The following is a 57671-nucleotide window of genomic DNA, read 5'->3' as shown; positions in this document are numbered from 1 at the left end:
GGTCATCCGCTGCACAAGCCGATCGATCCGCGCACGCCGCGCCTGTTCGAACTCGCCGCGCAGAACGGTTTGTCGGGCGACTATGTGAAGCTCATGCAATTGATCGGCAAGGAAGCGGAGCGCGTGTCGGGCAAGGCGCTGCCGATCAACGCGACGGGCGCGATCGGCGCGATCTGCTGCGAGTTCGGTTTTCCGTGGCGCATCGTGCGCGGCTTCGGCGTGATGGCGCGCGCAATCGGCCTCGTCGGTCATCTGCTCGAAGAGGGCGAGCGTCCGATGTCGTTCGAGTTGTGGCAGCGCGTGGAAGACGAAGCGTCGGCGCATTTGCGCGGCGAAGTTTGAAGGGCGCGCGTACGATGTTTGAACGAGGAAGTGACGAAAGCCGGCTGCAAGCATTAAGCCACGCAAAAGGGCCGATTCGGCAAAGCCAACTTCGCGAAACGCGGCGCGCGCGGCATAGTAGCCGCATCGTCGGCCGTAGCCGCAGGGAGGAGCACCGTGTCCGATTCATCCACGCCATCGCTTGACGCGTGGCTCGACAAAAGCGAAACGCTCGCTGACGACATCACGTCGTTTCCGCTACGCGCGCTCGCCGCCACGCTCGATCGCGACGCGCCCGGCGAGCATGTGCCGCCGTTGTGGCACTGGCTGTATTTCCTGCCGGTCGCGCCGCTCGCGCAAGTCGGTGCGGACGGCCATCCGCAGCGCGGCGGTTTTCTGCCGCCGGTGGCGTTGCCGCGCCGCATGTGGGCGGGCGGCCGCCTCACGTTTCATGCGCCGCTGCGTGCGGGGCAACGCGCGCAACGCACCTCGACGATTGCGAACATCGAAGACAAGACCGGCCGCAGCGGCCGTCTCGTGTTCGTGACGGTGCAGCATCGCTATGAAGCGGCGGACGAACTCTGCATCGAGGAAGAGCACGACATCGTCTATCGCGACGCGCCGCAAGCTGGCGCGAGCGCGCCGAAACCCGTGAGCGCGCCGGTCGGCGAAACATGGTCGCGCACGCTCACGGCCGACGCCGTGATGCTGTTTCGCTATTCGGCGCTCACGTTCAACGGTCATCGCATCCACTACGATTTTCCGTATGTGACGCAGGAAGAGGGCTATCCGGGACTGATCGTGCACGGTCCGCTGATCGCCACGCTGCTGCTCGATCTCGTGCATCGCGAACGGCCCGACGCAACGGTCGCGACTTTCGCGTTTCGTGCGGTGCGTCCGACCTTCGCGGGCAACGCGTTCACGCTTTGCGGGCTGCCCGCTGCGGACGGCCGCTCCGTCGAACTGTGGGCGAAAGACCACGACGGCTATCTGACGATGCAGGCTACGGCGACGTTCGCCTGAGTGCTCCATTCATTCACGCATTTTCCACGCAGACAGACTCATGACCGATCATCCCAGCCGCACGCTCGCGGCGTTCGCGGCGACGCTCGACTATCGCGCGATTCCGGCGCACGTTGTCGAACGCACCGTCAATCTTTATGTGGACTGGCTCGGCTCCGCGCTCGGCGGCAAGGGCGCGCGTCCGGTCGAAAGGATCGCGCGTTTTGCGCGCGCGGCGCGCGACGCGCAAAGCGCGAGCGATGCGTGCGATGTCGTGATCGATCGCACGCGCACCACGCCGTATTTCGCGGCGATGGTCAACGGCGCGGCTTCGCATTTCGTCGAGCAGGACGACGTGCATAACGGCTCCGTACTGCATCCGGCTACCGTGGTGTTTCCGGTGACGCTCGCTCTGGCGCAATCGCTTGGTGCGTCGGGGGCGGAATTTATCGCGGCGTCGGTGGCCGGTTATGAAGTCGGCATTCGCGTCGGCGAATTCATGGGGCGCTCGCACTACAAGATCTTCCACACGACGGGCACGGTCGGGACGATTGCGGCGGCCGCGGCGGCGGGACGCCTGCTCAAGCTCACGCCCGGGCAGATGCTCGACGCGTTCGGCTCGGCGGGCACGCAGGCAAGCGGGCTGTGGGAATTCCTGCGCGACGCCGCCGATTCGAAGCAACTGCACACGGCGATGGCCGCGGCCAACGGTTTGATGGCGGCGCAACTCGCGGCGGACGGCTTTCGCGGCGCGCAGCGCATTCTCGAAGGCGCGCAAGGGATGGCGGCGGGCATGTCGAGCGACGCCGATCCTGCGAAGCTCGTCGATCGTCTCGGCGAGCGCTGGGCGACCGTCGAGACCTCGTTCAAGTACCACGCGGCGTGCCGCCACACGCATCCGGCCGCCGACGCCTTGCTCGCGGTGATGGCCGAGCATCGCCTCACGCCCGCCGATATCGCCGCCGTGACCGCGCACGTGCATCAGGGCGCCATCGACGTGCTCGGCAACGTGGTGGTGCCGAGCACGGTGCACCAGGCGAAGTTCAACATGGGCACGGTGCTGGGCCTCTGCGCGTATCGCGGCTATGCGGGCGTGAACGAGTTCGAGCACGGCTACGCCGAAGCCGATATCGCCGCGTTCCGCGAACGCGTGACGATGGCGCTCGACGAGGAAGTGGATCGCGCGTATCCGGCGCGCTGGATCGGCAAGGTGACGGTCACGACGCACGACGGCCGCACGCTGCACGGGCGCGTCGACGAACCGAAGGGCGATCCCGGCAATACGCTCTCGCGCGACGAGATTGCTTCGAAGTTCGTGCGTCTCGCGGCGTTCTCGCACGCGGCGAGCGAAGCACAGGCGCGTGCGTTGCTCGACGATGCCTGGGCGATTGCGGAGTGTGCTCGCGTGGGCGCGTTATTTGAGCACGGCGAGACGAAAGTCGCCGCATAAGCACCCTCCGCCGAATCGACGAGAACGCAAAAAACACGCCGGAATTCCCGGCGTTTTTTTATTGTTCAGATTGAAAGGTTACCGCCGTTTCTCGCGCGCAAAACGCAACGCGAAACGCACGAGTTTCGGCATGGTTTCAGGCCGCTGCAAACGCATGTCGTAACCCGAGAAACGCCGCGTGTTTTCCGCGAGACACAGGCGCATCAGATCCGGCACGCCGATATCGACGTCGCTGACCGACTGCGCGCCGTTCATCGTGAAGTTGTTGTCTTGCCGATGCTCGTTGCCGTCGGCGTCCATCGCGCGCGCGAGCCCCACGCGCTCCCAGCACAGAAACACCCACACGGCGGCGATGCGCAGCTCGAAGCGGATTCGTCGCCACCACGACAGCCGCGCGCGATGCCACGCCAACCAGTTCGCGAACAGCAGAATATGGCGGCACTCTTCCTGCATGACCGGTTCGAAGGTGTCGATCAGTTCGGGCGGAAAGAGGCCCGAGCGTTTGGCGACTTCGAAGAGGCCGAAGGCGAAGAAGCTGTCCACGCATTCGCTGTAGCCGGTGACGAGATAGGCCCATTCGGCGTCTTTCGGCAATACGTAGGGCGGCTCGCTCGCGAGCGCGATGCCGTAGGCCGCGACGAGTCGCGAGAGCACGTCTTTGTGTCGGCTTTCTTCCCATGCGTTGAGCGCGAGCGCCGCGCGCATGTCCGGGTCGTCGAGCGTGGCGGCATAGGCGGCCATGCGCAGGCGCGCCTTGCCCTCGGTCTGCACGGCGATGTCCCAGATCGGCAGTTCGACAATGCGCTTGAGCGCGGCCGGTTCGAGCACGGGCCATTCGAGCACGGCGGGCCGGTACGGATTGAAGGTCTCGCGGAACATGCGGCAGGTCTCGCGACGATGCAGATCCGTGCCGGGCGTGAGCGGGCCGCTTGCATCGCTGGTCCAGTGGCGCGTGGTGTAGTCCGCCGCTTCGAGCGTGCGGCGGTCCGCATGATGCAGCGGCAAGTGCGGCGCGCTGAAGCCCGGGATGAGCCGCGCGGTGTCGAAGCTGTCGATGGCCTGATCGCTCATCAGAAAACCTCTCCAGGTTGAGCACAACGCCGAAACGCCTGTAATAAAAAACGAATGAACTCACCGTGGCGGCCTGAATGGATGATTCACGCCGATTAAAGATGGCTTGAGATCGATTGCCGGCTTTTTCGATCGCTGTCTTCAATCGTTTCCGCTAATTGTGGCACCGTTCGGCATATGTCGCGCGCGAGATCGATCGATCCAGATCAGTTGAATCGGCTTGAATTCAGGCAAAAAATCGCCTAGCTGAAGGGCTTGGGAGCTTGACCCTGTTTTTCACGTCAACGCGTGCCGAGCGCATGAGGATCGTTGCATTTGCTTGAACGATAACCGGCGTGGTTTCGATAAAAAGCATAATGAAGACGAATGTCGACATTCATCTCGTGCCAGAAAAATAAACCGAAATATCGCGGGGAATTAAATGGCGCAGATACAGCGCGTCATCGCGCTATTCGATATAGCCTGTGGCGGATGTTTGATTCGCTGCAACACGGCGAATCTTTTTCATCATCAGAAGGCAGTCGAAACAGGGGGCGTCGCAAGCGCGGTCGTCATGAAGGCGGCAGCACGCGGCGCCGGAGCCAGCCTTAACCGGAAGCTTGCCCGTGCGCATCCTGTCGATATTCGGAACGCGGCCCGAAGCCATCAAGATGGCGCCGCTCGTGACGCGTCTTGAAGCGGAGCCCGGCGTGCAGTCGGTCGTCTGCGTGACCGGGCAGCATCAGAGCATGTTGCAGCAGGTGCTCGACCTGTTCGGCATCGTGCCCGCGCACAACCTCGCCGCCATGACCACCAACCAGACGCTGAACGGACTCGCCGCACGACTGTTTACCGGTCTCGACGATGTGCTCGCCGCCGAGCAGCCCGAGCGCGTGCTCGTACACGGCGACACCACCACCAGCATGGCGGGCGCGCTCGCGGCGTTTCATCGGCGCATTCCGGTCGGCCACGTGGAAGCGGGCCTGCGCACCGGCAATCTCTTCGAGCCGTGGCCCGAGGAAATGAACCGGCGCGTGGTGGACGTGGTCAGCGATCTGCTGTTCGCGCCCACCGCAAGCTCGCAGGCGAATCTCGATGCGGAGGCGCTCACGGGCCGCGTGGTCGTCACGGGCAACACGGTGATCGACGCCTTGCGTTTAATGTGCGAGCGCCTCGACAGCGACACCGCGATGCGCGAACGCATCGATGCGCAGTTTCCGTTTCTCGAACCCGAAGGCGAGGGCCGTCCGCTGCTGCTCGTCACGGGGCATCGGCGCGAAAGTTTCGGCGCGGGCTTCGAGCACATTTGCGCGGCGCTCGCGGCGCTGGCGCAGACCGGCAAGATGCAGATCGTCTATCCCGTGCACCTGAATCCGAACGTGCGCGGCCCCGTGCTCGCCACGCTCGGCAACGCGCCCAATGTGACGCTCACCGATCCGCTCGACTATCCCGAGTTCGTGCGGCTCATGCAGCGCGCGGCGATCGTGCTGACCGATTCGGGCGGCGTGCAGGAAGAAGCGCCCGCGCTCGGCAAGCCGGTGCTCGTGATGCGCGACGTGACCGAGCGGCCCGAGGCGCTCGCGGCGGGCACGGTGAAGCTCATCGGCACCGACCGCGTGGCGATCGAGCGCGCCGTGCTCGAACTCGTCGACGACGAAGAGGAGCGTCGTGCGTTCGCGCGCCGCGTGAATCCTTATGGCGACGGTCATGCGTCGGAGCGCATCGTCGCGGCGCTGGTGGGCAAGCCGTTCACGCCTTTCGCGAGCCGCGCGTTGCCGGGTTATCTGCATCCGGTGCTTGCCGCGCGGGCGGATGCCTAGCGCATGCCTCGCGCACATCTGAAGCGCGCCGATCGCATCGTGCGGGGTTCGCGCCGCGCCGACCAACATGAGGTCCATGACGTGATATCGAATTCGACTTCGCATCCGGTGGGGACGACGAGCGCGCGCGGCCCGAAGCGCGTGCCGGTCTGGCTGAACGGCGCACTGCTGCACGCGCTGGGCGCGATGAGCGTCGCGTGGTGCGCGCCGGCGCTGGCCGCGCCCGGCGATCTCGCCGCGGCGTTCGCGCAACTCGGGGCGGGGCGCGTCGAATCGCGCACGGTGTCGCTCGCGGATCTCGGCGTGCGTGAACCCGTCGTGCTGCGCGCGCCCGACGCGGCGCAGGAACTCTATCTGCCGGTGCCCGCGAATCTGCCGATCGAGAACGCCACGCTGCAACTCGACGCGAACTATCTGCGCGGCAACGGTGGCCGCACGACCTTCGTGCTGTCGCTCGACGGCTCGCCGGTGCAGGCACGCACGCCGGGCGACACGCAGGGCGATGGCTCGCTGAGCATCGGCGTCGACGGCGCGCCGCGCGCGTCTGGCTTCGTGCGCGTGGGGCTGCAATGGTCGTCGGTGCTCAACGACACGTTCTGCACGGACCAGACCGCGATCGCCAATCTCTGGCGCGTCGCGCCGACGACGCGTCTCACCTATCAGTTCGACACCTCCGCGATCGACGACGTCCACACCGCCTGGAGCGCGCTGCCGGCGAAGCCCGTGGTGGCGATCGGCGCGGGCAAGCTCGATCCCGCCGCGTACGACGCCGCGTGGCGGCTCGAAGCGCTGCTGGTGCGCGGCGGCGCGACGCCCGTCACGCAGATCGTGCCGGCGGTGGGCGACACCGTGCATCTGGGCAGCGTGCAGGTGCCCGCCGCGTTGCAGGCCGTGCCCGCGTTCGCGGCGCTCGCGGCGGGCGGCGATCACAAGCTCGCGAATCCCGCCGAACTCGGCGCGCTGATCGCGCTGGCGCCCGCCGGCGTGTTCGCGCCGAACGTCGTGATCGCCGATGCAGCCCTGCGTGCGCGCACGGGCGAAGCGTTCGACGCGTTGCGCGCGCAGGTGCAGAGCGTGTCCGCCGATGCGGCGGGCGCGTTCGACGCCTGGCGCAAGCGCGCGGGCGGCGCGCTGCTCTCGGGCGGATCGGCGACGCCGCCCAAAGGCGAACTCGCGCTCGCGCATCTCGGTGGCCTGCCCGCCGTGGTGGTCGGCGACGACCTCGGCGTGAGCGCGCTGTCGCGCGTATGGAGCGGCATCGGCGTGTCGAACCGGCTCGTCGTGCACGAACTCGCGCAGTCGCCGAATCTGAGCGCGGGCGGGGCGAGCGACCGTCTGGCGCTCTCGCTGATCGGCGGCGCGCCCGCGACCTTGAGCGTGCTGACGAGCGCCGCGTGGGAAGCGCATTTCGATCTCGCCGCCGTGAGCGGCAACGGCAAGATTCCGCGCCGCGTGGTGCTCGATCTCGCCGCCGCGCCCGCCGCCGATCGCAACGGGCAGACCGCGTCGATCTTCTTCAACGGCGTGCTGATCGGCTCGCATCTGCTCGATACCGATGGCCGCGCGCAACGCGTGAGCGCCGATATTCCGGTCTACGCGCTCGGCACCACCAACACGCTGCGCGTGCTGTTCCAGCGTCAACCGGCGGGCGGCTGCCGGCCGCGCGAGCAGGGCTATCCGGCGGCGGTGCTGCCGAGCAGTTATCTGGTGCTCGGCAAGGGGCCGCTCGGCGACGATTTCACGGGCATGGTCGCGCGGTTCTCGCAGTCGTCGAACATCGTCGTGCCGCAGGCGTATCTGGCCGATCCGCTCGCGAGCCTGCCGCGCCTCGCGCGTCTCGCGAACGCGACCGGCGTCTCGTCGGCGCGCGCGACCTTGCAGGTGGCGGCCGACGGTCAGGCCGCGCAGCCTGCGGGACCGTTCCTCGCCGCCGACGTCGCGCTCGATCAGGATGCGAACCACGCGAGCTTCGCCGACGGCCGCATCACGCTCAAAGGACGCGGCGGTTCGACACTCGTCGATCTCGCGGGACTGGACCGCGTGGGCGTGATCGAGGTGACGCGCGCGGGCAGCACGCCGGGCGTGCTCTACCGGAGCGTGGGCGCGCCGCCGGTGCTGCCCGCGAGCCTGCAACTGCTGCAGGGCGACGTGGCGATCGTCGACGGCTCGGGCGTGATCAAGCAGTTCGACACGCAATACGCAGGCGGTGTGCCGCCGACCGACGATCAGCGCGTGTGGCTCGCGCGTCACTGGGCGGGCTGGGGCGTGCCGACGATCGCGGTCGTGCTGCTGGTGTTGCTGCTGGTCGGCGCGGCCTGGGCGCGCAGCCGCGCCCGCAAGCGCACGGCGGCGGCAGCGGCGCAGGCCGAGAGTGCGAGCGCCCACACCGGCAGCGGTCCCGACGACGGCGGGCCGGGCGCATCCGGCGGCGGTGCGAATCCGCAGGGCTGAGCGTGAACTGGGCCTCGATCGACTGGTGGCTGAACTACGTCGCCGGCCGCTATTACCAGGGCATGGAGTACCTGGCGGCGGCCGTGGCGGTCATCATCCTGCTTTCGAGCCTGGATGATCTGTTCATCGACGCGTGGTACTGGCTACGCCGCACGATCCGTCATTTCACGGTCGAGCGGCGCTTTCAGCCGCTGCGCGCCGAGCAGCTTTACGACCGCGAACAGCAGTGGCTCGCGATCATGGTGCCCGCGTGGCGCGAAGAGGACGTGATCGCGGCGATGGTCGAGAACGCCGTGAAGGTGCTCGATTACCGCAACTATGTGATCTTCGTCGGCACCTATCAGAACGATGCGGCGACCATCGGCGAAGTCGAGCGCATGCGGCGGCGCTACAAGCAACTGCATCGCGTGGAGGTGCCGCACGACGGACCGACCTGCAAGGCCGATTGCCTGAACTGGATCGTGCAGGCGATCTTTCGCATGGAAGGCGAGGCGGGCATCGAATTCGCGGGCGTGATTCTGCACGACAGCGAGGACGTGCTGCATCCGCTCGAACTGCGCTTCTTCAACTATCTGCTGCCGCGCAAGGACATGATCCAGCTACCCGTCGCCTCGCTCGAACGCGAGTGGTACGAGCTGGTCGCGGGCACCTATATGGACGAGTTCGCCGAGTGGCACGCGAAGGATCTCGTGGTGCGCGAGAGTCTCGCGGGCGCGGTGCCGTCGGCGGGCGTGGGTACCTGTTTCTCGCGGCGCGCGCTCGCGGGACTGGCGGCGCAAACCAACAATCAGCCCTTCAATACCGAAACGCTCACCGAGGATTACGACGTGGGCGAGCGGCTCGGGCGCATGGGCATGCAGTCGATTTTCGCGCGCTTTCCCGTGCAGTTCGCCACGCGCCGCAAGTCGTGGTTCGGTCTCGGGCCGATGCGCGAATTCACGCTCACCATGCCGCTGTGCGTGCGCGAGTATTTCCCCGATACGTTCCGCACCGCGTATCGTCAGCGCGCGCGCTGGACGCTCGGCATCGGCCTGCAAGGGTGGGAGCAGACCGGCTGGGTCGGCTCGTTCGCGAACCGCTATCTGCTCGCGCGCGATCGCAAAGGCATTCTCACGGCGTTCGTCGGCATCGTCGCCTATGCGCTGCTGGTGCAGTTCCTGTTGTTCACTTACGCGGATCTGCTCGGCTTGCGGCCCGATCTGATCGCCTCGCCGTTTTCGAATTCGCGGTTTCTCACCCTCGTGCTGTGGGCCAACGGCATCGCGCTGCTGCTGCGCGTGGTGCAGCGCGTGTACTTCGTCTCGCGGCTGTATGGCTGGGAGCATGGGCTGCTGTCGGTGCCGCGCATGGTGATCGGCAATTTCGTGAACTTCATGGCGGTCTCGCGCGCGTGGAAGATGTATCTGAACTATCTGGCGACCGGCAAGCGCCTCGTGTGGGACAAGACCATGCACGACTTTCCTTCGTCGGACGGGTTCAAGGACCGGCGTCAGCGCCTCGGCGAACTGCTGGTGTCGTGGCAGGCCATCGCGCCCGAGGAACTCGACAAGGCGCTCGCGCAGGAGCACGCGCAGGAAGCGCCGCTGGGCCGCGTGCTGATGGCGCATGGCTGGCTCGACGAGGAAACGCTCGCGGAGGCGATTGCGTTTCAGGCCGACCTGCCGCGCGCGCGGCTCGACCGCGCGAAGCTCATGCGTCACGCGCAGGATGTGCCGATCGAACTGGCGGTGCGCTATCGCGTGCTGCCGCAAGGCGACGATGGCGCGGGCCATTGCGTGCTGCTGTGCGCGAGTCCGCTGACGAGCGAGGCGCTGGCCACGCTGCGCGCGAAGACGGCGATGCCGGTCGTGCAGCGCATCGTGCGCGAAGGCGAGATCGCCGATGGTTTGCGGCTGTTGCGCGGCGTGCCCGTGACGCCCGAGGGCGACGGCGACGCGGCGCAAGGCGCTTCGCCGCCGAAGGCGAAGACGCCGCTCGCGGTGCCGCTGCTCGGCGATCTGCTGATCGAGCGGGGCGCCGTGCGGCGCGCGCAATTCGAGGACGCGCTGCAGCGCTATCGTCCGGCGGAGCATGGGCGGATCGGCGACTACATGGTGGAGCAGGGCGTGATTTCGCGCGACGCGCTGGCGCAGGCCATCGCCGAGCAGGAACGCCTTCGCGCCGAGGCGCAGGCTGCGTCATGAAGCGCATGCCGAACGCTTTTCCGACTCAGCCGACTCAGCCGGCTTTGCGCGCGATTGCGCTGGCCGCGCTGTGCCTGAGTCTCGGCGCGAACGTGCCGGTGCGGGCGCAAGCCGCGCCGGCGGCGGCTCACGCGCTGCCGCTCTCGGGCGCGGCCTATCGCGTCGCGCAGCAAGGCTACGACGCATTCGCGCGCCACGATTACGCCGCCGCGCAGCGCTACGCGCGCGAGGCGATACGGCAGCGGCCCGATGTGGCGTCGCTGCGTCTGCTGCTCGCCAATGCCGAGGCCGCGCAGGGCAATCTGCGCGCGGGCAGCCGCACGCTTTCGGAGGCGATTGCGCAACTGGGTCCCGAGCCGTCGCTGGTCGCGCGGCGCAAAGCGTTCGATACGCAGATCGCGGCGGCCACGGCGCGTCCGTCGGCGTCGCGCGCCACGCAGGCGTCGCGCGCGGGGCGGCCTGCGCAGGCTGCTCAGCCGGGTCACGGTTCGCCCGACAATCTCACGGGCCGCGCCTTCGTGCTGGCGCAGGATGCCTATCGCGCTTACGATGCGAAGGATTACGCGCGCGCGTTGCGCGAGGCGAACGCCGCGATCGCGTTGCGGCCCGACGTGCTGCGTCTGCGTTTGCTCGCCATCGACGCGGCCATGGCGCAAGGTGAGGACGCGGCGGCGTGGCAACTGGCGCAGGACGCCGCACCGCGCTTCGGCGGCAACGCCGAGTTGCGCGCGCGGCGTTCACAGATCGGCGCGCGTCTCGCACCGAAGTTTGCGGCGGCCGCGCAGGACGCGCAGCAACGGGGCGATCTCGCCGATGCCGCGACCCAGGCGCGCGCCGCCATCGCCTATGCGCCGGACCGGATCGGCTACCGGTTGCAATTGTTCGGCATCCTGATCGATGAAGGCGATATGCCCGCACTCGACGCAGCAGCCAGCGACGCCTTGAGCGCCAACATCACGCCGACGATGATGCTCCACGTCATGCACGGTTACGCGCGCGCGGCGCAGGGACAAGCGGCGCAGGCCGATGCCGATTTCACGCAGGCGCTGCAAGCCGACGACGGCAGCGCGCGTGAGCGGCGCGTGGCGCGCGTGATCGTCGCGGATGTGTGGACCGCGCAAGGCGAGCCCCAGCGCGCGCTCGACCTGCTGAAGCCGCTCGGCACGCAAGGCGACGACACCGACGCGTGGATCGCGGCGCGGCGCTACGCAGCGCGCGAGGCGTTGGCGCGATCGACGCCCGAAAGCGCGCAGCAGGTGGCGAGCGAGGCGCGTCCGGTGCTCGATTGTGCGGTCGATGCGAGCGGCGCGGCGTGCGATGTCTATGCCGCCGATGCGGGCTTCGCAGCACGGCGCGCGTCGATTCTGGCGGCGCAGCGCGGCGACAAGGAGGCGGCGGTGCACTACGCGCGCGCGGCGGTCGATGCCGCGCCGCGCAATCCGCAACATCGCGTCGAACTGATCGACGCGCTGGTCGCGGCGGGCGATCCGGACGGCGCACGGCGCGAAGCGCGCGCCGCGCTCGACGCCGGTCTGCTCGACGCGATGCCGCCTTTGTCCGCCGCATATCTCGCGCAGCGCGCGGGCGCGGACCGGCGCGCCTTCGAGTATTTCGTGCAAGCCGACGAAGCGGGCCAATTGCCGCCGCAAGCCGCGGGCGACGCGGGCTACAGCGCCTATCGCGCGTGGTTCGACGCGGCGGCCGCGCGCTATCTGGAACGCGCCATCGACTACGGCACCGCGCCGCCGGACGGCGTCGCGCCCGCCACGCTGCTGCAATTGCAGGACCTGCGCAACGTGCACGCCGACGTCGCGCGCGACTGGGGTTTCATCGCCTCGATCAACTATCGCGGCGCGGGTTTGCAGCCCGGCGTGACGACCGGCTCGGTGCCCGGCGCGTACAACAACTGGCAGATGGGCGTCGAAGGCTACTGGCGTCCGTTCGGCTCGCTCGGCGACCGCAACTTCGAAGTCTATGCGCGCGCTTACCAGGACTTCGGCGCGAAGGGCGGCGCACCGAGCGGCGTCTCGACGGCGCTCGGCGCAATCGGCATGCGCGTGAAGCCGTTCGAATCGATCAACGCGGTGATCGCCTTCGAGCGCCTGATTCCGATTGGCTCGCATGCGCCCTCGGACTGGCTCGTGCGGCTCGCGTATTCGGGCGGCTTCGGCACCGAGCGACGCCTCGACGTGCCGTCCTGGTGGACCGTGCAGGACTACGCCGAAGTGGGCCATTACGTGAGCAACGGCTGGAACTACGCGACCGGTTATCTCGAAGCGGGGCGCACGTGGCGGCTCGATCGCATCAGCCCGAAACTGACCGTGTTCCCGTATGGCGTGATCGGCATGGACTACGATTCGAGCATCAATCACAGCGTGCCGGTGGGCATGGGCGTGGGCGTGTCGACGCGCTACTGGTTCCGCGATACCTTCTACGATTCGCCGCGCTCGTATGTCGACGTGTCCGTGCAATACCGCTGGCGGCTCACGGGCGACGACCGCGCGGGCGGCGTGTTCTTCGGCGCCGTGCTGTCTTACTGAGGGAGAGGCCGATATGGCGAGGTGCATCGCACAGCCCGGCGCGTATTCAGGTGCGGTTGCGCGCACGCACGTGGCGTGTCTTGCGTGTCTCACGTTTCTCACGTGTCTCACGCAGCGCTGCACGCGCGCCGCCGTGGCGGCGCTGTGCGCGCTCGCGGCGGCGGGCTGCACGCTGCAGGTGCCTGCGCACGCCGACGCGCTCGCGCAAGGCGTGGTCTGGCAGCCCGACAACGATCATCTCGATCTGCGCGGCAACTGGGACAAGCTCGGCGTCAACGAACTGCTGGTGCAGTGGATCGCCGTCGACGACGTCGCGTACATGGCGGGCGCGGGGTTGCCCGCGCCGCGTGTGCCCGACTGGGTGCGCATCTCGAACGAGCCGTGGGCGCGCGGCGTGATCGTCGGCCTCGCGGGTTTCGCGGACGAAAAGAAAGCGCGCGCGAACATGGAAGAACTCGTCGAGCGATCGCTGCGGCTCGCGAAGGTGCGCCCGCCCGTGCATATCACCGGCTGGTATTTTCCCGTGGAAGCCGATCCCACCTGGGCCGACGCCGCGCGCATGGGTCCGCTGCTCGAACGCTTGCCGAAGCCGCTCTGGATCAGCGTGTACGACACCAGCAATATCGGCGGCGAGGCGTTCGCGAAGTGGCTCGACGGCTGGTTGCCGCGCGACGTGGGCGTGCTGCTGCAGGACGGCTGCGGCGTCTATGCGCGTGGTCCGGCGGCGGCGCGCGAATATGCCGATGCGCTCGCGGCGCATCTGGGCAAGAAGCGCGTGCGCGTCATCGCGGAGGCGTTCAGGCCGAAGCAGGGTGGGGGATTCCGCGCGGCCACCGCGGCCGAGCTGGCGCCGCAACTGGAGGCGTATCGCGGCTATCGCGTGTATGTGTTCGACGGGCCGCATTATCTGTCGCCGGAACTCGTCGACGGATTGCTCGCGATACGGCATGGCGAGGGTAAGGCGCGCTAGAAGTCGCGCCTTGAACAGCGCTCAACGCAATTGCGCGAACGCGATCAGCAGCACCATCGAGCCGATCGCGCCATCGAGCACGCGCCACGCACTCGCGCGGCGGAATAACGGCGCCATCGCCCGCGCGCCATAACCGAGTCCGACGAACCACACCGCGCTCACGCACATCGCGCCGATCGCGAAAGCGAGCCGCGCGCCTTGCGGCTCGCGCGCGCCCGCTGTGCCGATCAGCAAAAACGTGTCGAGGTAAACATGCGGATTGAGCCACGTGAAGGCGAGCGTCATCAGCATGATGGGCAGCGCGCGCTGCTCGGGCGCGTTGGCCTGCGTCGCGGCGTCGAGTACGGCATGCGTGGGCTTGACCGCGCGCCGTAGCGCGCCGATGCCGAACCAGACGAGCCACGCGAGCCCCGCATAGAGCACGAGATGCACAAAGGTCGGATAGCGTTCGACGAGCGCGGACGCGCCGCCCACGCCTGCGCCGATCAGGATGAAATCGGACAGCGCGCACAGCACCACGATCTTGCCGACGTGCGAGCGCAAGATGCCCTGGCGCAGCACGAACGCGTTTTGCGCGCCAATGGTGACGATGAGCGAAGCGCACAGCGCCGCGCCGTGAGAAAAAGCGAGCCAGTTCATGATGGTCGGAAACGAAGCGGCCGGGACGATCGGCGCGGAGCGATGAATTGCGCGTTCCGGGCGTCGCGGCGTGGACAGAAGCGGAGAATGGCGTTAGTCTGCGGCCGGAATCGTCTTAAGCAAAGCTGTTTTTGTTAATCCCGATTAAGGAACGCTAATGCTCGACTACGCGCTGCTCGATGCGCTCGCCGCCGTGGTGCGGCATGGTTCGTTCGACCGCGCCGCCGGCGCGCTGAACGTCACGCCTTCGGCGGTCTCGCAGCGCGTGAAGCTGCTGGAAGAACGCGTGGGGGCAGTGCTGGTGAAGCGCGGTCAGCCCTGCGTGGCGACGGCCGCGGGCGCGCTGCTGTGCCGCCACACCGAGCGCGTGCAGTTGCTCGAAGCGGAACTGGGCGGCGGCATGCCCACGGTCGTGGGCGCGATCGACGCGGCGCGGCCCACCTTGCGCGTGGCCGTCAACGACGACAGCGTGGGCACGTGGTTCATCGACGCCGTCGCGGCCTTCTGCGTGGAGCGCGGCATTCTGCTCGATCTCGTGATCGACGATCAGGACCACACGGCGCAGCGTATGCGCGACGGCAGCGTGCAGGGCGCCGTCACCACCCAGGCCGAGCCGGTGCAGGGCTGCCGCTCGACGCGTCTCGGGCGCATGCGCTATCTCGCGGTGTGCTCGCCCGAATTCTTCGCGCGCTATTTCGCCGACGGCGTGGGGCGCGAGTCGCTGCGCCGCGCGCCCTGCGTCGAGTTCAATCCCAAGGATCAACTGCAAAAGCGCTTCGTGCGCCGCATCACGCGCGCGCAGGTGGACGCGCCGCTGCACTGGATTCCGCACGTCGCGGGTTTTCTGCGCTGCTGCGTGAGCGGGCTCGGCTGGGGCATGTGCCCCGAACGCATGATCGCGCCGCATCTCGAACGCGGCGAACTCGTTGAGCTCACACCAGGGCGCGGGCTCGACGTCGAACTCTACTGGCAGAGCTGGCGTCTCTCGATTGGCTGGCTCGACGATTTCGGCGCGATGTTGCGCCGCCAGTCGGCGAGCTGGCTCGATCAGGGTCGCGGTTAAGTTCGTTTCCGATTCCCTTTTTCGATTCCCCTTTCCCGACCGCCCGAACCCGCGCCGCCCGCATGTCGCGAGCGCGGCGGCGGAGGTCGTTCGCACTATCCGCCTTTCATCCGCTATTAGCCGCCATTTGAATTGTTGTTATCCGTGCGGGGAATCGCTGTGTCTATTGGATGACGGACGGCGCGCGCAATTGGTGCAATCGCCGTGGAATCGCGGCGCAATCCCGTTGCAATGCCGCTGCAATGGCCGTGCATTTCCGCATGACAAAACGGCTAAAACCAAATTGATATTTGATTAATAATGCCTGAAATAGAGGCGTGTCTCGCAATTCAGATCTGTAAGGTTTGGGGCGTGGCGTGCGACAAATTTCTGCGCCTCACGGGCGACTTCTCCTTGCGTAATCCCACTGCGCATAAGGCTTAAGACATCCATGCGTTTCATTGATCGAACAACGATCTCAAGCATCTGCGCACATGCGGCGTCTGCTAGTGCGGATCCAATGCGCTGCCCGTTCAGGGCCGCCGGATAAGGCGTTGCGGCAGGTGCGCGGAGAAACCGTTGAATGTCTTAATAGTCTTGCTAATTGGCGGGACCGTTCCACTTTGCGCGCATGGTGCGGTTACTTTTTCCTGTTGGCAATGTTAAAAATCAACAAATCCACGAAAAAAGTTCCGAATGTAAAGAAACCACCATTGCCCGCAGATAGTCTGACTTGAAAATTCGACGTCTCGAATTTCATAATTGAGAACTATCGTGTGAAAATTCAGTTTTTCCTGTGGAGAGCGGAAATCGCACGCTATAATCCGGACGTGGCAGAGTGCTTATTCGACCGGCATATTTGAATCGTTTCCACGTGCACGAGGTGCATTATGACGAAATTAGATACCGGCAGCGCATGGCAACAAACCATTGATCTTCTGACGGCCGCTTCGGAACCCGTAAGTCCGGACGTCGAGCCAATGGGCTTCAGAAACTGCAAACCGGTACCCATCACACGCAGCGCATCGGAAGCGGCCAATCGGCGTCGTGCCACGGTGCGGTCGTGGGATGCGCAGGGCATCACCTTGATCCGGCGTCATGATCCGGACAGCATCACCGTATGCTGGAGCGACGCAACGTATGGGCGTTACTCCGACCAGTTGTGGCGGGTTTGCACCGCGCGGCGCAGTGCGGTGTGCGCGTTGACCGGCGAGAAGATTCGTCGCGGCGACGCGGTGTTCCGTCCGAGCCCGAATCGCCGTCATCGTCCGGCTAATGCCGACGCGATGATCCTCGCGAGCAAGCTCGATGCGTTCCCGAACGGCGTCGTGGCCGCGCGTCTCGACGAGGCGCTCGCCGCGTGAGCGGTGGCCGGGCCGCGGCTCGGGGCGGGGCAGGCGGCGTCGCGCGGTCGATTCCCGGCTGATAGGTGGGCGATGAGCGGCCGATAAGTTGTCGATAAGCGGCAATCGGCGCTCATGGCCGCCGTTGAGTCGCACCCGCATCATGCGTGCTACATGGTTTTCCTCAAGAGACAGGCCGGTTCGTCCGGCCTGTCTCGTCTCGTTTGTGCCTTTCGTTCATCCCTTCTGCGCTCGCGTCGGGAATCCGCGAGACGCTAACGCATCGATATCGACGTAAAAGCAGCGCGCATGTGACAAGCCCCCGCCGCATTGCTGCGACGGGGGCTTGTTTGTCACGTGGAGCGCGGCCAGCCGTGCTTCACGCGCCTTACGTCTGACGATTGCGGGCGCGCCTTATGCGGGCGCGTCGCGCGCAGGCTCTTCGTCGAGCGTTTCGCGCGTTTCGGGCATCACGAGCCACACCAGCAGCACGGCCAGCGCGCCCGCGGCCGCGAGGCCGAGGAAGCTCACGGTATTGCCGAAGTGATCGGCGATAAAGCCCGCGAGCGCCGTCGAGAGCGTCGCGCCGATCCCCGCCGAGAGCCCGAACAGCCCGATACAGAGGTTGTAACGGCCCTTGCCGCCCGCGACGTCGGCGGCGATCAGCGGCAGCATCACGCCGAACACGGCGGCCGACAGGCCGTCGAGCATCTGCACCGGCACGAGGAAGTACGGGTTGCCCACGGCTGCGAACAGCAGCGCGCGCACGGGCAGGGCGCTGAAACCGAGAATCAGCACCGGGCGGCGTCCCCAGAGTTGCGAGGTGCGCCCGACCCACGGCGACATCATCGCGACGATCGCCTGCGGCACGATGATGCACGCCGCAATCACGAGCTGCACGTTGTCGCCCATGCCGGCCGTCACTTCGCCCGCCGCGAGGTTCAGCATCGCCGCGTTCGAGAGGTGGAACAGCACCACGCAGGCCGCGAACGTGAGCATGCGCTTGTCACGCAGCAGATCGAGAATGGTCTCGCGCTCTTCGCCGGCGGGCGCGGCATCGGCCTTGTTCGCCTTGAGCGGCTTGGGTGCGTGCGCGTGCTTGTCGTATTCGATCATCGCGAGCGCGACGAGCGCCGGCAGCGCGAGCGCGGCCGTCAGCCAGAACACGGCGCGCGGCGAGATGTACTCGCCGCACAGCCCCATCAGCCCGGCGGCCACGGCGCTGCCGATGGACGCCCAGCGCGCGTTGCGCCCCAGCCGGTCGCCGAGATTCTGACGGCCCACCAGCGCGAGCGCGAGCGCGGCCATCGCCGGCACCAGCATGCAGCTCGCGAAGCCGTGGAACACTTCGGCGGCCATCACCGGGATCACGGTCGGACTCGACGCCAGCAGCACGGCCGAGGCGATGATCGCGATGATCGCCCAGGCCGCGGCGGCCTTCTTGTTCTTGAGGGCGTCGACGGCCGCGCCGCCCGGCACCTGGCTCACCATCGCGCTGATCGTGCCGACCGACAGCGCGAGGCCGATTTCGCCCTGCGTCCACTTGTGCGAAGCCAGATACGAAGCGATGAACGGCCCGAAGCCCGTCTGCACGTTCGCGACGAAGAAGTTGAGCCAGTCGAGCGCACGCACGCTGCGCAGACTGGGTGTGAATTGCGTGGTCTTACCGATCATTGGGCACCGCGCGCGGAAGCTGCCGGGGCGGCGCCGGTGGCCGGATTCGGACTGACGGCGCGCACCGGCTGGTCGTTCGCATACGGCGGCGAGGCGTCGACCTGCTGATCGCTCATCTCGATCTGGGCTTCGAGCGCGTTGTTCTTCGTGACGAAGTGCAGCGCCGACCAGTCGGCGGCGATCGTGTGGCGTTTCTCCAGCGTGCCGCTCACGTCGAGCACGACCGCGAGCGGGTCGGCGCCGCCATCAAGCAGCACGTCGACCACGCGGCCCACCTTGGCGCCGTTGGCGCGTTCGACGGTCGCGTCGATGAGCGGCAGACGCGTCGGGCCGGCCTCGCCGACGCCGGGCTGCGCGCCGCCCGACTTGGGCCGGTCGGTCAGCTGCAACTGCGCGGGCGTGAGCGCGAGCGTGATGGCGGGCGTCTTCGGCTGCGGATTCACGCGCACGGCGCTCCACGGGAAGCTCGCCTTGCGGTCGCCGATCCCCATGAAGCCCTGCAGATTCACGACGACCTCCTGCGGCTTGCCGCCGGGGCCCGCGACCATGTCGACGGCGCGGCCCACGACCTTGCCGTCGGTTTTCTGCACTTCGCTGTCGAGCAGCGTGCGGAAGGTGCCGCGTTCGATCACCTTCGTCTGCACGAGCGGCTGCGGCGGCGGCGCGACGGGCGCGCTGGCGGGCGCGGGCGGCGGCGGCGTGGGGCGGCGGCGGCGCACGGGTGCGGGACGCGGCTTGCGCGGCGCGGGCTTCGCTTCGGGCGTTTCGGTGTCGCTGGCGGCATCGGGCGCCGATGCGGCCTCGGGCTCGCTCGCGACATCCGGCTCGCTCGCGGCCACGGGCGCTTCCGGCTCGGGTGGCGGCGGCGAGCGGAACAGGCTACAGCCCGACAGCACGGCTACGACGAGCAGAGCAGAAAGGGTCGGAAGATTTACAACAGGACGTGCGAAACCGCCTTTCATCAACAGAAACTCCTAGGAGCGCCGGCGCGGGCTTGCGCTCAGGCGCGCCGCGCGGCGGGGTCAAACCGGGTCGTGAGAGTTTAACCCGCGCAACGCGGCAATCCGCCTAAAACGGCCCTTTTTGCGTCTTTTCAACCCGATTGACCCGCCATCTCGACGACAAAAGCACATCGGCGGCCCGGATGCTGCGCTTGTCGCGCGAGCCGGCCGGCGCGCGTCGGGTGCCGTTCGTGCCAATTCGGGCTGCCTGCGCGTTCTGTCAGGCGTGCGGCTCAGCGCAAGCCGCACGCCCGAGCGCGGCGACCCCATCCGATTCATTCATCGGACGACATCGCGCGCGGCCAGAACGCGGAAGAAAAAAGCGCCGGGGTAAACGCGGGGGCCGCCCGCCCGCCGGGCCTTGTTCGCGGCGATATAAGGATCACGGCATGTCCTCAATGCGATTTACGCGATGGGAGCGCATGACGGGTTCGCCTAACCTTCGATCCAGCATAAAGATGTCAAAAACTGTCCACCGACATAGACAGCGCTTTCCAAGGCGCGCCCGGCTGGCGTCGACACGACAACTCAACATACGAGACGAACCTGATGACGGGGCCGCGCGCAAGCCGCCGGTCCGTTTCAGCATGCTGATAAAGGAGGCACTCATGCTCGACCCCCACGTCCGGCCCTTGGCCGACGCCGCCGAACTGACCGCGGATCTGTCCGTGGCCCGTGACGGCGACGCCCTCGACGCCGCCCGCGCGACGGGCTTGCTCGACCGCTATTTCGACATCGCCGCGCGCGGCAGCTCGGTGCGCCAGGAGGGCATCGCGGGCGTCACCACGTTCCTCGCGATGGTCTATTCCGTGTTCGTCGTGCCGGGCATGCTCGGCAAGGCGGGATTCGACACCAGCGCCGTGTTCGTCGCCGTCTGCCTGACCACCGCATTCGGCTCGCTGCTGATGGGGCTGTGGGCGCGCCTGCCGATCGCGATCGGTTGCGCCATTTCGCTGACGGCGTTCACCGCGTTCGGCCTCGTGCTCGGCAAAGGGCTCAAGCCGGAAGTCGCGCTCGGCGCGGTATTTCTGATGGGCCTCGTCTTCACGGCGATTTCCGTCACGGGCGTGCGCTCGTGGATTCTGCGCAACCTGCCGCACGGCATCGCGCATGGCACGGGCATCGGCATCGGGCTGTTCCTGCTGCTGATCGCGGCCAACGACGTGGGCCTCGTCGTGAAGAATCCGGGCGCGGGTCTGCCGGTTTCGCTCGGTCATGTCACCTCGCTGCCGGTCATCATGTCGGTGGTCGGTCTCGCGGCGATTTTCGGCCTCGTGCGCCGCCGCGTGCCGGGCTCGATCCTGATCGTGATCGTGGCGATCTCGGCGCTCGGGCTTGCGCTTGATCCGGCCGTGGCGTTCCACGGCGTGTTCGCGTGGCCGTCGCTGTCTGCGCCGGGTCATGCCTCGCTGATAGGCGCGATGGATATCAAGGGCGCGCTTTCGCTGACGGTGTTGCCGAGCGTGCTCGCGCTCGTGATGACGGCCGTGTTCGACGCCACCGGCACGATCCGCGCCGTGGCGGGGCAGGCGGGCCAGCTCGACGCCAACGGACGCATCATCAACGGCGGCCGCGCGCTGACGGCCGACTCGGTCAGCTCGATCTTCTCGGGCTTCTTCGGCGGCGCGCCGGCGGCCGCCTATATCGAATCGACCGTCGGCGTGGCGGCGGGCGCGAAGACCGGCATGGCCGCCGCCGTGGTGGGCGTGCTGTTCCTCGCGGTGATGTTCTTCGCGCCGCTCGCGGGCCTCGTGCCCTCGTACGCCACGGCGCCCGCGCTCATGTACGTGGGCCTGATGATGCTGTCGAGCGTCGCGCGCCTCGACATGAGCGACATGGTCGATTCGATGGCGGGCCTCGTTTGCGCCGTGTTTATCGTGCTGACCGCCAATATCGTCACCGGCATCATGCTCGGCTTCTCCACGCTGGTGATCGGCCGCGTGGTGAGCGGCGAGTTCAGGAAGCTCAACGTCGGCACGGTCATCATCGCCGCGGTGCTCGTGGCGTTCTACCTGGGCGGCTGGGCCATCTGACGCGCACGCGTCGCGCTGGCCCGGTCATCGGCAGGACGGTCCCACGGCGGCCCGTCCTGGCGGCTTCACGGCTCGCGTTCGCCTGACGGCGGCGCGGGCCGTGCGGCATTTGCGGCGCGATTTTTTATTGCCGGAACCGGCAAAGATCGCGCCTTGACTTCCGCGTCTCGCGTCCTATGCTAAACCGCATGGTTAAGTATGAAGACGACGCGTTGAACCGCACCTTCGCCGCGCTCGCGGACCCCACGCGGCGCGCGCTGCTCGCGCGGCTCGCCCAGCAGGACGCGCTCTCGGTGAGCGCGCTCGCACAGCCCTTCGCGATGTCCTTGCCCGCCGTGATGAAGCACCTCGACGTGCTCGCCGAGGCGGGTCTCGTCACGCGCGAGAAGACCGGGCGCACGGTCGCGTGCCGTCTCGCGGCGGGGCCGATGGAGGACGCGATGCAGTGGCTCGCGCACTATCAGCGCTTCTGGAACGCGGCGCTCGATCGCCTCGCCGCTTTCGTGGAGGAAGACGCATGTCCCGCCGACCCGAACCTGTCACCGCTGCAACCGCTCTCACCAATACAAGCGATGGCGCCGACGCCGCCGGAGGTGTCGCCGTCCTCGTCATCCGCCGTCGTCTCAACGCGAACGCCTGCAAGGTCTACGCGGCATGGACGCAAGCGGCGCAACTGATGCGCTGGATGCATCCGCTCGACACGACCTGCCTGCATGCCGAAGCGGACGTGCGTGTGGGCGGGCGCTTTCGCGTCATCATGCGTTCGCCCGACGGCGAGGAGCACGATGTGAGCGGCACGTATCTGGAGGTCGTGCCCGAGCAGAAACTGGTGTTCACGTGGGCGTGGCGCAGCACGCCCGAGCGCGAATCGCGCGTGAGCGTGCTGCTGCGCGCCGAAGGCGAAACGACCGAGCTGACGCTGCGCCACGAACGTCTCTTCGACGAAGCAACGCGCGACGCGCATCGCGAAGGCTGGTCCAGCGCGTTCGACCGGCTGGGCGAGCTGTTCGACTAGGCCGGACTCAAGCCGGGATCGACGATCAACCGAAGGAGGAAGACACGATGGAAGCGCACAAGATTGTTTCGGAGGCCGAATGGTTGAAGGCGCGCGAGGCGCTGCTCGAAGACGAGCGCGCATTCACGCATGCGCGCGACGCGCTGGTGGCGAAGCGCCAGGCGCTGCCGTGGGTGAAAGTCGAGAAAAACTATACCTTCGAGACGCCGCACGGCACACGCACGCTCGCCGAGCTGTTCGGTCCGCGCAGCCAGTTGCTGACGTATCACTTCATGCTCGGACCGGACTGGGAAGAGGGCTGTCCGGGCTGCTCGTTTCTCTCGGATCACGTCGACGGCATGCTGCCGCATCTGGAGCATCACGACGTGACTTACGTGGCCGTCTCGCGCGCGCCGCTCGCGAAGATCGAGGCTTTCAAGCAGCGCATGGGCTGGCGGTTTCCGTGGGTGTCGTCCTATGGCGGCGACTTCAATTTCGACTTCGACGTGTCGTTTTCCGACGCCGATAAGGCACGCGGCACGGCGCGCTACAACTATCGCGAACAGGACTACGTGAGCGACGAATTACCGGGCATCAGCGCGTTCTATCGCGACGAGGCGGGGCAGGTCTATCACACGTATTCGGCCTACGCGCGCGGCGTCGAATTGCCGATCGCGACCTACGCGATGCTCGAATTCACCGCGAAAGGCCGCAACGAAGCGCACGACATGAACGACTGGATGCGCCATCACGATCGTTATGGCGACAGCGCGCAGACGCACGCGTGCTGTGGGCACGACAAGGCCGGGCACTGAAGAAGACGTCGGGTGAAGCGGCGCGAAACGATGCGTCTGTCAGCTTGCGCAGGGTCGCGGAAAGTGCTGCGAAACGTGAATGAAAGCACCAGGGGCGAGCGACGCAATGCGGCGTCGCGAACGCGAGAGTCGGCTTAAAGCGACATCTCGAACGCGGGGCGCAGCAGGACTTCAATCGCCATCACGATCAGACCCATGGCGGCGGCGGCGAGGGTCAGCGTGCCGTATTCGTCGTAGCGCGCATCGTAGAGACAAGCGACGACGAACAGAATGGCGAGCAGGTTGGTCAGCCAGTCGAAGTTCAGCGCGAGGAGCATCGGCATATCCGGGTGCCGATCCGAAGAAGGCGGGCCGGCGGGTAGTGCAAACCGGCGCGATTCTAGCGGATCGACCTTACGGATACGCAACAATACGGCGCATTACAACGTTATTTTTGCGCCGGTTATTTTCCGGACGCCGGCACCGGCATCTCGTCGCGAATCCAGTCCGTGACCGAGTTGCGCTTCGGCTGCCAGCCGAGCAGCGTGCGCGCGCGCTCGCCACGCACGCGGCTGTTCGAGCCGAGCCCGTACGACGCCATCTCGTAACCCCATTCGTCGATCGCGTCCTTGAGCGGCCAGTCTTGCGGCGCGCCGAGGCCCATCTTCCGAGCGAGCGCTTCGGTCATCGAGACGAAGTTGGCTTCGCCGCTGTCGACGAAATAGAACGTGCCCGCAGGGGTTTTCTCGATCGCGAGGCGATAGAGTTCGGCGACATCGTCCACGTGCACGTTCGACCAGATGTTCAGGCCGCGCCCCACGTGACGCATGACGCCGCTTTTCTGCGCCTGACGAATCAGCCGCGGCAACTGCACGCTCGCCGCGCCCGGCACCGCGCCGACGCCGTAGATCAGCGTGTTGCAGAGCACGGCGCTGCGAATGCCGCGCTGCGCGCCCGCGAGCACGAGATCGTCGATGGCCACGCGCGGCGCCTTGTCGGGCGTCGGCGCGGGCAGGGCGTCTTCGTAGTAGATCTTGTCGGTCGGCTCGCCGCCCGAGGCGTCGCCGACGATGCTCGATCCGCTCGTATGCAGCAGCGGCTTGCCCGAGCCTTCGAGCGCGTCGAGCAGCGCTTCGATCGCGCCGCGATGGTCGCTGTCGGCGGCGTTGATGACGGCGTCGGCGGCGCGCGCTTCGTGCATCAGCAGGTCGCGGTCGTCGAGGCCGCCGCGCACCGGCGCGATGTTCAGCGCTTCGAGGTCGGCGAACTGTTCGGGGCGGCGCACCAGCCCGCGCACCTCGTGGCCCGCGCGCGCCAGATGCGCCGCGATCGTGCCGCCGATAAAGCCGCCTGCGCCTGTCACGAATACTTTCATTGGGACTCTCCTGGTTGGCCCGGCGCCGCCAACGGCAGCGGGGGCGAATGGTCGTGATGAATGATCTGGCGATGAGTATCGCGGCATTCGCGCTTTGCAAAAACCGTGTTAGTCTCAAATGAATCTTGACTGCGGATCAATAATGAAAACGTCGACCGACGAATTGCTCGTATTCGTCACCGTGATCGATGCTGGGTCGATCACCGCCGCCGCCGAAAAACTTCAGCAGACGGTGTCGGGCGTGAGCCGTGCGCTCACACGGCTCGAAAAGCAACTGGGCGTGGCATTGATCCTGCGCACCACGCGGCGGCTGCAACTGACCGAAGAAGGCGAGCTGTTCCTCGAACGCGCCCGCGCGATTCTGGGCGCGATGGAAGATGCCGAAGAGGCCGTCACGCGCCATCGCGAGCAGCCGTCGGGGCGGCTGCGCGTGGACGCGGCCACGCCGTTCATGCTGCACTGTATCGTTCCGCACGTGAGCGCGTTCGCGGCGCGCTTTCCCGAGATTCAGCTCGAACTGACGAGCAACGAGCGCATCGTCGACCTGCTGGAACAGCGCGTGGATATCGCGATCCGTATCGGCGCGCTGCAGGATTCCACGCTGCATGCGCGCTCGCTCGGCGTGAGCCGCCGCCGCGTGGTGGCGAGTCCCGCGTATCTCGCGGAGCACGGCACGCCGCGCTCGCTCGCGGCCTTGCGCGAGCAGCGGCTGATCGGTTTCACGGCGCCCGTGCAACTGAATCGCTGGCCGCTGCGCGAATCCAACGCCGACGCCTACGCGGACAGCGAGCATCAGGCGCCCTTGTTCGACGAAACCGCCGAGCCGGGCATCGCGATCCAGCCGACGCTGTCCGCTTCGAGCGGCGAAACCATCCGGCAACTCGCGCTCGCCGGCGCGGGCATCGCCTGTCTGTCGGACTTCATGACCGCCGACGACCGCGCGTCGGGCCACCTCGTCACGCTCCTCGACGACGCGCTGCTCGCCGAGCGTCAGCCGATCCACGCCGTCTATTACCGCAGCGCCGCGCTGGCCGCCCGCGTGCAGTGCTTTCTCGCGTTTATCGGGGGCAGGCTGGAACTTCAGCCCTGACGGGGCCCGGTGCCGGGGCGGGGGCCGCACTCATGGATAGTCCCAGGGCGGCGTGATCCGACTAAGAGTTGTCTATACAGGCGCGCCAGGCTAGACTGCGCGACAACTTGTATAGACAGGATTCGATCATGCTTCTCACGCCCGGCCATCTGACCCTGCCCCAACTGCGCCAGATCGCGCGCGAAACGGTGAAACTCGAACTCGATCCGGCGAGCTACGCCGGCATCGACGCGGGCGCGCGCGCCGTCGCCGAGATCACCGCCAAGGGCGAGCCCGCTTACGGCATCAATACGGGTTTCGGCCGGCTCGCGAGCACGCATATCCCGACCGATCAGCTCGAACTGCTGCAACGCAACCTCGTGCTCTCGCACGCGGTGGGCGTGGGCGAGCCGATGTCGCGTCCGGTCGTGCGCCTGCTGATGGCGCTGAAGCTGTCGAGCATGGGCCGCGGCCACTCGGGCATCCGCCGCGAAGTGATGGACGCGCTGATCACGCTGTTCAACGCCGACGTGCTGCCGCTGATTCCCGTGAAGGGTTCGGTCGGCGCCTCGGGCGACCTCGCGCCGCTCGCGCATATGTCGGCGGTGCTGCTCGGCATCGGCGAAGTGTTCATTCGCGGCGAGCGCGCCAGCGCCGAAGCGGGTCTGGCCGCCGCCGGCCTCAAGCCGCTCACGCTGCAGGCCAAGGAAGGCCTCGCGCTGCTCAACGGCACGCAGGCGTCCACGGCGCTCGCGCTCTACAACCTGTTCGCGATCGAAGACCTGTACCGCACGGCGCTGGTGTCGGGCGCGCTGAGCGTGGACGCGGCGGCGGGCTCGGTCAAGCCGTTCGACGCGCGCATCCACGAACTGCGCGGCCATCGCGGCCAGGTCGAAGCGGCCGCGTCGTATCGCGACCTGCTCGAAGGCTCGGCGATCAACCTCTCGCACCGCGATTGCGGCAAGGTGCAGGACCCGTATTCGCTGCGCTGCCAGCCGCAGGTGATGGGCGCGTGTCTCGACCAGATGCGCCACGCGGCGCACGTGCTGCTGATCGAGGCGAACGCCGTCTCCGACAATCCGCTGATCTTTCCGGAAACGCTCGAAGTGCTTTCGGGCGGCAACTTCCACGCCGAGCCGGTGGCTTTCGCCGCCGACAATCTCGCGCTGGCGGCCGCCGAAATCGGCGCGCTGGCCGAGCGCCGCATCGCGCTGCTGATCGACGCGACGCTCTCGGGTCTGCCTCCTTTCCTCGTCAAGGACGGCGGCGTGAACTCGGGCTTCATGATCGCGCACGTGACGGCGGCGGCGCTGGCCTCGGAAAACAAGACGCTCGCACATCCGGCGTCGGTCGATTCGCTGCCGACTTCGGCGAACCAGGAAGACCACGTGTCGATGGCGACCTTCGGTGCGCGCAAGCTCGCCGACATCGCCGACAATACGGCCAACATCCTCTCGATCGAACTGCTCGCCGCCGCGCAAGGCGTCGATCTGCGCGCGCCGCATCAGACCAGCCCGGCGCTGCAACGCGTGATGCAGACCGTGCGCGCCGAAGTTCCGCATTACGATCTCGACCGCTACTTCGCGCCGGATATCGCGGCCGTCACGCGTCTGGTGCAGGACGGCGTGATCGCGGCGCACAGCCCGTTCGCGTTCGAATCGCAGGCGAACTGAGCGTCGCCGGGCGACGAGCGTCGCGCATGAACGCGCCCGCGTATCAAGGCATCAAGGACTTCATCCTTGCGCGCATCGACGCGGGCGAGTGGGGCGAGGGCGACCAGGTGCCGTCGGAGAACGAGCTGGCGCGCGAGTTCAAGGTCGCTCGCATGACCGTGAACCGCGCGCTGCGCGAGCTGACTGCCGAACAGGTGCTCACGCGCGTGCAGGGCGCGGGCACCTTCGTCGCGCGGCCGAAGTACGAGTCGACGCTGGTGGCCATCCGCAGCATTTCCGATGAGATCGTCGCGCGGGGTCATCGTTATCGCGCCGAAGTGCTGGAACTCGGGCCGATGGCCGCCGACGAGGCGCTCGCGCTCGAAATGGGCCTGCGCACGCACGACGTCGTGTTTCGCTCGCGCGTGCTGCACTTCGAAAACGACAAGCCCGTGCAACTCGAAGAGCGCTGGGTCAATCCCGCGCTCGCGCCCGATTACGCCGGACAGGATTTCACGCAGACCACGCCGAATCAGTATCTCGTGCGCGTGGCGCCTTTGCAGCGTGTTGAGTACCGCATCGAGGCGCTTGCGCCCGAAGTCGACACGCGCGCGCATCTGGCGATGGGCGAGTCCGAGCCGTGTCTCGTGCTGCATCGGCGCACGTGGTCGCGCGCGCTGGTGGCGTCGGTGGCGAACCTCTGGCATCCGGGCAGCCGGTATCGATTTACCGGGCATTTCTAGGCACGTTCCGCCGTTTTTTCCAGTCGCGCTTCGTCTTTCTGTTGCGTTGCAGCGGACATGGATTCATTGGTAATCCGAAGTAATCCATCCCTTCCTTTTGCAGCGATGACTCCCTATGGCGCGAGCGTGCTGCTGCATCGCTGACTAGCGGGTTGCGACCCCGCTTGAACGTTGCGGCCGCGCGGCACGTGTCTTGCGGCGGGTTGCATCGCACCGTGCGATGCGGCTAACCTTCAGGCATCGGCCAGGCGCATCGACGCTGATGCGGCCTTCGAGGAGGACCTCCGCAATGGAAGATTCCGGCGCAACGCTCATGCCCATGTGGCGCGCGAACCTCGCGCTGCTCACCCGCGAAGTCGGCGCGGTCACTAGGCTCGCGCGCATGATGACGTTTTCCGCCAGTCACATGAAGCTGATCGTGACCGGTCAGCGCGACTTCAGCGCGGAGTTCGTGCGCGGCGTGGAAGCCGTCACGGGCTTGCGCGAAGGCTGGATGGACGAGCCGCACGACGCGGCCGACGTACCCGACGAAGCCCGCGAGGCCATTGCCGGCGAATCGCCGCGCGCGCGTTTTCGCGGCACGGCGCATCCGGTGCGCAAGGCGCCGGTGCTGCGCTCCGAGCCCATCTTCGGGCAGACGGGCGCAAGGCGCGAGGCGGGGCAGGACGCTCAGGCGCAGCGGAAGCTGGCGGGCACGCGCAAGATCCGCGAACTGGCGGCGCAGGACGTGCGCAAGCTCGAACGCCACCTGAGCATGCTGCCGGTCGATCCGGAAGCGCTGCGCTCGCGTATCGAGGACGTGATCGGCTACGCGGAGCCCGACGAAAGCGTGCGCGCCGATCTCGAAGGGCGGCTCGAGCAGATCGAGAAGCACCGCGAGTTACTGCTGCGGCACATCTCGCGGCTGCATGCGCTGCTGCTGCGTCTCGGCGAGGAGTGACGCCGCGCATTACGCACCGCTTTCATCGGCTAGACCCGCAGTTCCGCGAGAATCTGCTCGGCGAGAAAGTCGCACGGCGGGCGGTTTGAACTCGCGCTGCGTGCGAGCACGACTTCGAGTTCGGGCAGATCGGGCAGACCGTGCGGGCGGCCCAGCGTCGCGAAGGTCTCGGGTACGGCGCAGCGCGCAAGCGGCGCCACGGCGAGGCCCGCCGCCACCATGCTGCACAAGCCCATCAAGCTCGGGCTTTCATACGATGTGCGATAGGTGATGCGCGCACGCTCCAGCGCCTGGATCGCGTTCGCGCGCGCCACGCTGCCCGCGCTGAAGAGGGCGATGGGCAGCGGCCGTTCGCGCCAGACCTCGCGGCCGATCGCGGCCGTGGCGGCGGCGGGCGGCCCGGCCCAGACCATCGGCTCGAAGCGGATGAATTCGCCGGACAGACCGCGCGCGCTGCTGGTGCCGGTCGTGCCGGTGATGCATGCGAGATCGATCTTGTTCTCCCGCACCAGCGGCGCGAGCGCGCTGCTCGGCAGCCCGACCACCTGAATCTCCACCTTCGGCCAGTTCGCCGAGAACTTGCGCAGCACGGGCGGCAGCAGCGACGACGCGTAGTCGTCGGGCATGCCGATCGAGACGCGCCCCGTCACCTCGGGATGTGCGAGCGTCGCCCAGGCCTCGTCGCGCAGCGCCAGCATGCGCCGCGCGTAGGCGATCAGCGTATGGCCGTCGGGCGTGGGCGTGACGTTGCGCGGCGCGCGGATGAAGAGCGGCTTGCCGAGGGTCTCTTCGAGCGCGCGGATCTGCATGCTCAGCGCGGCCTGCGAGCGGTGCACCAGCGCCGCGCCGCGCACGAAGCTGCCGGCGTCGGCGACGGCCACCACCATGGCGAGCACGTCCAGATCGAGGGTCTTCATCGGTATAAGAAAAACTGATCGAAAACTTCAATATAACGCGTTTGTCTGAAGCCCGCGACGTCCGTATTCTGGGGAACGAGCCGTCCGCTTTGTCCTCGGTCCGCTCCCTTCTCACGTTCCGCTAGCGCGTTGCCGCCAACCATAACGAGATCCGCGATGTCGATGACCCCGTCTATTGATTTGAACTACGAACGATTCCGCGCGCTCGGCCTGCGCCTCGACATGTCGCGCGGCAAGCCTGCGCCCGAACAGCTCGATCTCTCGGCGGCGCTGTTCGAGGCTGCGGATACAGCCGGTTTTCGCGCGCGCGATGGCTTCGACTGCCGCAATTACGGGCTGGGCGCGGGCGTGCCCGAGGCGCGCGAACTGGGCGCGGAACTGCTGGGCGTGAGCGCCGCGCAGGTGGTGGCGGCGGGCAATTCGAGTCTCGAACTGATGCACGACGCGTTCGTGTTCGCACTGCTGCATGGCGTGCCGTCGGGCGAAGCGGGCGCGCAAGGCGCGCCGTGGCGCGCCCAGGGCGAGATCGCGTTCCTCTGTCCCGCGCCGGGCTACGACCGTCACTTCGCGATCTGCGAGGCGCTGGGCGTGCGCATGATCGCCGTGCCGATGAACGACGACGGTCCCGACATCGACGCCGTCGAAGCGCTCGTTCGCGACGACGCCTCGATCAAGGGCATGTGGTGCGTGCCGCATTACAGCAACCCGACGGGCGCGACGTATTCCGACGACGTCGTGCGCCGACTCGCCGCGATGGCCACGGCCGCGCCCGATTTCCGCCTGTTCTGGGACGACGCCTATCGCTTCCATCATCTCGTCGAGACGCCGCGCGCCGCGCACGACATGATCGCGGCCTGCGCGGCGGCGGGCCACGCGGACCGCGTGCTGGTGTTTGCGTCGCTGTCGAAGGTGACTTACGCGGGCGGCGGGCTCGCGTGGCTGGCGGCGTCGCCGCGCAACGTGGCGTGGTGGCTGCGCCATACGGGTGTGCGCTCGATCGGCCCGGACAAGCTGAACCAGTTGCGCCACGTGCGTTTCGTGCGCGATCGCGCGACGCTCGACGCGCTGATGGCCCGGCACCGCGCCTTGCTCGCGCCGAAGTTCGACGCGGTCGATGCGGTGTTTCGCGAGCGTCTGGCGGGCGTGCCGCAGGTGAGCTGGAACGCGCCGCAGGGCGGCTATTTCATCAGCCTGTATGCGCCGCCGGGCTGCGCGCGCCGCACGGTGGAACTTGCCGCCGAGGCGGGGCTCGTGCTCACGCCGGCGGGCGCGGCGTTTCCTTATGGCGTCGATCCGCAGGACAGCCATTTGCGGATTGCGCCGTCGTTTCCTTCGCTCGACGAGGTGCGGCTCGCGGCGCATGGCATCGCGCTGGCATTGCTGCGGGCCGTCGAGGAGCAGGGCAGGCGGGCGGCCTGAAGCGGGTGGTCTGAAGCGGGTGGTCTGAAGCGGGCGGTGCGGCAGGCGATGTGCTACAACGAAAGTCGAACGCCATTGTCTCCGCGAGGTCGCCGTGTCCGCTGCGCTTTCCCCGTCCTCTTCGTCGCTCGCCGCCGGTCTGCAACGCGCGCTCGCGCAGCTTCGGCGCGACGGCGCGGCGCGTCAGCCGGAACGCCGCCCGCTCGCCGCGGGTCCGGGCCCGCACGCCGATGATGGCGTCCGCACGCTCGGCCCCGGCGACCGGCCCTTCGAGGAACGTCACGAACGCGCGTGTCTCGCGATCGTCGTGGCGGGATCGTTCGGTGATCGCGGCGCGCGGCGCACGCGGCGTTGAGCGTGACGCGCCCCGGCGGCTTTGCGCGGATCTTCGCGCTTGCGCTTGCACTCTGCGTGGCCTCGGCGACGCGGGCGGCATCGGCGCAGCCCGTCACCACGCCGCCGCCCGATTCGTCCACCGAAGCTGACACGCCCCCGGCGACGCTGGAACGCGACGTCCACGTTTTCGTCGTGCAAAAAGACGGCTCGGTCGAGGAGCACGACGATTCGACCTTGCGCGCGAACACGGGCGCGGGCGTCGATGCCATCGCCCAGCGCTACGTCTGGTTCAATAAGGATATCGAAACGATTACGGGCCTCGCGGCGCAGACCGTCGATCCGGACGGCAGCGCGCACGCGGTCGGCCCGGCGAATATCCGCGACGTGCAGGAGCCGCGCTCGGCGGGCGCGCCGACCTTCGAGGACGGCGTCTTGCGCACCGTGATCTTTCCGGGCGTGCAGCCCGGTTCGCGCGTGCGCCTCGCGTTTTCGAAGCGGCGCACGAAGCCCTTGCAGGCGGGCACGTTCTCGTACTTCGCGGTGCCGGAAGATCAGCCCACGCAGTTCCAGCGCCTGATTTTCGATCTGCCCGCCGACGTGCCGCTCTACGCCGACGCACGCGGCTACACCGCGCAGCCGCCCGTGACGGAGAACGGCCGCACCCGCTACGCGTTCGATTACGCGCACGGCCCGTATGCGCCGCTGGAGGCGGGCGCGATCGCGCGCGTGAACTGGGGTGCGCGCCTGATGGTGACGACGGTGCCGGGCTTCGTGGCCTTCGCGGCGCGCTACCGCGAGTCGGCGGCGGATCCGTCGGCGACGAGTCCGGCCATCGCGGCCTTCGCGCAATCGCTGACGGCGGGCGCGAGCGATCCGCGCGAGAAGGCCGCGCGCATCTACGACTGGATGCGTCTGAACATTCGCTACGTCGCGCTGTTTCTGGGCGAGACCGAGGCCGCGCCGCATCGCGCGGCGGATATCCTGCGCGACCGTTATGGCGACTGCAAGGATCACGTCGCGCTATTCACGGCGCTGCTGGCGGCGGTCGGCGTGCGCGCCGAGGCCGCGCTCATCAGCCTCGGGCCGGTCTACAGCTTGCCGGACGTGCCGGGCTATGGCGCGGAAGCGATCAACCACGTCATCGCGTATCTGCCCGATCTGAACGTGTTCGCCGATACCTCGTCGGGCGGCGTGGCGTTCGGCTTCCTGCCGGCGGGCGTGATGGACCGCCCGGCGCTGCTCGTCGACGACGGCGTGCTCGTGCGCACGCCCGCGACGCAACCGCGCGCGCGTTCGGCGCGGCTGGAGATCGACGTGAATGCCGACGGCAACGCCGCGTTTCGCTATCACGTCGACGATGCGGGCGCGAGCGCGGAACCGGAGCGCAACACGTTTCGCCGCGCGACGCGTCAGGTCGCGCAGCAGATCGCCGCGCAGCGTGTGCGGTTGACCGGACTCGCAGGCACGGCGCGTCTGTCGACGAGCGCGCTCGACGCCACGTCGGGGCCGCTCGGCACGCGTATCGAGGGCACGCTCGACCACTTCGTCTGGCGCGACGGCACCACGGCGCTGCCCGCGCTGAGCAGCCTGTCGGGCGGCATCGCGACGCAGATCGACACCTGGCTCGCGGTGCCGCGCCGCACGCAGCCGTGGGCCTGCGTGGGCGGCGAATACGAGGAGGACGCGCAGATCGCGCTGCCCGCGTTCGCGCGCGTGACGGATCTGCCGCGCGATACCGATGCGAGCACGCAGGCCGACGCGGCGCGCATCGTCTACAGCGCGCATTACGTGTTCGATCCGCTCACGCGCACGGTGCAGATTGCGCGGCGCTTGTCGGCGCGATTCGGGCAACAGGTGTGTTCGGCGCAGCAGTTCGAGCAGATGCGCGATGCGCTCGTGCGCATCCAGCGCGACACGCATGCGCAGATCGTCGTGCGCGCGCGATGAATCGATCAGGATGGCTGATTAATTTTCTGGACGCCTGAAAACAGGCATCGAACGCGCGGTCTCAGCCGCCGCGCGTCATCACCGAAACCCACACGCCCTGTTTGACCTGATACAACGTGGACGCGCCGTTCTTGAGGGCGCCATGTTCGTCGAAGGCGATGCGGCCGGTCACGCCGTCGAAGGCGAGCGTGCCGAGCACGGGGCGGTAGACGTCCGGTTTCGCTGACTTCGCCGCGACCATCGCGTGAATCGCGGCCCACGCGGCGTCATAGCCGAAGGGCGCGTAAGCGAGCACGTCGGTGCCAAAGCGGCTGCGGTACTTCTGCGCGAAGCGCGGGCCATCGGGCAGTTGCGCGAGCGGGCGGCCGTATTCCCATGCCATCGCGCCTTCGCCGGCCGCGCCCGCGAGCTGCACGAAATCGGGGTTCGCCACGCCGCCGCCGCCCACGAACTGCGTGTTCATGCTGCGCGCCTTCATCTGCTTGACGAGCGACGCCGCCTGGTGCGCGAGGCCGCCGAAGTAGAGCAGGTCGGCGTCGGCGGCCTTGATCTTCGAGAGCTGCGGGCCGAAGTCGTCGGATTCCATGGCGGCGAACTCGCGCGCGACCACGTTGCCGCCGTGCTCCTTCACGGTGCGTTCGAACACGTCGGCCTCGCCCTGGCCGAAGGCGCTGCGGTCGTCGATGATCGCCACGCGTTTGGCCTTCATGACGTCGATGGCCCACGCGCCGGCAATGCCTGCGTTCTGCGCGTCGTTCGAGATCACCGTGAAGGTGTTCGCGAAGCCCTGCGCCGTGATGACGGGGTTGGTCGCGGCGGGGTCGAGCATCGGAATGCCGGCGCTCTCATAAATGCGCGAGGCGGGAATCGCCGTGCCCGAGTTGAAATGGCCGATCACGGCCGCCACGCCCTGATTCGCGAGCTGGGCCGCCGACTGCACGCCGAGGCGCGGATCGGCGCGGTCGTCGAGCGCGACGAGTTCGAAATGCGCCACCTGATCGCCGATCCGGAGACCTTGGGCGTTCGCTTCGTCGAGCGCGAGCTGCACGCCGTTTTGCAGGTCGCGGCCATAGTTCGCGTAGTCGCCCGAGATCGCCGCCACGAAACCGATGCGCACGGTCAGCGGCCCCGCCGCGTAGGCCGCGCCGTCCGGCAAGGCGAGCAGCGCGCCGCCGCAGACGCCCGCGACCGTGCCGGCGAGGGCGAGGCGCGCGAGCGTGCGCAAGACGGCGCGGCGTGGCCGCGCGACGGCGGCCAGGCGGGGTGTGTGGCGCGGACTCATCGTGACTCCTGGCGCCGGGCGGGCGCGGCAGTGTGCTTTCTTGTACGTTGCGCTCGTGTCGCGCGCGGGCCGTCTACGGCCCGGCGGACTCCCTCGGGGCGCCGGCGCGGGGCCGGCGACAGGTGTTTGCAAGCAATATAACAGGCTGGCATCGGGGTCAGCCGTGGTGTGCCGGTCGCCGGCGACCGGCGGCCGGATCAGTACTCCGCCTGCAGCGCGAGCAGCGATTCGCGCAACTGCACGAGCGGCGCCATCGTGTCGTCGTTGGCCCAGCCTTCGAGGTCGTCGAGCGCGCGGTTGCAGCCGTCGAGCACCACGTCGAAGTCGACCGGCACGCCGTTGGCGAGCGCGAACCGGATCACCGACTCGAAGCGCTGGCAGTCGTCGTCGCCGTACGCGATGTCGAGGTTGTCGGCGATCGTCTGCGCGATATCGCTGCGCGCGCGGTCTTCCGCGTCGACGAAGTCGATGATGCCGCGCGCCACGTCGGGCGCGTGGTAGAGCGCGATGTCGAGCCACTGGGCGGCGTCGAAATCGGCCTCGTGGCTTTGCTCTTCGAAGTATTCGATCGCTTCCTGCTCGTGCGTTTCGCCGCCATCGACGGCGATGCACAACTGCTCGAAATACTCTTCCTGTTCACTGCGGATGGGGTCGGACATCGGTCAATCTCTTCAAACGGTGGGCGCGGGTGGCCGCGCGCGTGCGGCCCGCATTATATGCCCGATGACTGAGACCCGACGCTCGCGCCGTCTTTTACATCGCCGCGGACCCTGACCGCGCGAGCGCTCGAAGACGGCGCGAACGGACTCAGGCCGGCTCGACGGTCCAGGCGTCGAACCATTCGCGCGGGCGGGCGATCTGGTCCTGCGCGGCCACGATTTCCAGCTCGTAGCGACCGGCGTCGTAGGTCGTGCGCACGACCGCGTTGACCGCCGCGAGCGTGTGCTCGAAGGCGCGGCGCAGCGAGTCGCCGAGCATCAGACGCGCCACGAAAATCGCGCTCGTGATGTCGCCGACGCCGACCGGCTGCCGCGCGAACGGATAGAGCGGCCGCTGCGCGAGCCACGCTTCGCGCTCGCTGACCACCAGCATGTTGAAGGTGTCGGCGGGACTGTTGCGGTCGAGCAGATGCTTCACGAGGATCAGCTTCGGGCCGCGCGCGATCAGTTCGCGGCAGGCGGCGACGGCTTCTTCGGCGGTCTCCAGCTCGCGGCCGACGAGTCGCTGCAACTCGCTGTGATTGGGCATCATCGCGTCGGCCACGGCGGGCATGTGCGTGACGAGAAACTCCTGGATGCCGGGCTCGACCTTGCAGCCGTTGCCGGTCGCGTTGAGCGTGCCCATCACCGGATCGCAGAAATAGCGCGCCTGCGGATTGGCCGCCTTCACGGCGCGCACCACGTCGATCACGGCCTGCGCCTGTTCGGGCGCGCCGAGGTAGCCGGAGAGCACGGCATCGCAGCGCGGCAGCATGCCGATCGCGCCGATGCCGTCGACGAGATCGACCATCTGCTCCGCGTCGATCGCGCTGCCGGTCCAGTGGCCGTACTGCGTGTGATTCGAAAACTGCACGGTGTTGAGCGGCCACACGTTGACGCCGAGCCGTCGCATGGGAAACACCGCCGCGCTATTGCCCGCATGGCCGAACACGACGTGCGACTGGATGCTCAGGACATTTTTCATGGCCGGTCCGTTGGGTTTCGGGCGGGTGCTTCGGTCGAGTGTCTCGGTCATAACGTGGCTGTCGGCCGGTGCGCAACGGTTCGGTCCTGCGCGTGGCGGCCTGTTTGAAGGAGGGTGTCCGTATGACGCGCAAAGCGCGGGGCACGGAGACGCCAGGCGGCGGCGCGCGATGCATGCGGTGCAGCAACGATAACCGAATTCGCTACCCCGGGTCGATCATCGCGTGCGCGCGACGGGCGCGGTGTTGCGCGCCGCCGTCGCGAGGCATCGTCGAGCGCGGCGGTTTGTCGTCAGGCTGAGTTGTCACGCGGAGTGGCCACGCTGACTCGTCAGGGCGATCGTCGTCAGACCGAGTCGGCCAGCTCGCGGTAAAGCGCCATATAGCGTTGCGCCGACGCCGCCCAGCCGAAGTCCTGATGCATGCCGCGCGCGCGCGTCTCGCGCCAGTCGCGGCTGCGTGCGTAGAGCGCGAAGGCGCGGCGGATCGCGGCGGTGAGCGCGTCCGGTTCGAAGCGCTCGAACACGAAGCCGGTGGCGAGACCGTCGGCGAGATTTTCGAGCGAGGCGTCCACGACCGTATCGGCGAGTCCGCCCACGCGATGCACGAGCGGCAGCGCGCCATAGGCGAGCGCGTAAAGCTGCGTGAGCCCGCACGGCTCGAAGCGCGACGGCACCATCATCACGTCCGCGCCCGCGACGATCTCGTGCGCGAGCGTTTCGTCGAAGCCGAGTTCGACCGCCACCGACTCCGGATGCTGACGCGCCGCGCGCGTGAAGCCCTGTTCGAGACTCGCGTCGCCGGTGCCGAGCACGACGAGCTGGCCGCCGCGCGAGACGATTTCGGGCAGCGCCGCGAGCAGCAGGTCGAGGCCCTTTTGCTCGGTGAGGCGGCTCACCACGGCGAACACGGGCGCATCGTGCTTCGAGGCCAGACCGAAGCGCTGCTGTAGCGCCGATTTGCAGCGCAGCTTGCCGCTCATGCGCGTGGCCGAGTAACGCGCGGCGATGGCGGCGTCGCCGGCCGGACTCCACACCGCGTAATCGACGCCGTTCAGGATGCCGACGAGGTCGTGCGCGCGTCCCTTGAGCAGTGCTTCGAGGCCGCCGCCTTGCGCCACGGTCTGGATTTCGCGCGCGTAGCTCGGGCTCACGGTGGTGATCTTGTCGGCGTAATAGAGTCCGGCTTTGAGAAATGAAAGCTGACCGTAAAACTCGACGCCGTGCATGTCGAAGAAGTTGGCGGGCAGGCCCAGCGCGTCGAACTGCTGTGCCGGAAAAATGCCTTGATAGGCGAGGTTGTGGATCGTGAACACGCTGCGTGCGGGCGGCCGCGCGCCGTGGCTGCCCGCGCCTCGCTCGCGGGCGGCGGCGCGCAGATAAGCGCCTGCGAGGCCCGCATGCCAGTCGTGCGCGTGCACGATATGCGGCGTCCAGTTCGCGTCGAGATGCAGCGCGAGTTGCGCGGCGGCCCAGCCGAGCAGCGCGAAACGCTCGGCGTTGTCGCCATAGGGCACGTGTTCGGCGTCGAGATAGGGATTGCCGGGGCGCGCGTAGAACGCATCGGCGCGAATCATGTAGACGGGCACGCCGCTGCCCGGCAGACGCCCGAGTTCGAGCGAGGCCTCGGGCGCGCCGAAGCTGCGTTCGAGCCGCGCGACCGGGCGCAGGTCGGCGAGATCGGCGGCGACGCCCGGGAAGCCGGGCAACAGCACGCGCGCGTCGGCGCCTTGTTCGATCAGCGCGGCGGGCAGGGCGGCGGTCACATCGGCCAGACCGCCGGTTTTCAGGAGCGGATAGAGTTCACTGGCGACATGCAGAACACGGATCGTCATCGGGCTGAGGTCCTCGATTGAGCCTTGGGGGCGCTGCGGTTCTCGCCGCGCGGCGGAGAACCGGGGCGGCGTTCGGTGCGATACGTTCGCGAACGTGTTGCGCGGTGCTGCGTTGTGCTACGCGGTGTTGCGCGCCGCGTCACCCTCCCGCGCCAAGCTTGTCGAGCGCCTCGCGCGTGACCAGCACGATGCCGTTCTCGGTGCGGTAGAAGCGCTCGCCGTCGCGCACCGGGTCTTCGCCGATCACGAGTCCATCGGGAATCACGCAGCCGCGGTCCACCACGACCTTGCGCAGCCGGCAGCTCGCGCCCACTTCGACCTGCGGTAACAAGACTGCCTCGGCAATGTTGCAGAACGACTTCACGACCACATTCGACGACAGCACCGAGCGCGAAATCTGCGAGCCGGAGATCACGCTGCCGCCGCAGACGATCAGGTTCGTGCCCGAGCCTTGCAGCCCGTTCAGGTCGCGCACGAACTTGGCGGGCGGCAATTGCTCCTGATACGTCCAGATCGGCCAGTTGCGGTCGTAAAGGTCGAGCGCCGGGATGGTCGAGGCGAGGTCGAGGTTGGCGGACCAGTAGGCGTCCACGGTGCCGACGTCGCGCCAGTACGGCTCGGCGCTCGGGTCCGAGGTCACGCAGGACATGCTGAACGGATGCGCGATGGCGACGCCGTCGCTGACGACGCGCGGAATGATGTCCTTGCCGAAGTCGTGGTCGGTGGCGCTCGCGGAGATGTTTTCCTCGAGCAGCTTGAAGAGGTAAGCGGTGTCGAACACGTAGATGCCCATGCTCGCGAGCGCGATGTCGGGGCGGCCCGGCATGGCGGGCGGATCGTCGGGTTTTTCGACGAAGCCCGTGACGCGGCGCTGTTCGTCGACGGCCATCACGCCGAACGCGCGCGCTTCCAGACGCGGCACTTCGATGCAGCCCACGGTGCAGTCCGCGCCGCTCGCGGCATGGTCCGCGACCATGCGCGTGTAATCCATCTTGTAGATGTGGTCGCCGGCCAGCACGACCACGTATTTCGGCGAGATCGAGCGGATGATGTCGAGATTCTGGTAGACGGCGTCGGCGGTGCCGCGATACCAGTGCGCGCCCTCGACGCGCTGCTGCGCCGGCCACAGATCGAGAAACTCGTTGAATTCGCCGCGCAGGAAGCCCCAGCCGCGCTGCAGATGCCGCAGCAGCGAGTGCGCCTTGTACTGCGTGACCACGGCGATGCGGCGGATGCCCGAATTCAGGCAGTTCGACAGCGCGAAATCGATGATGCGGTACTTGCCGCCGAAGTAGACGGCGGGCTTCACGCGCTTGTTCGTGAGCGGACCGAGGCGCGTGCCGCGACCGCCCGCGAGCACGATGGCGAGCGTGGTGCGTTGCAGATCGTTGAGGCTTGCCGGAGTTTCCATGGACGTCTCCTTGTTGTGCCCCCGGTTTCGCTGTGATGTGTCGCGGGCCGGTCTCGGCGAGGGTTCGCCAGGTCCGCCGGGTTCCGCGATGTCCGTTTTGTGACCGCGCATTGAATGTTCTAGCACCGAAAAGCGGGTAGTGCGAATCCGGTGTGCGCGCGCGGCCTCAGAGCGGGAAGCAAGCCGCTTGCCTGGTCGGTGGGCGTGCATGCGGGCGGGGCGCCGGACCGGCAATAAAAAACGGGCGCATCGAGCGCCCGTTTTCTCCTTTTCTCCTTAAGCGGCCAACTCGCCGCGCGACTTCGATCAGCCCGCCGCCATCTCCGCGCGCACCTCGGCGGTGATCTCGAACGAACGCAAACGCTTCGCGTGATCGTAGATCTGCGCGGTGACGATCAACTCGTCGGCCTGGGTCTGCTCGATCACCGACGCGAGTCCCGCGCGCACCGTTTCGCGATCGCCGATCACGGAGCAGGCGAGCGAATGCGCCACGCCGGCGAGTTCGTAATCGTTGGCGGCGATCTGCTCGACCGGCGGCGGCAACTGCCCCGGCGTGCCGCGCCGCAGATTCACGAACTGCTGCTGCAGCGAGGTGAACAGCAGACGCGCTTCGTCGTTGCTTTCGGCGCCGATCACGTTGACGCCGACCATCGCGTGCGGTTTCGCGAGCGTCGCCGACGGGCGGAACTGAGAGCGATACAGACGCAGCGCCGTGAGCAGATGATCGGGCGCGAAGTGCGAGGCGAACGCGAACGGCAGACCCATCGCGGCGGCGAGCTGCGCACCGAACAGGCTGGAGCCGAGGATATAGAGCGGTACGTGCAGGCCCGCGCCCGGCACCGCACGCACGCGCTGGCCTTCGACGGGCTCGCCGAACAGGCGCTGCAATTCGGCGACGTCGTCGGGGAACGCTTCGGCGCTGGCTTGCAGATCGCGGCGCAGCGCGCGCGCCGTGGTCTGGTCGGTGCCGGGCGCGCGGCCAAGACCGAGGTCGATACGGCCCGGATAGAGCGCTTCGAGCGTGCCGAACTGCTCGGCGATCAGAAGCGGCGCGTGGTTGGGCAGCATGATGCCGCCCGAACCCACGCGGATAGTCTGGGTGCCGCCCGCCACGTAGCCGATCACGACCGAGGTGGCCGCGCTGGCGATCCCGGTCATGTTGTGGTGCTCGGCGAGCCAGTAGCGGTGGTAGCCCCAGCGCTCGGCGTGCTGGGCGAGGTCGAGCGTGTTGCGCAGCGCGGCGCCGGCGTTCGAGCCGGCGGGCACCGGCGACAGGTCGAGGACGGAGAAGGGAATCATGGGGATCGTGGCGCTCCGGAATTCATGAGGCGCGGCGGCAAGGCCCGCGCAAGGTGCGGCCATTGTGCCAAAGCGCTCCGGAACCTGCTGACGGCCGCCAGGAACCCATGCGGGCGGCGTGGGTTCCATCGCTCGCCATGGCGGTTTAATTGAATCGGAATAATTCTTGTTTATTCCGACTTTACAATCTCTAATTCAATTGTGTTAAAGAAGCATTGCGATATGCTTACCGAATTTTTTCAATTACAGCAATATTGTCGGTGGAAAAGATTCGCTGTTGGAATAATCGCGGACCTTTCCGATCTTTTCATCTTTGAGAAGGATTTTTGCGAAGACTGGAAGGTTGTTTGAGGACGTTGCTGCTACAATTTTTGCGCCGAATCAGGGCGCAGATTGCGAAACTCGCGCGATGCGCATCAAGTTTTAAGGCGTCGTTTAATCAAATCATCATTTAAATTTGCGCTGGGTCACTAAAAATGACGTCGCCCGTTACGTTTATGGCGATCAATATGTAGTGCAGATACGATGCGCGTTTGTTTTTTGATGAATTTCGGGGTAGGGCAAATGGTTCCAGGCAAGACATTTGATCTGGACGGTGCGGTATGCCGGGCCGTCGTGTGCGCATTCGCGCCATGCGGCGTCCGCCTGACTGACGGGCGAGGCGCGTTCGCATGACAGGTTCGCTCTTTTCCGCATGGCCGTTCGCGTGGTGGCTGCTGGTGGCGTTGTGCTGCGCCGCCACGTTCTACGCCATCAGCGCCGCGTTGACGATGCCGCGCCACGGCTCCGCCACGCAGGTGCGCCTCGCCGCGCGTCTCGCGCGCGCCCGCGCGGCCACGCCGGTGAGCGTGCTCAAGCCGCTGTGCGGCGCCGAGCCGCGTCTCTACGAGAACCTCGCGACCTTCTGCGAGCAGCGTCATCCGCGTTATCAACTGATCTTTGGCGTGTCGTCGGCGAACGATCCGGCCATCGCCGTGGTGCAGCGGCTACAGGCCGCGTATCCGGGCCACGACATCATGCTCGTGATCGACGCGAGCGTGCACGGCAGCAACCTCAAGGTCAGCAATCTGATCAATATGGCGGCGCACGCGCGTCATGACCTGCTGATCGTGGCCGACAGCGACATCGCCGTCGAACCGGACTATCTCGACATCGTCACCGCGCCGCTCGCCGATCCGCGCGTGGGCGTGGTGACCTGCCTCTATCGCGCACGCAGCGTCGGCGGCTTCTGGCCGCGCCTCGGCGCGCTGTTCATCAACGAATGGTTTGCGCCGTCGGTGCGCGTCGCGCACTCGACGGGCTCGCGCGCCTTCGGTTTCGGCGCCACGCTGGCGCTTTCGCGCACGACGCTCGAGCGCATCGGCGGCTTCGCGGCGCTCAAGGACTGTCTCGCCGACGACTATCTGCTGGCCCGTTTCGCGCGCGATCACGGCCTCGCGACGGTGCTCGCGCCCGTGCTCGTCGCGACCGACGTGATCGAGCCGACCTTGCGCACGCTGTGGCTGCGCGAAACGCGCTGGCTGCGCACGATCCGCTCGGTGAATCCGGCGGGCTTCGCCTCGCTTTTCATCACGTTCACGTTTCCGTGGCTCGTCGCGGGCGCGCTCGGTTATGCGCTGCTCGCGGGTCTGCTGCCGGTTCGCGGCAGTGGCGTCGCGCTGTGCGCCGGCGCGCGGGCGGCGATGGCCGCGCTGGCGACCAGCACGGTCGGCGGTATCATCGCGCGCATAGCGTTGCATGCGCGCAGCAGCGGCGGCTGGCGCGTGTTCTGGCGCGATTTGCCGCTCGTGCCGCTGCGCGACGCGTTGCTGCTCTTGCAGTGGCTCGCGGCCGTGTTCGGCTCGCATGTGGTCTGGCGCGGCGTGCGCGTGCCGGTGGCCAATCCCGAAACGGGCGAGGCGGCCGGGCCCGGACACACGCTTGTCACGCCGACCGTGTCCACTGCGCGCGAGCCGCGTGTGAGCGCGTCGCGGCGGCGCGCGGTCGTCGAGGTCACGGATGGGCGCTGATGGACACGGATGGCGCTGAACAGAACACGCATACGCACCACTCATCGCGCGCGACGCCGGCTGGAACCGGCGTTCGCGCGCGCACGCTTTCAAGCACAATTGACTCAAGGATTGCCGGAGCATTCATCTCATGAAAACGCTGTTTTTGCAGGCCCCGTCGTATGACGGCTTCGATGGCGGCGCAGGTTCGCGCTATCAGGCGAAGCGCGAGATCCGCTCGTTCTGGTATCCGACCTGGCTCGCGCAACCCGCGGCGCTGGTGCCGCAGAGCCGCGTGCTCGACGCGCCCGCCGACGGTATCGGCGTGGAGGAAACGCTCAAGATCGCGATGGACTACGACCTCGTGATCATCCATACGAGCACGCCTTCGTTTCCGACCGACGCGCTGTTCGCCGAGGACCTCAAGAAGCGCAAGCCGTCGCTGCTGGTCGGCATGGTCGGCGCGAAGGTGATGGTCGATCCGCACAACTCGCTCACGGCGTCCGACGCCATCGACTTCGTCTGCCGCGAGGAATTCGACTACACCTGCAAGGAAATCGCCGAAGGCAAGCCTTTCCCCGAGATCAAGGGCTTGAGCTGGCGCGCGAAGGACGGCTCGATCGAGCACAACGAAGCGCGTCCGATCCTCGAAAACATGGACGAGCTGCCGTTCGTCGCGCCCATTTACAAGCGCGACCTGAAGATCGGCAACTACTTCATCGGCTATCTGAACTACCCGTACGTGTCGATCTACACGGGGCGCGGCTGCAAGTCGCGCTGCACGTTCTGCCTGTGGCCGCAGACGGTCAGCGGCCATCGCTATCGCACGCGCTCGGTCGAGAACGTGATCGCCGAAGCGAAGTGGATTCGCGACAACATGCCCGAAGTGAAAGAGCTGATGTTCGACGACGACACCTTCACCGACGACCTGCCGCGCGCCGAAGCCATCGCCATCGGCCTCGGCAAGCTCGGCATGACGTGGTCGTGCAACGCGAAGGCCAACGTGCCGTACAAGACGCTCAAGGTCATGAAGGAAAACGGCCTGCGCCTGCTGCTCGTGGGCTTCGAGTCGGGCGACGACCAGATTCTCGTGAACATCAAGAAGGGCGTGCGCACCGACTTCGCGCGCCGTTTCAGCGCGGACTGCAAGAGCCTCGGCATCAAGATTCACGGCACCTTCATTCTGGGTCTGCCGGGCGAGACGCAGGAGACCATCAGGAAGACCATCGAGTACGCGAAGGAAATCAATCCGCACACGATCCAGGTCTCGCTCGCCGCGCCGTATCCGGGCACGACGCTCTACAAGCAGGCCGTCGAAAACGGCTGGATGGAAGAGAACAAGACCATCAATCTGGTGAGCAAGGAAGGCGTGCAGCTCGCGGCGATCGGCTATGCGCATCTGTCGCGCGAGGAGATCTATCACCACCTCGAACAGTTCTATCGCCAGTTCTATTTCCGGCCGTCGAAGATCTGGGAAATCGTCCGCGAAATGCTGACGAGCTGGGACATGATGAAGCGCCGTCTGCGCGAAGGCGTGGAGTTCTTCCGCTTCCTGCGCGCCCACGAGGCATGATGCAGCCGCCCGCGCGCGCGCTGATTTTCACCGCCGACGACTTCGGCCTGCACGAGCGGGTCAACGCGGCGGTGGAGCGCGCGCATCGCGACGGCGTGCTCAATGCCGCGAGCCTGATGGTGGCCGCGCCCGCCGCGGCCGACGCGGTGGCGCGCGCGCAACGCCTGCCGACGCTGCGCGTGGGCCTGCATCTCGTGCTGGCCGACGGCGCGTCGATGCTGCCGCGCGCGCGCATTCCCGCGCTCGTCGACGCGCAAGGCCGGTTCGGCGACAACATGGTGCGCGACGGCTTTCGCTTCTTCTTCCTGCCGCACGTGCGTGCGCAGCTCGCGCTCGAAATCCGCGCGCAGTTCGAGGCGTTCGCGGCGACGGGCCTCGCGCTCGATCACGTGAACACGCACAAGCATTTCCATCTGCATCCCACGGTGCTTTCGCTGATCCTGTCGATCGGCCGCGAGTATGGTTTGCGCGCGGTGCGTCTGCCGCTGGAAGCGGGCGCGCCCGCCGCGCTCAAGCCGTGGCTCGCGCTCGTGCGCGCGCGCCTCGCACGGGCGGGCATCGCGCATAACGATTACGTGGTGGGCATCGCGAACACGGGCGCGATGGACGAAGCCGTGCTGCTCGAAGCGATCGCGCGCCTGCCTGCGCAGGGCGTCGGCGAAATCTACTGCCACCCGGCCGAAGCGCCGGCGGTGGGCGAGGGGCCGATCACCGCGTCGATGCAACGCTATCGCCACGCCGATGAACTTGCCGCGCTGGTCTCGCCGCGCGTGGCCGCCGCGCTCGCGCGTGCGGGCGTGCGTCACGGCGGCTTCACCGACGTGTTTTTCGATGGCGGCGATGGTCGCGACGGTCATGATGTTCACGCAGCGACGCGGCCGCGCGCCGGGCTGGCGGAGGGTCGGGCGTCATCATGAAGTGGCTTCAATGGCTGGGTTTGCCGGTCGGGATCGCGATCCTGATCGGCCTCGTGGTTCACGACGGCGCGCATGACGTGATGCGCGTGATCGGCGCGGCGGGTCCGGTGCTGCTCTGGCTCGTGCCGTTCCATGCGCTGCCGCTGCTGCTCGACGCGCACGCGTGGCGTCTGCTGCTCGACCGGCGCGCGCCGCTTGCCTTCCTCTGGTGGGTCGCCACGGTGCGCGAAGCCGTCAACCGCCTGCTGCCCGTCGTGGGCGTGGGCGGCGAGCTGGTCGGCATTCGCCTTGCGCGCTGGAAATTGCGCGAGCCGCACGAGGCGAGCGAGGTCACGGCGTCGGTGATCGTCGAGGTCTTCGTGACGATCGCCGTGCAGTACGCGTTTTCGGCGCTCGGCGTGGTGCTGATCGTCGCGGCGACCGGCGACGGCGGCTCGTTGCGCACCATCGTCACGATCGCGCTCGCGCTCGTGCTGAGCGCGCCGCTGCCCGTGCTCGCGATCGTGCTGCTGCGTCGCGGCGGCGTGTTCCATGCGATCGAGCGCTGGGCCGCGCGTCTGTTCGGCGAAGCAACGTGGCAGAAGCTGGGCATCGACGGCCAGCGGCTCGACGCCGATCTCGATGCGCTGATGTCGCGCACGGGCCTGATGTTCCGCGCGTTCTTCTGGCAGCTTGGCGGCTACATGCTGGGCGCGTTCGAAACCTGGTGGGCGCTCTCGCTGCTCGGCCATCCGGTCTCGGTCGGCGACGCGCTCGCCATCGAAGCCATCACCCAGGCGGTGCGCCACGCCGCCTTCATGGTGCCCGCGGGCCTCGGCGTGCAGGAAGTCGCCGTGGTGCTGCTCGCGCAACTGTTCGGCGTGAGTCAGGACGTGGCGTTCTCGCTCGCGCTCGTCAAGCGCATGCGCGAAGTGGTGTTCGGCGTGATCGCGCTGATTTCCTGGCAGGCCGCCGAGATCGTGCGCACGCGCCGCGCGCTGCACGGCGGCGCGCCGGAGCGCGTCGGGCTGCGCGCCGTTGCGCGCGTTGCCGAACCTTCGAAGCGGGCTTCGGGACACGACCGGCGTCATTGACGGTACATTGTGGCTATCCGGCGTGCGCCGGGCCTCGGGGCCGCGCACGCGCAAGCCCATGTTGATGCCGTACCCGAACATGCCTTCCCCATTCAGATCCACGCGGACGCTCACCGCTGCGTGCGCAGCGCTGGCGGCGTTCACGCTCGCCGGCTGCGACGACCGCCAGTTCGACGCCATGCTCGATTCGCTCCGCCAGAGCTTCAAGACCTTCTTCGATTCGGTGAAGCCCGACGCGCTGCTGCTCAAGGGCCTCACGCCCGGCGTGTCCACGCTCGAGCAGGTGCGCGAGCAGATGGGCAAGCCGGAGACCGAGCGCCTGTTCGACGACGGCTCGCGCCGCCTCGAATATCCGCGCGGCCCGCAGGGCCTCAAGACCTTCATGGTCGACATCGGCCCGAACGGACGGCTCGTGGCCATCACCCAGGCGCTCACGGCGGAAAACTTCGCGAAGGTGCGTATCGGCATGAGTCAGGACGAGGTGCGCGCGCTGCTCGGCAAACCGGGGCAGATAGCCGCCTACCGGCTCAAGCAGGAGACCGTCTGGAGCTGGAAATGGTACGAGGGCGGCGTGACGCCGGAGGCGTATTTCAACGTGCATTTCGGCCCGGACGGCCATGTCTCGACGACATCGCGCTCGGACGTGATACGTGGACACTAAGGTGGGCACTAAGGTGGACACTAAGCGCGGACATTGAACGAATCGGCGCAAAACACAGACAAAACGCCATGACTCTGAAACAAGACAGGCAACAGGCACGCGGGAGGCGGGTATGGTGACGCAACGACGACGCGCCCGCCGCGTGGGGCTCGTGCTGGGCGGCGGGGCGGCGCGCGGCTGGGCGCATATCGGCGCGATCCGCGCGCTGGAGGAAGCGGGCATCCGGCCCGACGTGGTCTGCGGCACCTCGATCGGCGCGCTGGTGGGCGCGGTCTATGCCAATGGCGATCTGGACTGGCTGGAGGACTGGGTCGGCAAGCTCACGTGGCAGACCGTGGTGCGGCTGCTCGATCTGCGCTTTTCGGGCGGGCTGCTGGGCGGGCGCAAGGTCATCGACCTGTTCGCGAAGCAGTTCAACGGCCGCGCGATCGACGACCTGAAAATGCCGTTCGCGGCGGTCGCGACCGAACTCGACACGGGCCGCGAGGTCTGGCTGCGCGAGGGTGGCGTGGTCGACGCGGTGCGCGCCTCGATTGCGATTCCGGGCATCTTCACGCCGATCTGGCACGACGGCGTCTGGCTCGTCGACGGCGGCCTCAGCAATCCGGTGCCGGTGTCCGCCGCGCGCGCGATGCGCGCCGACACGGTGATCGCCATCGATCTCAATCACGACATTCTCAATGGCCGCGATCTGGGCGGCGCGATCGACACGGTGCCGCGCGCGGTGCCGGGCGCCGCGCGCCGCGCCGTGACCGACGGCGTGTTGCCGGAAGCGGGCGAAGCGGCGGGCGACGTGACCGGCGCGAGTGGTATCACCGGCGCGGCCGACCCGGCGCCCTTGATGCGCAAGAACGGCAAGCGTTTTCCGGGCTGGCTGCAACCGTCGGGGCCGGGCGGGGCGGGCGGTCCGGACGTGCGCGTGGCGCCGCCGCCTTCGGCGCGGGTGCCGTCGATGCTCAGCTCGATCGCGCAAAGCATCGACATCATGCAGGTGCGCATCACGCGCAGCCGTCTCGCGGGCGAACCCGCCGATGTGCTGATCCAGCCGCGCCTCGGCGGCATGGGGATTTTCGACTTTCATCGCGCCGGACCGGCCATCGCCGAGGGCCGCGCGGCGGTCCAGTACATGCTGCCCGCGATCCGCGCGCAGTTGGGGATCGACTGAGGAGGGCGGGCTCGACCGCCGCCTCGCGTCGGCGCCTGACATCCGCGGCATCGCGCCGTCTATCGAAAAAGCGACCCGAAACTTGTCAAAACGCCCCGCGGGCTTGCGCCTGGCGGGGCGTTGTCTTTGCAGCTTTCAAAAGCATCGCGCCCTGACAGTGCGGGCGAAACGCCGTCGCGCCGGGCCCGGCGGCCTGCGCCGACACGAATTGTTGCAATGCAGCACGCGCGCCGGGCGCGTTTGAGCAAACAATTTGGCGCTGCGACGATCCGCGCCACTTCCCGGGCTTTTTTCGCGCCCGGCATCTCGACCACGACTTCCCCGGAGACGCGCGTGATGCTTTACGGCTTTGGTCCGGTGCTGCTCGCCGGCACGATCCAGACGATCGAACTCTCGCTGCTGTCGCTGGGCGTGGCCGTGCTGCTCGGCCTCGCGGGCGCGGCGGCCAAGCTCTCGTTCAACCGGCCGCTTGCGGCCTGCGCGACGGCCTACACCACGCTGATCCGTTCGGTGCCCGATCTCGTGCTGATGCTGCTGCTGTTCTACAGCATCCAGATCGGCGTGAACGAGGCCACCGACGCGCTCGGCATGGCGCAGATCGACATCGATCCGTTCGTGGCGGGCGTGCTCACGCTCGGCTTCATTTACGGCGCGTATTTCACCGAGACCTTTCGCGGCGCGTTTCTCGCCGTGCCGCGCGGCCAGCTCGAAGCGGGCTACGCCTACGGCATGAGCGGCGCGCGCGTGTTCGCCCGCATCCTGTTTCCGCAGATGATGCGCTTCGCGCTGCCGGGCATCGGCAACAACTGGCAGGTGCTCGTGAAAGCGACGGCGCTGGTGTCGATCATCGGTCTCGCCGATGTCGTGAAGGCCGCCCAGGACGCGGGCCGCAGCACCTTCAACCTGTTCTTCTTCCTGCTGATCGCCGCGCTCATCTATCTCGCGATCACGACGATTTCGAACTTCGCGCTGATCTGGCTGGAACGCCGCTACTCGGCCGGCGTGCGCCACGCGCAACTCTGACACCGCAAGGGCACAAGCGATGAACGAAATCCTTCAGCAATTCGGCCGCGCGTTTCTCTACTGGGACGGCGAGCACGTCTCCGGCCTCGCCATGACGCTCTGGCTGCTCGTGGTGTCGGTGGCGTTCGGCTTCGTGTGCGCGGTGCCGCTCGCGGTCGCGCGCGTTTCGCAGCGGCGCGGGCTGTCGATGCCGGTGCGCTTCTACACCTACGTGTTTCGCGGCACGCCGCTCTACGTGCAGCTTCTGCTGATCTACACGGGCGTGTACAGTCTCGCCTTCGTGCGCAGCGAACCGCTTCTCGACGCGTTCTTTCGCAGCGGACTGAACTGCGCGATCCTCGCGTTCGCGCTCAACACCTGCGCGTACACCACCGAGATTTTCGCCGGCGCGATCCGCGCGACCTCGCACGGCGAAGTGGAAGCGGCGCGCGCCTACGGCATGAGCCCGTTTACGATGTACTGGCGCATCGTTCTGCCTTCGGCGCTCCGCCGCGCGCTGCCGCTGTACAGTAACGAAGTGATCCTGATGCTGCACGCCACCACGGTCGCGTTCACGGCCACGGTGCCCGATCTGCTCAAGGTGGCGCGCGACGCCAACTCGGCCACGTATCGCTCGTTCGAGTCGTTCGGCCTCGCGGCGCTGATCTACTGTGCGGTATCGTGCGTGCTGGTGGCCGCGTTCCGCCGCGCGGAAAAGCGCTGGCTCGGCCATCTGGCCGTGCGCACGCGCTGAATCGCCTTGCACTGACGCGACATTTTTTTGGAGACCATCTTGGCTCAGACGATGCAAACGACGCCTGCGGGCGAGAGCAAGCTGATCGCGCGCGACATCCACAAGCGTTACGGCGACAACGAAGTGCTCAAGGGCGTCTCGCTCGACGCGAAGAAGGGCGACGTGATCAGCATCATCGGCGCGAGCGGTTCGGGCAAAAGCACGTTCCTGCGCTGCATCAATTTTCTGGAGAAGCCGAACGCGGGCGAGATCGTCGTCGATGGCGAAACGGTGCGCACGAAAGCGGCCCGTGACGGCGGCCTCGAAGTGGCCGATCACAAGCAGCTTCAGCGCATCCGCACCAAGCTCGCGATGGTGTTCCAGCACTTCAATCTCTGGTCGCACATGAACGTGATCGAGAACGTGATGGAAGCGCCGCTGCACGTGCTCGGCGTGCCGCGCAAGGAAGCCGAGGAGCGCGCGCGCGAGTATCTGGAGAAAGTCGGGCTCGCGCCGCGCGTGGAAAAGCAGTATCCCTCGCATCTGTCGGGCGGCCAGCAGCAGCGCGTGGCGATCGCGCGCGCGCTCGCCATGCATCCGGACGTGATGCTGTTCGACGAACCGACGTCGGCGCTCGATCCCGAACTCGTCGGCGAAGTGCTCAAGGTGATGCAGAAGCTCGCCGAGGAAGGCCGCACGATGATCGTCGTGACGCACGAAATGGGTTTCGCGCGCAATGTGTCGAATCACGTGATGTTTCTGCATCAGGGCCGCACGGAGGAGCAGGGCGCGCCCGCCGACGTGCTCGGCGCGCCGAAGAGCGAGCGCCTGCGCCAGTTTCTGTCGGGCAGTCTGAAATAAGCGACGCAAGCCGTATCCGCGCATGAACCAGGAAGGGAACGCATCCGCCGCTTCGGTGGCATCGACTGCATCGGTGGCATCGACCACGCCAGCCGTCGCGCGCGCGAATCGCACGACGCAGGTGGCGATCGTCGCGCTGCCGCCGGTGTCGATGTCGGGCGTGGGCCCGATCGTCGACGCGCTCAATCTCGCCAACGAGATCGACGGCCGCGCGCTCTACCGCTGGCAGATGTACTCGTGGAACGGCCGGCCCGTGCCGCTCGCGGGCGGCGCGCAGTGGCCCGCCGACGGCACCTTCGGCGACGCGCTCGCGTGCGACTGGCTGATCGTCGTGACCGAGCGCTATCAGCAGTTCGCCGACTATCGCCTGTTTCTCGCGAGCCTCGCGCGCCTCGGGCCGCGCACGCCGCTCGTCACCGGCATTCATCACGGCGTCTGGTGGCTCGCGATGGCCGGGCAGTTGCAGGGCTATCGCGTGGCCGTGAACTGGGAGACGTACCAGCAGTTCGCCGAGCAGTTCGAGCGCACCATCGTCACGCAGCATCTCTACGAGATCGACCGCGATCGCGCGACCTGCGCGGGCGGCCAGGCGACGCTCGACTTCATGCTGGCGATGATCGGTCGCGAGCACGGCCCCGAACTCGTGGACCGCATCGCCGACGCGATGGGCGCGAGCGCGCTGCGCGGCGGCGACGAGCGTCAGCGCATTCCGTTCGTGACCGCGCCCGGCGAGCGCCATCCGCGCCTGAACGACGCGCTCATGCTGATGGAAGCGAACATCGAGGATCCGCTCACGACCGACGAGATCGCCGGGCACGTGGGCGTCTCGCGCCGTCAGCTCGAACGCCTGTTCCGGCAGTATCTGAACGCGATGCCGTCGAAGTACTACCTCGGCCTGCGGCTCGCGAAGGCGCGCTCGCAGTTGCAGCGCACCAGCAAGTCGGTGGTGCAGATCAGCCTCGCGTGCGGGTTTTCGTCGGCGGCGCATTTTTCGAACGCGTATCGCGAGCGCTTCGGCGTGACGCCGCGCGAGGATCGCCGCAACTGGATCGAGCGTCAGCACGGCGGCGCGAATCCCGAGCCGCGCGCCGGGGCGCTGGTGGAGCCGCCCGAGCGTGATTGAAGCGTGATTGAAGCGTGATCGAGCCGTCGTGGAAGCGGGCGCGCTCGCCTGACCCGGCGCACGAAAATGGCTCATTCGGGACGGAAAACCCCGCCGCGCCGCCGCTGACGAAAAAACGCGTCGCGCCTGCGCAAGACGTTTGCAGCGCGGTTGCCTACACTGCAACCGATACTCGCTCGATTGAGCCCATTAGCATCCGGTTCGTACCCTAATCGCGCCTCGCGCGGCACGAGCCTGAATCGAGAACCTGAATCGGCACCCGATTCGAGACCACAAGGATTCGCCATGAACGACCAGACTGTGAGCCGCCAGACCTTCGACGAAGTGATGGTGCCGTGCTTCTCGCCGGCGCCGTTCGTGCCCGACCGCGGCGAAGGCTCGCGCGTGTGGGACACCGCCGGGCGCGATTACATCGACTTCGCCTGCGGTATCGCCGTGACCTCGCTCGGCCACGCGCATCCGGAACTGCTCAAGGTGCTGCACGAGCAGGGCGGCAAGCTCTGGCACATCGGCAACGGCTACACCAACGAGCCGGTGCTGCGCCTCGCGAAGAAGCTCGAATCGCTGACGTTCGCCGATCGCGCGTTCTTCGCCAACTCGGGCGCGGAAGCCAACGAAGCCGCGCTCAAGCTCGCGCGCCGCGTCGCCTTCGACCGCCACGGCGAGCAGAAGGCCGAGATCGTCTCGTTCACGCAGTCGTTCCACGGCCGCACCTTCTTCACGGTGAGCGTGGGCGGCCAGCCGAAATATTCGGAAGGCTTCGGTCCGATTCCGCAAGGCATCATCCATCTGCCGTACAACGACATCGACGCCGCGAAGCGCGCGATCGGCCCGCAAACCTGCGCGGTGATCGTCGAGCCGGTGCAGGGCGAAGGCGGCGTGATTCCCGCCGATCCGGCCTTCCTGCGCGCGCTGCGCGAGGCCTGCGACGCGCACGGCGCGCTGCTGATTTTCGACGAAGTGCAAACCGGCGTGGGCCGCACGGGCACCTTCTACGCCTACGAGCAGACCGGCGTGACGCCCGACATCCTGACCACGGCGAAGGCGCTCGGCAACGGTTTCCCGATCGGCGCGATGCTCACGACCGAAGCCATCGCGGCGCACTTCAAGGTGGGCGTGCACGGCACGACCTACGGCGGCAATCCGCTCGGCGCGGCCATCGCGCACAAGGTCGTCGAGCTGATCAGCGACCCGGCGGTGCTGGCGGGCGTGCGCGCACGCGGCGAGACGATCCGCGCGAAGCTCGCGCACTTGAACGCGCGCTTCGACGTGTTCAAGGAAGTGCGCGGCCAGGGTCTGCTGATCGGCGCCGAACTGAACGCACGTTTCGCGGGCCGCGCGAAGGACTTCAACGGCGCGGCGGCGAACCGCGGCGTGATGATGCTGATCGCGGGCCCGGACGTGCTGCGCTTCGCGCCTTCGCTGATCATGCCGGCGGCCGATCTGGACGAGGGCTTCGCGCGCCTCGAACAGGCGTTCGAAGACGTGGTCGGCGCGCGCTGACCGGCGTTCATTCTCGATAACAGGACCGACGATGCTATTCGTTCGCCCCGCCAGGCTTGCCGATCTCGACGCGATCGCGCACATGGCCCGCACCGCGCAGCCCGTGCTGCATTCGCTGCCGCACGACCGCGCGGCGCTGGAAGCGCGCATCGCGCTGTCCGAGGATTCGTTTCGCGCGGACGTCGATTTTCCGGGCGAGGAGTTCTATCTCTTCGTGCTCGAAGATTCGGCGACGGGCCGGCTCGTCGGCACGTCGAGCCTGATCGCGGCGGCGGGCTACTCGGAGCCGTTCTACGCGTTCCGCAACGACGCGCTGATCCACGCCTCGCGCGAGCTGCACGTGAACCGCAAGATTCACGCGCTCACGATGTCGCACGAACTCACGGGCAAGAGCCGCCTCGCGGGCTTCTATATCGATCCCGCCCTGCGCGGCGACGCGGCGGCGCATTTGATGTCGCGCGCGCGCATGATGTACGTGGCGATGAACCGCCGCCGTTTCACGCCCGAGGTGTTCTCGCTGCTGCTCGGCGTGACCGACGACGCGGGCGCCTCGCCGTTCTGGGAAGCGGTGGGCCGCAAGTTCTTCGGGCGCGATTTCAAGGACATCGAAATGGCCTCGGGCGGCAGAAGCCGCACCTTCATCGCCGAAGTGATGCCCGCGTATCCGCTCTACGTGCCGCTGTTGCCGGAAGCGGCGCAGCGCGTGCTCGGCGAGCCCGATCCGCGTGCGCTGCTCGCGTACGAGATTCATCTCGAAGAAGGGTTCGAGCCCGACCGTTATGTCGATATCTTCGACGCGGGTCCGGTGCTCACGGCGCAGGTGGATCGCACGGCGTCGGTTGCGGGCAACGCGACGCGCGTGGTGCGGGAAAGCGCATCCGCGAACGCAGAAGTCTCTGAAACCTATCTGGTCGCCAGCCAGCAAGGCGGAGAGTTCCGCTGCGTGCTCGCCACGCTGCCGGTGCAGGAAGCGTCGACGTACGCGCCGCATGCGCCACACGCACCGCTGGCCCTCGTCGCCGACGCGCCGCTCGACGCCGCCACGCGCGCGGCGCTGAACGTGCAGGACGGCGCGCGCGTGCGCTGCGCGCCGCTGTATCGCGAGACGCCCGACAACGACAATTCGATGGGAGAAGCGCAATGATCGTGGTACGCGTCGTGCAGACGGGCGATGTGGACGCGCTCGTCGCGTTGGCCCAGGAAACCGGCCCCGGTCTCACGACCTTCAAGCCCGACCGGGAGGCGCTGGCCGCGCGCATCGAGCGCACGCGGCGCACGCTCGCGGGCGAAGCCGCGCCGGCCGAGGCGGGCTACTTCTTCGTGATGGAAGACACCGCGAGCGGCGACGTGGCGGGCGTCTGCGGCATCGAAGCGGCCGTGGGCCTCACGCAGCCGTTCTACAACTATCGCGTGAGCACGGTGGTGCACGCGAGTCAGGACCTCGGCATCTGGACGCGCATGCGCGCGCTCAACATCTCGCACGACCTCACCGGTTATGCGGAAGTGTGCTCGCTGTTCCTCTCGCCGCGCCATCGCACGGGCGGCATGGGCGGGCTGCTGTCGCGCTCGCGCTTCATGTTCATCGCGCAGTTCCGCGAGCGTTTTCCGGAACGCATCTGCGCCGAATTGCGCGGCCATTTCGACGACGAAGGCACCTCGCCGTTCTGGCGCGCGGTCGGTTCGCACTTCTATCAGATCGATTTCAATGCCGCCGATTATCTGAGTTCGCATGGCCGCAAGGCGTTTCTCGCCGAGCTGATGCCGCGCTACCCCGTCTACGTCGAACTGCTGCCCGAGGAGGCGCAGGCGTGCGTGGGCCTCACGCATGCGGACACGGTGCCCGCGCGCCGCATGCTCGAAGGCGAAGGGCTGCGCTACGAGAATCACGTCGATATTTTCGATGCGGGCCCCGTGCTCGAATGCCATATCGCCGATTTGCGCACGGTGCGCGAGAGTGTGGTGGTGCCCGTGCGCATCGGCGCGCAGACGGCCGAAGAGGGCGTGCGCTCGCTGGTCTCGAACACCTCGCTCGCGGATTTTCGCGTGGGTTTCGCGCCGGGTGTCGTCAGCGACGGCGCGTTCACGCTGAGCGCGCAGGAAGCGGCCGCGCTCGGCGTGCGCGAAGGCGAGCCGGTGCGCGTGCTGGGCGCCGCGCGGCGTCAGGGCGCGTGAACGTGAACAGGCAGCACGCGCGAGCAAAATAACAGGACGAGTCATGAACGAGCTTTTCATCGATGGGCAATGGTGCGCGGCCTCGGGCGCCGCGTTTGCGTCGCGCAATCCGGGCACGGGCGCGATCGTGTGGAGCGGCAACGCCGCCAACGAGGGCGACGTCGAGCGCGCGGTGAGCGCCGCGCGCCGAGCGTTCCCGGCGTGGTCGAATCTGCCGTTCGAGGCGCGCTGCGAGATCGTCAAGCGCTTCGCGGCGCTCGTCACCGAACGCAAGGAGCAGCTCGCCCAGGCCATCGGCCGCGAAACCGGCAAGCCGCTCTGGGAGGCGCGCACCGAAGCGGCGTCGATGGCGGCCAAGGTCGCGATCTCGATCACCGCCTACCACGAGCGCACCGGCGAAAAGCGCAGCGACATGGCCGACGGCGTGGCCGTGCTGCGTCATCGTCCGCATGGCGTGGTGGCCGTGTTCGGTCCGTACAACTTTCCGGGCCATCTGCCCAACGGCCATATCGTGCCCGCGCTGATCGCCGGCAACACGGTCGTGTTCAAGCCTTCTGAACTCGCGCCCGATGTTGCGCGCGTGACGGTCGAAATCTGGCGCGACGCCGGACTGCCCGCGGGCGTGATGAACCTCGTGCAGGGCGAGCGCGATACCGGCGTGGCGCTCGCGAATCATCGCCAGATCGACGGGCTGTTTTTCACCGGCAGCTCGAACACCGGCACGCATCTGCATCGCCAGTTCGGTGGCCGGCCCGAGATCGTGCTCGCGCTGGAGATGGGCGGTAACAATCCGCTCGTCGTCGCGCCTGTCGACGACGTCGATGCCGCCGTGCATCACGCGATCCAGTCGGCGTTTCTGTCGGCGGGGCAGCGCTGCACCTGCGCGCGCCGCATTCTCGTACCGTCCGATGGGTTCGGCGAGCGCTTTCTGGCGCGCTTCGTCGAGGTGTCGTCGCGCATCGCGGTAGGCGAGTACGACGCCGATCCGCAACCGTTCATGGGCGCGGTGATCTCGGCGCGCGCGGCGGGCAAGCTGATGGAAGCGCAAGCCATGCTGCTCGAACGCGGCGCGAAGGCGTTGCTGCCAATGACGCAGCGCGACCCGGCGCTCGGCTTCGTCACGCCCGGCATTCTCGACGTGACCGGCGTGGCCGATCTGCCCGACGAGGAGCACTTCGGCCCGCTCGCGCAGATCGTGCGCTACGCCGGTTTCGACGACGCCATCGCCCAGGCCAACAACACCGCCTACGGTCTTTCGGCCGGTCTGCTCGCCGACGATGCCGCGCTCTGGCAGCGCTTCTCGCGCGAGATCCGCGCGGGCATCGTCAACTGGAACCGGCCCACCAACGGCGCGTCGAGCGGCGCGCCGTTCGGCGGTCCGGGCCGCTCGGGCAATCACCGTCCGAGCGCGTACTACGCAGCCGACTACTGCGCATGGCCGATGGCCTCGGTGGAAAGCGCACAACTGCAGATGCCCGCGAGCGTTTCGCCGGGCCTTCAATTCTGAGGATCGACGATGAGCCATTCCGCAACCGGATCCAAGGCCACCCTGGAGGCCAATTTCGACGGACTCGTTGGCCCCACGCACAACTACGCGGGGCTGTCGTTCGGCAACGTCGCGTCGCAGAACAACGAGAAGTCGGTCGCGAATCCGCGCGCCGCCGCGCAGCAAGGTCTGCGCAAGATGA

General features: G+C 67.5%; 49 protein-coding genes (2 of these 49 cut by a window edge). 36 read left to right on the top strand and 13 right to left on the bottom strand.

Going from position 1 to position 57671, the window contains the following annotated elements; translation table 11 throughout:
- The 3 genes from BMY06_RS27065 to BMY06_RS27055 all read left to right on the top strand — a co-directional run.
- Positions 1 to 342: the end of a citryl-CoA lyase gene (locus BMY06_RS27065; RefSeq protein WP_065061158.1), read on the top strand. The gene continues 447 nt to the left of window position 1, outside the view; 342 of the gene's 789 nt are visible here — the last part of the coding sequence; its start codon lies off the left edge, out of view; the stop codon is at positions 340 to 342.
- Between the two features lie 156 nt (positions 343 to 498).
- Entirely contained in the window at positions 499 to 1344 is an 846-nt protein-coding gene (locus tag BMY06_RS27060) for an HTD2 family dehydratase (protein ID WP_065061159.1), read from the top strand.
- Positions 1345 to 1384: 40 nt separating this feature from the next.
- On the top strand, positions 1385 to 2773 hold the full coding sequence (locus tag BMY06_RS27055) for an MmgE/PrpD family protein (RefSeq protein WP_074986371.1): 1389 nt from the start codon (positions 1385 to 1387) through the stop codon (positions 2771 to 2773).
- A 78-nt stretch (positions 2774 to 2851) separates the two neighbouring features.
- Here BMY06_RS27055 and BMY06_RS27050 read toward each other — a convergent pair whose 3' ends face one another.
- Positions 2852 to 3844: a hypothetical protein gene (locus tag BMY06_RS27050; RefSeq protein ID WP_080180558.1), complete on the bottom strand. Its 993-nt coding sequence runs from the start codon at positions 3842 to 3844 to the stop codon at positions 2852 to 2854.
- Positions 3845 to 4449: 605 nt separating this feature from the next.
- Between BMY06_RS27050 and wecB the strand changes: the two genes are divergently transcribed.
- Genes wecB through BMY06_RS27025 form a run of 5 tightly spaced genes read left to right on the top strand, consistent with a single transcriptional unit; the run spans position 4450 to position 13787 of the window.
- Positions 4450 to 5643: a non-hydrolyzing UDP-N-acetylglucosamine 2-epimerase gene (wecB, locus tag BMY06_RS27045; RefSeq protein ID WP_074986485.1), complete on the top strand. Its 1194-nt coding sequence runs from the start codon at positions 4450 to 4452 to the stop codon at positions 5641 to 5643.
- A 3-nt stretch (positions 5644 to 5646) separates the two neighbouring features.
- Positions 5647 to 8094, top strand: coding sequence for a cellulose biosynthesis cyclic di-GMP-binding regulatory protein BcsB (locus tag BMY06_RS27040; RefSeq protein ID WP_244144302.1), 2448 nt, complete (start codon positions 5647 to 5649; stop codon positions 8092 to 8094).
- Positions 8095 to 8096: 2 nt separating this feature from the next.
- A complete protein-coding gene (locus BMY06_RS27035; protein WP_074986370.1) occupies positions 8097 to 10277 on the top strand; it encodes a glycosyl transferase family protein in 2181 nt (726 codons plus the stop codon).
- A gap of 5 nt (positions 10278 to 10282) precedes the next feature.
- A complete protein-coding gene (locus BMY06_RS27030) occupies positions 10283 to 12817 on the top strand; it encodes an NfrA family protein (protein ID WP_074986481.1) in 2535 nt (844 codons plus the stop codon).
- A gap of 13 nt (positions 12818 to 12830) precedes the next feature.
- Positions 12831 to 13787 carry an alpha-amylase family protein gene (locus tag BMY06_RS27025; protein ID WP_074986368.1) on the top strand — a complete coding sequence of 319 codons (957 nt, stop codon included), beginning with the start codon at positions 12831 to 12833 and terminating at the stop codon, positions 13785 to 13787.
- Positions 13788 to 13808: 21 nt separating this feature from the next.
- Here BMY06_RS27025 and BMY06_RS27020 read toward each other — a convergent pair whose 3' ends face one another.
- Positions 13809 to 14426 carry a LysE/ArgO family amino acid transporter gene (locus BMY06_RS27020; protein ID WP_074986366.1) on the bottom strand — a complete coding sequence of 206 codons (618 nt, stop codon included), beginning with the start codon at positions 14424 to 14426 and terminating at the stop codon, positions 13809 to 13811.
- Positions 14427 to 14583: 157 nt separating this feature from the next.
- Here BMY06_RS27020 and BMY06_RS27015 point away from each other — a divergent pair, with 157 nt between their 5' ends.
- Both BMY06_RS27015 and BMY06_RS27010 read left to right on the top strand, forming a co-directional pair.
- On the top strand, positions 14584 to 15489 hold the full coding sequence (locus tag BMY06_RS27015; protein WP_074986365.1) for a LysR family transcriptional regulator ArgP: 906 nt from the start codon (positions 14584 to 14586) through the stop codon (positions 15487 to 15489).
- A 1034-nt stretch (positions 15490 to 16523) separates the two neighbouring features.
- Positions 16524 to 16832 (top strand): DUF3331 domain-containing protein, encoded by a 309-nt coding sequence (locus tag BMY06_RS27010; RefSeq protein WP_161495575.1) that lies wholly within the window; start codon positions 16524 to 16526, stop codon positions 16830 to 16832.
- Between the two features lie 393 nt (positions 16833 to 17225).
- On the opposite strand, the gene BMY06_RS27005 is transcribed toward BMY06_RS27010, so the two are convergent.
- Both BMY06_RS27005 and BMY06_RS27000 read right to left on the bottom strand, forming a co-directional pair.
- Entirely contained in the window at positions 17226 to 18485 is a 1260-nt protein-coding gene (locus tag BMY06_RS27005; RefSeq protein ID WP_065061165.1) for an MFS transporter, read from the bottom strand.
- Complete coding sequence (locus tag BMY06_RS27000) at positions 18482 to 19447, bottom strand: PRC-barrel domain-containing protein (protein WP_074986360.1); 966 nt, start codon at positions 19445 to 19447, stop codon at positions 18482 to 18484. Before BMY06_RS27000 ends, BMY06_RS27005 begins: the two co-directional genes overlap by 4 nt.
- A gap of 647 nt (positions 19448 to 20094) precedes the next feature.
- Between BMY06_RS27000 and BMY06_RS26995 the strand changes: the two genes are divergently transcribed.
- The 4 genes from BMY06_RS26995 (at position 20095) to BMY06_RS26980 (ending at position 23328) form a co-directional block, all read left to right on the top strand.
- Entirely contained in the window at positions 20095 to 21519 is a 1425-nt protein-coding gene (locus tag BMY06_RS26995; RefSeq protein ID WP_074986359.1) for an NCS2 family permease, read from the top strand.
- A 188-nt stretch (positions 21520 to 21707) separates the two neighbouring features.
- Positions 21708 to 22196: an ArsR/SmtB family transcription factor gene (locus tag BMY06_RS26990; RefSeq protein ID WP_080180555.1), complete on the top strand. Its 489-nt coding sequence runs from the start codon at positions 21708 to 21710 to the stop codon at positions 22194 to 22196.
- An 8-nt stretch (positions 22197 to 22204) separates the two neighbouring features.
- Complete coding sequence (locus BMY06_RS26985; protein WP_202035000.1) at positions 22205 to 22534, top strand: SRPBCC family protein; 330 nt, start codon at positions 22205 to 22207, stop codon at positions 22532 to 22534.
- A 47-nt stretch (positions 22535 to 22581) separates the two neighbouring features.
- Entirely contained in the window at positions 22582 to 23328 is a 747-nt protein-coding gene (locus BMY06_RS26980; protein WP_074986357.1) for a DUF899 domain-containing protein, read from the top strand.
- Positions 23329 to 23462: 134 nt separating this feature from the next.
- On the opposite strand, the gene BMY06_RS26975 is transcribed toward BMY06_RS26980, so the two are convergent.
- Together BMY06_RS26975 and BMY06_RS26970 are read right to left on the bottom strand one after the other, a co-directional pair.
- Positions 23463 to 23645, bottom strand: a complete 183-nt coding sequence (locus BMY06_RS26975) for a hypothetical protein (RefSeq protein WP_027821027.1) — start codon at positions 23643 to 23645, stop codon at positions 23463 to 23465.
- A gap of 125 nt (positions 23646 to 23770) precedes the next feature.
- Positions 23771 to 24682 carry an NAD-dependent epimerase/dehydratase family protein gene (locus BMY06_RS26970; RefSeq protein WP_065061170.1) on the bottom strand — a complete coding sequence of 304 codons (912 nt, stop codon included), beginning with the start codon at positions 24680 to 24682 and terminating at the stop codon, positions 23771 to 23773.
- A gap of 142 nt (positions 24683 to 24824) precedes the next feature.
- On the opposite strand from BMY06_RS26970, the gene BMY06_RS26965 reads away from it, so the two are divergent.
- The 4 genes from BMY06_RS26965 to BMY06_RS26950 all read left to right on the top strand — a co-directional run bounded on the left by BMY06_RS26965 (position 24825) and on the right by BMY06_RS26950 (position 29086).
- Positions 24825 to 25772, top strand: coding sequence for a LysR family transcriptional regulator (locus tag BMY06_RS26965; protein ID WP_074986355.1), 948 nt, complete (start codon positions 24825 to 24827; stop codon positions 25770 to 25772).
- Positions 25773 to 25897: 125 nt separating this feature from the next.
- Positions 25898 to 27424 (top strand): histidine ammonia-lyase, encoded by a 1527-nt coding sequence (gene hutH / locus BMY06_RS26960; protein ID WP_173816869.1) that lies wholly within the window; start codon positions 25898 to 25900, stop codon positions 27422 to 27424.
- Positions 27425 to 27450: 26 nt separating this feature from the next.
- The gene (gene hutC / locus BMY06_RS26955; protein ID WP_074986352.1) at positions 27451 to 28146 is read left to right on the top strand and encodes a histidine utilization repressor; all 696 of its coding nucleotides are present in this window, start codon (positions 27451 to 27453) and stop codon (positions 28144 to 28146) included.
- A 289-nt stretch (positions 28147 to 28435) separates the two neighbouring features.
- Positions 28436 to 29086: a hypothetical protein gene (locus BMY06_RS26950; RefSeq protein ID WP_074986350.1), complete on the top strand. Its 651-nt coding sequence runs from the start codon at positions 28436 to 28438 to the stop codon at positions 29084 to 29086.
- A gap of 29 nt (positions 29087 to 29115) precedes the next feature.
- Here BMY06_RS26950 and BMY06_RS26945 read toward each other — a convergent pair whose 3' ends face one another.
- On the bottom strand, positions 29116 to 30003 hold the full coding sequence (locus tag BMY06_RS26945) for a LysR substrate-binding domain-containing protein (RefSeq protein WP_065061175.1): 888 nt from the start codon (positions 30001 to 30003) through the stop codon (positions 29116 to 29118).
- A gap of 162 nt (positions 30004 to 30165) precedes the next feature.
- Here BMY06_RS26945 and BMY06_RS26940 point away from each other — a divergent pair, with 162 nt between their 5' ends.
- From BMY06_RS26940 to BMY06_RS26930, 3 genes are all read left to right on the top strand, one after another.
- Positions 30166 to 31422: an aspartate aminotransferase type Ic gene (locus tag BMY06_RS26940; RefSeq protein ID WP_074986480.1), complete on the top strand. Its 1257-nt coding sequence runs from the start codon at positions 30166 to 30168 to the stop codon at positions 31420 to 31422.
- A 94-nt stretch (positions 31423 to 31516) separates the two neighbouring features.
- A complete protein-coding gene (locus tag BMY06_RS26935; RefSeq protein ID WP_074986348.1) occupies positions 31517 to 31777 on the top strand; it encodes a hypothetical protein in 261 nt (86 codons plus the stop codon).
- Positions 31778 to 31779: 2 nt separating this feature from the next.
- A complete protein-coding gene (locus BMY06_RS26930; protein WP_080180554.1) occupies positions 31780 to 33705 on the top strand; it encodes a transglutaminase family protein in 1926 nt (641 codons plus the stop codon).
- 61 nt (positions 33706 to 33766) lie between these two features.
- Here the strand turns inward: BMY06_RS26930 and BMY06_RS26925 are convergent, their stop codons facing one another.
- The 6 genes from BMY06_RS26925 to BMY06_RS26900 form a co-directional block, all read right to left on the bottom strand.
- Complete coding sequence (locus tag BMY06_RS26925; RefSeq protein WP_080180553.1) at positions 33767 to 34987, bottom strand: branched-chain amino acid ABC transporter substrate-binding protein; 1221 nt, start codon at positions 34985 to 34987, stop codon at positions 33767 to 33769.
- Between the two features lie 197 nt (positions 34988 to 35184).
- Positions 35185 to 35646 carry a hypothetical protein gene (locus BMY06_RS26920; protein WP_074986345.1) on the bottom strand — a complete coding sequence of 154 codons (462 nt, stop codon included), beginning with the start codon at positions 35644 to 35646 and terminating at the stop codon, positions 35185 to 35187.
- 148 nt (positions 35647 to 35794) lie between these two features.
- A complete protein-coding gene (gene pdxY, locus BMY06_RS26915; RefSeq protein WP_065061180.1) occupies positions 35795 to 36670 on the bottom strand; it encodes a pyridoxal kinase PdxY in 876 nt (291 codons plus the stop codon).
- A 344-nt stretch (positions 36671 to 37014) separates the two neighbouring features.
- A complete protein-coding gene (glgA, locus tag BMY06_RS26910; protein WP_065061181.1) occupies positions 37015 to 38502 on the bottom strand; it encodes a glycogen synthase GlgA in 1488 nt (495 codons plus the stop codon).
- Positions 38503 to 38641: 139 nt separating this feature from the next.
- Positions 38642 to 39913 carry a glucose-1-phosphate adenylyltransferase gene (gene glgC, locus BMY06_RS26905; protein ID WP_065061182.1) on the bottom strand — a complete coding sequence of 424 codons (1272 nt, stop codon included), beginning with the start codon at positions 39911 to 39913 and terminating at the stop codon, positions 38642 to 38644.
- Between the two features lie 306 nt (positions 39914 to 40219).
- Complete coding sequence (locus tag BMY06_RS26900; RefSeq protein ID WP_074986344.1) at positions 40220 to 41212, bottom strand: LLM class flavin-dependent oxidoreductase; 993 nt, start codon at positions 41210 to 41212, stop codon at positions 40220 to 40222.
- Positions 41213 to 41883: 671 nt separating this feature from the next.
- Between BMY06_RS26900 and hpnI the strand changes: the two genes are divergently transcribed.
- The 15 genes from hpnI to astB all read left to right on the top strand — a co-directional run.
- Entirely contained in the window at positions 41884 to 43221 is a 1338-nt protein-coding gene (gene hpnI / locus BMY06_RS26895) for a bacteriohopanetetrol glucosamine biosynthesis glycosyltransferase HpnI (RefSeq protein WP_080180552.1), read from the top strand.
- 130 nt (positions 43222 to 43351) lie between these two features.
- Positions 43352 to 44773: a hopanoid biosynthesis associated radical SAM protein HpnJ gene (hpnJ, locus tag BMY06_RS26890; protein WP_074986342.1), complete on the top strand. Its 1422-nt coding sequence runs from the start codon at positions 43352 to 43354 to the stop codon at positions 44771 to 44773.
- Positions 44770 to 45690, top strand: coding sequence for a hopanoid biosynthesis-associated protein HpnK (gene hpnK / locus BMY06_RS26885; RefSeq protein ID WP_074986340.1), 921 nt, complete (start codon positions 44770 to 44772; stop codon positions 45688 to 45690). Before hpnJ ends, hpnK begins: the two co-directional genes overlap by 4 nt.
- Positions 45684 to 46763 (top strand): lysylphosphatidylglycerol synthase domain-containing protein, encoded by a 1080-nt coding sequence (locus BMY06_RS26880; RefSeq protein ID WP_065061186.1) that lies wholly within the window; start codon positions 45684 to 45686, stop codon positions 46761 to 46763. Before hpnK ends, BMY06_RS26880 begins: the two co-directional genes overlap by 7 nt.
- Before the next feature lie 79 nt (positions 46764 to 46842).
- Positions 46843 to 47424 (top strand): hypothetical protein, encoded by a 582-nt coding sequence (locus BMY06_RS26875; protein ID WP_065061244.1) that lies wholly within the window; start codon positions 46843 to 46845, stop codon positions 47422 to 47424.
- A gap of 115 nt (positions 47425 to 47539) precedes the next feature.
- The gene (locus BMY06_RS26870) at positions 47540 to 48589 is read left to right on the top strand and encodes a patatin-like phospholipase family protein (RefSeq protein ID WP_110329369.1); all 1050 of its coding nucleotides are present in this window, start codon (positions 47540 to 47542) and stop codon (positions 48587 to 48589) included.
- Positions 48590 to 48922: 333 nt separating this feature from the next.
- A complete protein-coding gene (locus BMY06_RS26865; protein WP_065061188.1) occupies positions 48923 to 49612 on the top strand; it encodes an ABC transporter permease in 690 nt (229 codons plus the stop codon).
- A 19-nt stretch (positions 49613 to 49631) separates the two neighbouring features.
- A complete protein-coding gene (locus BMY06_RS26860) occupies positions 49632 to 50345 on the top strand; it encodes an ABC transporter permease (protein WP_074986338.1) in 714 nt (237 codons plus the stop codon).
- Positions 50346 to 50396: 51 nt separating this feature from the next.
- On the top strand, positions 50397 to 51185 hold the full coding sequence (locus BMY06_RS26855) for an ABC transporter ATP-binding protein (protein ID WP_065061245.1): 789 nt from the start codon (positions 50397 to 50399) through the stop codon (positions 51183 to 51185).
- A gap of 151 nt (positions 51186 to 51336) precedes the next feature.
- Complete coding sequence (locus BMY06_RS26850; protein WP_234775295.1) at positions 51337 to 52308, top strand: GlxA family transcriptional regulator; 972 nt, start codon at positions 51337 to 51339, stop codon at positions 52306 to 52308.
- 285 nt (positions 52309 to 52593) lie between these two features.
- Positions 52594 to 53811 carry an aspartate aminotransferase family protein gene (locus BMY06_RS26845; protein WP_074986335.1) on the top strand — a complete coding sequence of 406 codons (1218 nt, stop codon included), beginning with the start codon at positions 52594 to 52596 and terminating at the stop codon, positions 53809 to 53811.
- A gap of 31 nt (positions 53812 to 53842) precedes the next feature.
- Positions 53843 to 54955: an arginine/ornithine succinyltransferase subunit alpha gene (gene aruF, locus BMY06_RS26840; protein WP_074986333.1), complete on the top strand. Its 1113-nt coding sequence runs from the start codon at positions 53843 to 53845 to the stop codon at positions 54953 to 54955.
- A complete protein-coding gene (gene astA / locus BMY06_RS26835) occupies positions 54952 to 55983 on the top strand; it encodes an arginine N-succinyltransferase (RefSeq protein ID WP_065061193.1) in 1032 nt (343 codons plus the stop codon). Before aruF ends, astA begins: the two co-directional genes overlap by 4 nt.
- 43 nt (positions 55984 to 56026) lie before the next feature.
- On the top strand, positions 56027 to 57490 hold the full coding sequence (gene astD, locus BMY06_RS26830; protein ID WP_065061194.1) for a succinylglutamate-semialdehyde dehydrogenase: 1464 nt from the start codon (positions 56027 to 56029) through the stop codon (positions 57488 to 57490).
- A 9-nt stretch (positions 57491 to 57499) separates the two neighbouring features.
- Positions 57500 to 57671 carry the 5' end (the start) of an N-succinylarginine dihydrolase gene (gene astB / locus BMY06_RS26825; protein ID WP_074986331.1) on the top strand. It continues 1193 nt past the right edge of the window, so 172 of the gene's 1365 nt are visible here — the first part of the coding sequence; the start codon lies at positions 57500 to 57502; its stop codon lies beyond the right edge, outside the window.

The organism is Paraburkholderia tropica (assembly GCF_900109265.1).
Lineage (GTDB): Bacteria > Pseudomonadota > Gammaproteobacteria > Burkholderiales > Burkholderiaceae > Paraburkholderia > Paraburkholderia tropica.
This window is presented reverse-complemented; position numbering and strand designations above follow the sequence as displayed.

What these genes read in the sequence shown, in the direction of transcription:
- BMY06_RS27055 (WP_074986371.1), top strand. Translation starts at nt 1,385, where the DNA reads ATGACCGATCATCCCAGCCGCACGCTCGCGGCGTTCGCGGCGACGCTC.
- BMY06_RS27050 (WP_080180558.1), bottom strand. Translation starts at nt 3,844, where the DNA reads ATGAGCGATCAGGCCATCGACAGCTTCGACACCGCGCGGCTCATCCCG.
- BMY06_RS27040 (WP_244144302.1), top strand. Translation starts at nt 5,647, where the DNA reads ATGCCTCGCGCACATCTGAAGCGCGCCGATCGCATCGTGCGGGGTTCG.
- BMY06_RS27030 (WP_074986481.1), top strand. Translation starts at nt 10,283, where the DNA reads ATGCCGAACGCTTTTCCGACTCAGCCGACTCAGCCGGCTTTGCGCGCG.
- BMY06_RS27025 (WP_074986368.1), top strand. Translation starts at nt 12,831, where the DNA reads ATGGCGAGGTGCATCGCACAGCCCGGCGCGTATTCAGGTGCGGTTGCG.
- BMY06_RS27020 (WP_074986366.1), bottom strand. Translation starts at nt 14,426, where the DNA reads ATGAACTGGCTCGCTTTTTCTCACGGCGCGGCGCTGTGCGCTTCGCTC.
- BMY06_RS27015 (WP_074986365.1), top strand. Translation starts at nt 14,584, where the DNA reads ATGCTCGACTACGCGCTGCTCGATGCGCTCGCCGCCGTGGTGCGGCAT.
- BMY06_RS27005 (WP_065061165.1), bottom strand. Translation starts at nt 18,485, where the DNA reads ATGATCGGTAAGACCACGCAATTCACACCCAGTCTGCGCAGCGTGCGT.
- BMY06_RS27000 (WP_074986360.1), bottom strand. Translation starts at nt 19,447, where the DNA reads ATGAAAGGCGGTTTCGCACGTCCTGTTGTAAATCTTCCGACCCTTTCT.
- BMY06_RS26995 (WP_074986359.1), top strand. Translation starts at nt 20,095, where the DNA reads ATGCTCGACCCCCACGTCCGGCCCTTGGCCGACGCCGCCGAACTGACC.
- BMY06_RS26990 (WP_080180555.1), top strand. Translation starts at nt 21,708, where the DNA reads ATGGTTAAGTATGAAGACGACGCGTTGAACCGCACCTTCGCCGCGCTC.
- BMY06_RS26985 (WP_202035000.1), top strand. Translation starts at nt 22,205, where the DNA reads ATGCATCCGCTCGACACGACCTGCCTGCATGCCGAAGCGGACGTGCGT.
- BMY06_RS26980 (WP_074986357.1), top strand. Translation starts at nt 22,582, where the DNA reads ATGGAAGCGCACAAGATTGTTTCGGAGGCCGAATGGTTGAAGGCGCGC.
- BMY06_RS26975 (WP_027821027.1), bottom strand. Translation starts at nt 23,645, where the DNA reads ATGCTCCTCGCGCTGAACTTCGACTGGCTGACCAACCTGCTCGCCATT.
- BMY06_RS26970 (WP_065061170.1), bottom strand. Translation starts at nt 24,682, where the DNA reads ATGAAAGTATTCGTGACAGGCGCAGGCGGCTTTATCGGCGGCACGATC.
- BMY06_RS26965 (WP_074986355.1), top strand. Translation starts at nt 24,825, where the DNA reads ATGAAAACGTCGACCGACGAATTGCTCGTATTCGTCACCGTGATCGAT.
- hutC (WP_074986352.1), top strand. Translation starts at nt 27,451, where the DNA reads ATGAACGCGCCCGCGTATCAAGGCATCAAGGACTTCATCCTTGCGCGC.
- BMY06_RS26950 (WP_074986350.1), top strand. Translation starts at nt 28,436, where the DNA reads ATGGAAGATTCCGGCGCAACGCTCATGCCCATGTGGCGCGCGAACCTC.
- BMY06_RS26945 (WP_065061175.1), bottom strand. Translation starts at nt 30,003, where the DNA reads ATGAAGACCCTCGATCTGGACGTGCTCGCCATGGTGGTGGCCGTCGCC.
- BMY06_RS26940 (WP_074986480.1), top strand. Translation starts at nt 30,166, where the DNA reads ATGACCCCGTCTATTGATTTGAACTACGAACGATTCCGCGCGCTCGGC.
- BMY06_RS26925 (WP_080180553.1), bottom strand. Translation starts at nt 34,987, where the DNA reads ATGAGTCCGCGCCACACACCCCGCCTGGCCGCCGTCGCGCGGCCACGC.
- BMY06_RS26920 (WP_074986345.1), bottom strand. Translation starts at nt 35,646, where the DNA reads ATGTCCGACCCCATCCGCAGTGAACAGGAAGAGTATTTCGAGCAGTTG.
- pdxY (WP_065061180.1), bottom strand. Translation starts at nt 36,670, where the DNA reads ATGAAAAATGTCCTGAGCATCCAGTCGCACGTCGTGTTCGGCCATGCG.
- glgA (WP_065061181.1), bottom strand. Translation starts at nt 38,502, where the DNA reads ATGACGATCCGTGTTCTGCATGTCGCCAGTGAACTCTATCCGCTCCTG.
- glgC (WP_065061182.1), bottom strand. Translation starts at nt 39,913, where the DNA reads ATGGAAACTCCGGCAAGCCTCAACGATCTGCAACGCACCACGCTCGCC.
- BMY06_RS26900 (WP_074986344.1), bottom strand. Translation starts at nt 41,212, where the DNA reads ATGATTCCCTTCTCCGTCCTCGACCTGTCGCCGGTGCCCGCCGGCTCG.
- hpnI (WP_080180552.1), top strand. Translation starts at nt 41,884, where the DNA reads ATGACAGGTTCGCTCTTTTCCGCATGGCCGTTCGCGTGGTGGCTGCTG.
- hpnJ (WP_074986342.1), top strand. Translation starts at nt 43,352, where the DNA reads ATGAAAACGCTGTTTTTGCAGGCCCCGTCGTATGACGGCTTCGATGGC.
- hpnK (WP_074986340.1), top strand. Translation starts at nt 44,770, where the DNA reads ATGATGCAGCCGCCCGCGCGCGCGCTGATTTTCACCGCCGACGACTTC.
- BMY06_RS26875 (WP_065061244.1), top strand. Translation starts at nt 46,843, where the DNA reads ATGCCTTCCCCATTCAGATCCACGCGGACGCTCACCGCTGCGTGCGCA.
- BMY06_RS26860 (WP_074986338.1), top strand. Translation starts at nt 49,632, where the DNA reads ATGAACGAAATCCTTCAGCAATTCGGCCGCGCGTTTCTCTACTGGGAC.
- BMY06_RS26855 (WP_065061245.1), top strand. Translation starts at nt 50,397, where the DNA reads ATGCAAACGACGCCTGCGGGCGAGAGCAAGCTGATCGCGCGCGACATC.
- BMY06_RS26850 (WP_234775295.1), top strand. Translation starts at nt 51,337, where the DNA reads ATGTCGGGCGTGGGCCCGATCGTCGACGCGCTCAATCTCGCCAACGAG.
- BMY06_RS26845 (WP_074986335.1), top strand. Translation starts at nt 52,594, where the DNA reads ATGAACGACCAGACTGTGAGCCGCCAGACCTTCGACGAAGTGATGGTG.
- aruF (WP_074986333.1), top strand. Translation starts at nt 53,843, where the DNA reads ATGCTATTCGTTCGCCCCGCCAGGCTTGCCGATCTCGACGCGATCGCG.
- astA (WP_065061193.1), top strand. Translation starts at nt 54,952, where the DNA reads ATGATCGTGGTACGCGTCGTGCAGACGGGCGATGTGGACGCGCTCGTC.
- astD (WP_065061194.1), top strand. Translation starts at nt 56,027, where the DNA reads ATGAACGAGCTTTTCATCGATGGGCAATGGTGCGCGGCCTCGGGCGCC.